The sequence below is a fragment of the Bacteroides sp. K03 genome, assembly GCF_019734355.1.
GTDB lineage: Bacteria > Bacteroidota > Bacteroidia > Bacteroidales > Bacteroidaceae > Bacteroides > Bacteroides nordii.
The window spans coordinates 1-52,195 of the sequence record NZ_JAASHC010000040.1 but is presented as its reverse complement, the minus strand read 5'-3'; the positions used below and the strand labels follow the sequence as shown (position 1 = coordinate 52,195).

34 protein-coding genes are annotated in these 52,195 nt (G+C 39.3%); 20 read left to right on the top strand and 14 right to left on the bottom strand.

Translation table 11 applies throughout. The features are described from left to right. The first annotated feature begins 278 nt into the window (after positions 1–278). Together HCG69_RS19100 and HCG69_RS19095 are read left to right on the top strand one after the other, a co-directional pair. Positions 279–2,645: a DUF2339 domain-containing protein gene (locus tag HCG69_RS19100; RefSeq protein WP_221651352.1), complete on the top strand. Its 2,367-nt coding sequence runs from the start codon at positions 279–281 to the stop codon at positions 2,643–2,645. A 105-nt stretch (positions 2,646–2,750) separates the two neighbouring features. Next, on the top strand, positions 2,751–4,937 hold the full coding sequence (locus HCG69_RS19095) for a DUF5686 family protein (protein WP_221651351.1): 2,187 nt from the start codon (positions 2,751–2,753) through the stop codon (positions 4,935–4,937). A 64-nt stretch (positions 4,938–5,001) separates the two neighbouring features. Here the strand turns inward: HCG69_RS19095 and HCG69_RS19090 are convergent, their stop codons facing one another. Then, positions 5,002–6,390, bottom strand: coding sequence for a leucine-rich repeat domain-containing protein (locus tag HCG69_RS19090; RefSeq protein WP_221651350.1), 1,389 nt, complete (start codon positions 6,388–6,390; stop codon positions 5,002–5,004). A 137-nt stretch (positions 6,391–6,527) separates the two neighbouring features. On the opposite strand from HCG69_RS19090, the gene HCG69_RS19085 reads away from it, so the two are divergent. The 13 genes from HCG69_RS19085 (at position 6,528) to HCG69_RS19025 (ending at position 25,602) form a co-directional block, all read left to right on the top strand. Then, positions 6,528–9,098: a zinc-dependent metalloprotease gene (locus HCG69_RS19085; RefSeq protein ID WP_221651349.1), complete on the top strand. Its 2,571-nt coding sequence runs from the start codon at positions 6,528–6,530 to the stop codon at positions 9,096–9,098. Between the two features lie 12 nt (positions 9,099–9,110). Beyond that, the gene (locus HCG69_RS19080; protein WP_221651348.1) at positions 9,111–12,194 is read left to right on the top strand and encodes a TonB-dependent receptor; all 3,084 of its coding nucleotides are present in this window, start codon (positions 9,111–9,113) and stop codon (positions 12,192–12,194) included. A 32-nt stretch (positions 12,195–12,226) separates the two neighbouring features. Beyond that, complete coding sequence (locus HCG69_RS19075) at positions 12,227–13,984, top strand: RagB/SusD family nutrient uptake outer membrane protein (RefSeq protein ID WP_221651347.1); 1,758 nt, start codon at positions 12,227–12,229, stop codon at positions 13,982–13,984. Between the two features lie 38 nt (positions 13,985–14,022). Continuing rightward, a complete protein-coding gene (locus HCG69_RS19070) occupies positions 14,023–14,925 on the top strand; it encodes a T9SS type A sorting domain-containing protein (RefSeq protein ID WP_002559564.1) in 903 nt (300 codons plus the stop codon). Between the two features lie 91 nt (positions 14,926–15,016). After that, a complete protein-coding gene (locus HCG69_RS19065) occupies positions 15,017–17,566 on the top strand; it encodes a M6 family metalloprotease domain-containing protein (RefSeq protein WP_221651346.1) in 2,550 nt (849 codons plus the stop codon). A 351-nt stretch (positions 17,567–17,917) separates the two neighbouring features. Continuing rightward, positions 17,918–18,898, top strand: coding sequence for a head GIN domain-containing protein (locus HCG69_RS19060; protein WP_255586303.1), 981 nt, complete (start codon positions 17,918–17,920; stop codon positions 18,896–18,898). A 164-nt stretch (positions 18,899–19,062) separates the two neighbouring features. Further along, a complete protein-coding gene (rpsA, locus tag HCG69_RS19055; protein ID WP_221651344.1) occupies positions 19,063–20,859 on the top strand; it encodes a 30S ribosomal protein S1 in 1,797 nt (598 codons plus the stop codon). 159 nt (positions 20,860–21,018) lie between these two features. Further along, a complete protein-coding gene (locus tag HCG69_RS19050; RefSeq protein ID WP_221651343.1) occupies positions 21,019–21,933 on the top strand; it encodes a ribonuclease Z in 915 nt (304 codons plus the stop codon). A gap of 81 nt (positions 21,934–22,014) precedes the next feature. Next, complete coding sequence (locus HCG69_RS19045; protein ID WP_195570293.1) at positions 22,015–22,326, top strand: T9SS type A sorting domain-containing protein; 312 nt, start codon at positions 22,015–22,017, stop codon at positions 22,324–22,326. An 8-nt stretch (positions 22,327–22,334) separates the two neighbouring features. Next, complete coding sequence (locus HCG69_RS19040) at positions 22,335–24,125, top strand: murein L,D-transpeptidase (protein WP_221651342.1); 1,791 nt, start codon at positions 22,335–22,337, stop codon at positions 24,123–24,125. A 28-nt stretch (positions 24,126–24,153) separates the two neighbouring features. Continuing rightward, complete coding sequence (locus tag HCG69_RS19035) at positions 24,154–24,705, top strand: RNA polymerase sigma factor (protein ID WP_007484381.1); 552 nt, start codon at positions 24,154–24,156, stop codon at positions 24,703–24,705. A 17-nt stretch (positions 24,706–24,722) separates the two neighbouring features. After that, a complete protein-coding gene (locus tag HCG69_RS19030) occupies positions 24,723–25,130 on the top strand; it encodes a hypothetical protein (RefSeq protein ID WP_221651341.1) in 408 nt (135 codons plus the stop codon). Positions 25,131–25,155: 25 nt separating this feature from the next. Continuing rightward, a complete protein-coding gene (locus HCG69_RS19025; RefSeq protein WP_221651340.1) occupies positions 25,156–25,602 on the top strand; it encodes a hypothetical protein in 447 nt (148 codons plus the stop codon). Between the two features lie 84 nt (positions 25,603–25,686). Here HCG69_RS19025 and mazG read toward each other — a convergent pair whose 3' ends face one another. Next, on the bottom strand, positions 25,687–26,472 hold the full coding sequence (gene mazG, locus HCG69_RS19020) for a nucleoside triphosphate pyrophosphohydrolase (RefSeq protein ID WP_221651354.1): 786 nt from the start codon (positions 26,470–26,472) through the stop codon (positions 25,687–25,689). Between the two features lie 201 nt (positions 26,473–26,673). Here mazG and HCG69_RS19015 point away from each other — a divergent pair, with 201 nt between their 5' ends. After that, on the top strand, positions 26,674–27,558 hold the full coding sequence (locus HCG69_RS19015) for an NAD(P)-dependent oxidoreductase (protein WP_221651339.1): 885 nt from the start codon (positions 26,674–26,676) through the stop codon (positions 27,556–27,558). Here the strand turns inward: HCG69_RS19015 and HCG69_RS19010 are convergent. Together HCG69_RS19010 and HCG69_RS19005 are read right to left on the bottom strand one after the other, a co-directional pair. After that, the gene (locus HCG69_RS19010; protein ID WP_221651338.1) at positions 27,541–28,329 is read right to left on the bottom strand and encodes an aspartate dehydrogenase domain-containing protein; all 789 of its coding nucleotides are present in this window, start codon (positions 28,327–28,329) and stop codon (positions 27,541–27,543) included. The two genes, HCG69_RS19015 and HCG69_RS19010, sit on opposite strands and share 18 nt — an antisense overlap. Positions 28,330–28,391: 62 nt before the next feature. Next, positions 28,392–29,444, bottom strand: a complete 1,053-nt coding sequence (locus tag HCG69_RS19005; protein WP_221651337.1) for a DUF3810 domain-containing protein — start codon at positions 29,442–29,444, stop codon at positions 28,392–28,394. 125 nt (positions 29,445–29,569) lie between these two features. Here HCG69_RS19005 and HCG69_RS19000 point away from each other — a divergent pair, with 125 nt between their 5' ends. Both HCG69_RS19000 and HCG69_RS18995 read left to right on the top strand, forming a co-directional pair. Next, a complete protein-coding gene (locus HCG69_RS19000; protein ID WP_195350247.1) occupies positions 29,570–30,211 on the top strand; it encodes a hypothetical protein in 642 nt (213 codons plus the stop codon). Between the two features lie 60 nt (positions 30,212–30,271). Further along, on the top strand, positions 30,272–32,905 hold the full coding sequence (locus tag HCG69_RS18995; protein WP_007484391.1) for a valine--tRNA ligase: 2,634 nt from the start codon (positions 30,272–30,274) through the stop codon (positions 32,903–32,905). A 166-nt stretch (positions 32,906–33,071) separates the two neighbouring features. On the opposite strand, the gene HCG69_RS18990 is transcribed toward HCG69_RS18995, so the two are convergent. Continuing rightward, positions 33,072–33,998 carry a site-specific integrase gene (locus tag HCG69_RS18990; protein WP_221651336.1) on the bottom strand — a complete coding sequence of 309 codons (927 nt, stop codon included), beginning with the start codon at positions 33,996–33,998 and terminating at the stop codon, positions 33,072–33,074. A gap of 80 nt (positions 33,999–34,078) precedes the next feature. Between HCG69_RS18990 and HCG69_RS18985 the strand changes: the two genes are divergently transcribed. Beyond that, a complete protein-coding gene (locus HCG69_RS18985; RefSeq protein WP_221651335.1) occupies positions 34,079–35,164 on the top strand; it encodes a restriction endonuclease subunit S in 1,086 nt (361 codons plus the stop codon). On the opposite strand, the gene HCG69_RS18980 is transcribed toward HCG69_RS18985, so the two are convergent. The 4 genes from HCG69_RS18980 to HCG69_RS18965 all read right to left on the bottom strand — a co-directional run bounded on the left by HCG69_RS18980 (position 35,157) and on the right by HCG69_RS18965 (position 41,657). Beyond that, positions 35,157–36,305 (bottom strand): restriction endonuclease subunit S, encoded by a 1,149-nt coding sequence (locus HCG69_RS18980; RefSeq protein ID WP_255586294.1) that lies wholly within the window; start codon positions 36,303–36,305, stop codon positions 35,157–35,159. The genes HCG69_RS18985 and HCG69_RS18980 overlap by 8 nt on opposite strands. A gap of 64 nt (positions 36,306–36,369) precedes the next feature. Next, on the bottom strand, positions 36,370–37,203 hold the full coding sequence (gene rhuM, locus HCG69_RS18975) for a RhuM family protein (RefSeq protein ID WP_221651334.1): 834 nt from the start codon (positions 37,201–37,203) through the stop codon (positions 36,370–36,372). Between the two features lie 72 nt (positions 37,204–37,275). Beyond that, positions 37,276–38,820: a type I restriction-modification system subunit M gene (locus HCG69_RS18970; RefSeq protein WP_221651333.1), complete on the bottom strand. Its 1,545-nt coding sequence runs from the start codon at positions 38,818–38,820 to the stop codon at positions 37,276–37,278. A 17-nt stretch (positions 38,821–38,837) separates the two neighbouring features. Next, on the bottom strand, positions 38,838–41,657 hold the full coding sequence (locus HCG69_RS18965; protein WP_221651332.1) for a type I restriction endonuclease subunit R: 2,820 nt from the start codon (positions 41,655–41,657) through the stop codon (positions 38,838–38,840). Between the two features lie 357 nt (positions 41,658–42,014). On the opposite strand from HCG69_RS18965, the gene HCG69_RS18960 reads away from it, so the two are divergent. Further along, positions 42,015–43,901: a sensor histidine kinase gene (locus tag HCG69_RS18960; protein ID WP_221651331.1), complete on the top strand. Its 1,887-nt coding sequence runs from the start codon at positions 42,015–42,017 to the stop codon at positions 43,899–43,901. A 33-nt stretch (positions 43,902–43,934) separates the two neighbouring features. Here HCG69_RS18960 and HCG69_RS18955 read toward each other — a convergent pair whose 3' ends face one another. From HCG69_RS18955 to HCG69_RS18935, 5 genes are all read right to left on the bottom strand, one after another. Further along, entirely contained in the window at positions 43,935–44,381 is a 447-nt protein-coding gene (locus HCG69_RS18955) for a hypothetical protein (protein ID WP_221651330.1), read from the bottom strand. A gap of 63 nt (positions 44,382–44,444) precedes the next feature. Then, the gene (locus HCG69_RS18950; protein WP_221651329.1) at positions 44,445–45,542 is read right to left on the bottom strand and encodes a DUF6340 family protein; all 1,098 of its coding nucleotides are present in this window, start codon (positions 45,540–45,542) and stop codon (positions 44,445–44,447) included. 204 nt (positions 45,543–45,746) lie between these two features. Continuing rightward, positions 45,747–49,061 carry a preprotein translocase subunit SecA gene (secA, locus tag HCG69_RS18945; RefSeq protein WP_221651328.1) on the bottom strand — a complete coding sequence of 1,105 codons (3,315 nt, stop codon included), beginning with the start codon at positions 49,059–49,061 and terminating at the stop codon, positions 45,747–45,749. Between the two features lie 48 nt (positions 49,062–49,109). Continuing rightward, a complete protein-coding gene (locus HCG69_RS18940) occupies positions 49,110–50,684 on the bottom strand; it encodes an alkaline phosphatase family protein (protein WP_221651327.1) in 1,575 nt (524 codons plus the stop codon). Beyond that, entirely contained in the window at positions 50,681–51,886 is a 1,206-nt protein-coding gene (locus HCG69_RS18935) for a DUF4105 domain-containing protein (protein ID WP_370634163.1), read from the bottom strand. The genes HCG69_RS18940 and HCG69_RS18935 overlap by 4 nt, the downstream gene beginning before the upstream one ends. Positions 51,887–52,195: the final 309 nt, after the last annotated feature.

Here is a 52,195-nt window from a genome sequence, read left to right as displayed (position 1 = left end):
GACATATCTTTCGTAGTTAACATTTATTAAAGCAATATTCTGCGGAAACATTTGGTTTTAATAGAGTATACGAGGAATACCTTATTTCTCTACGAGAATCGACTCAAGACTCTACGAGAAATGAATTGGAAGTTTATAAGATGTTACAAAAGTAATGAATGATAAAAATCTTCTCTTTTTCTTTTAGTAAACGTTATTCATTCGTAAATGGTTGTTTTTCTCATATTTATCTTTATCTTTGCTTCTATAACCTGATGTCAATCAAAATAAAACCGATTATGGAATTGAGTTTATTTGCTATAATTGTTTTACTCGTTGTGATATTGTACATGCAAAGCGATAGGTTTGCAAAATTAAACTCCGAGATTAATGCAGTGAAAAGGAGGTTGGACCTTTTGTTAGAGAAGAAAAAAGAGACCTCTTCTGTTAGTGAAACTAAAGTTCCTCCTGTGCTCATGGAAAATACAGAGGAAGAATTATCATTATCAACTCCGGTAAAAGATAAAATACAGTCTGCTTCTGAAGTGCACTTACCCGAAAACGGAACTGAAAACAATCCTGAACCTGTTTCCTGGATTTCAGAAGAGGCTTCTGTTGTTGATGTGCAGTTTGCTGAAACAGAGAAACCGGAAAAAGAAACAGAGAAACCGGCTCCTGTATTTATTAAAAGGGAGAAGGCGAAGATTAATTATGAAAAGTTCATTGGCGAGAATCTTTTTGGAAAGATTGGTATTCTTGTTTTAGTGGTAGGGGTTGGTCTGTTTGTAAAATATGCTATTGATAAAGATTGGATAAATGAGACGATGCGTACTATACTGGGATTTGTAGCCGGTGCTGTTTTGTTGTTTGTTGCAGAACGCTTGTGTGAAAAGTATCGTACATTCAGTTCTTTGTTGGCGGGTGGCGCTTTTGCTGTGTTCTATCTGACGGTTGCCATTGCCTTTCATTACTATAATTTGTTTTCACAAACGGTAGCGTTTATTATTCTTGTTTTTGTCACACTGATGATGTCTATATTGGCCATTTTATATGATCGTCGCGAATTGGCTGTTATTTCGCTTGTCGGTGGTTTTATTGCTCCTTTTCTGGTGAGTAGCGGAGAGGGAAGTTATATTGTTCTGTTTACTTATCTGTCCGTCCTCAATTTGGGAATGTTCGGATTATCATTGTATAAAAAGTGGGCAGAGCTTCCTGTTATTTCATTTGTAGCTACTTATCTTATTTTCCTGATTTACGTACTAAACAGTTGTGTATTCTATAACGTACCGAAGATTGATTCGGTTGTAATTGCACAACATCTGTTTGTTTTTGCCACTTTGTTTTATTTTATTTTTTTGTTACCGGTATTGACCATACTTAAGGCTGAAGGAAAGAAACCTAATAAATGTTTACTTCCAATTATTGTAACAAATAATTTTATTTTTCTTTTCTTCGGGGTGTTATTCCTGAATTCCATGAATCTGCCTTTTAAAGCTACAGGGCTTTTCACCTTATTTATTGCTTTCGTAAACTTGGTTTTAGTTATCTGGTTAAGAAAAAGTAAGCGGGATTATAAACTTCTTATTTATACAATGCTGGGATTGGTATTGACTTTTGTTTCTATTACAATTCCAGTTCAGTTGGACGGAAATTATATAACTTTGTTTTGGGCTTCCGAAATGGTTCTTTTATTATGGCTCTATATCAAATCCCGAATCCGGGTATACGAATCTGCTTCTCTGGTGTTGATCGGATTGACTTTGATTTCTTATATGATGGATGTTGAGCATCAGGTTACAGATCATTCCTTTGTGACAAGTATCATTTTTATGAATAGTATGTTTGCTACCAGTCTGTTTACCGGATTGGCAGTAGGGGTGTATGCTTTATTGATAGGGCGTTATCGCGATTCTTTTGAGAAAGCCCGTTATTTGAATTATACTCCCTGGAATGCAATAATGCTGGTTGTTTCTGTTGTCATACTGTACTATACTTTTATGATAGAGTTTTATCAGCACTTGGCTTCGGTACTATCTTATAGGGTGATGCATTTATTTACTTCTTTCTGTATATTGGCTTTGTGCTATGGTTTTAGAAGGCGCTTTCCGGTTAAAGAGTATGGTTTGCTTTATGTGATAGGAATAGGGATAAGTGTAATCCTGTATATGATTCATACGTGGGAAGATCATGGTAATTCAATAGGTGTGTTGCCTGTTTTACTTTCCTGGATAACTACGGTTGTTATAATTGTCAATCTTTGTTATGTGTGTTGGTTATATACTATTCATCACAGTATTACAGTCCGCTTTACGGTTTATTTTAGTGTGTTATCAACTTTATTCTGGCTGGCTATTGTTCGGCTTTTCCTCTCTCACTTGGGTTTACCGGACGAATTTAATGCAGGTTTATCTATTGCCTTGGGCATTGCAGGGTTCGTTCAGATGTCATTGGGTATGCGTCTGCATCAAAAGGTGTTGCGTATCATTAGTCTTTTTACATTAGGTATTGTATTGGTGAAGTTAGTGCTTGTCGATTTATGGGCAATGCCTACAGTGGGAAAGATTGTGGTATTCATCATGCTTGGTGTTATCTTGTTGGTACTGTCTTTCCTTTATCAAAAGTTGAAAGGTGTTTTGTTTAAAGATGATAATGAGCAGATTAACTAATATATTACTAACACTCTTTTTTAAATCTATGTTAATCTGTTCTCAAATCTCTCCTTTTCATTGTTTTTTTTTATATTTGTTCCATACTAATGGAAAGGATTCTGTTTGAGACATTATAAGTTAATATGGCTTTTATTTTTTATTTTATTCCTTTTAGCACCCAAAGGAAGAGCTAGCTCTGTTTTGAATCCATATACGCGTGAAGCTATCTCTGTGGATTCTATCTTGTATAATGTGATGACTTTTGCTCCTTTTTATGAGAAGATTGTCAACGATTATCGGGCCGACTTATATATTAAAGGTAAACTGAATATCCGGAAGAAGAACTTTATGTTTCGTTATCTTCCAAAGATGTTCCGTATGCAAAAGGGCGTACGTGAATATTTAATGGAGTCATATAGCGACTTGCATTTCACTGCTCCTGATATTTATGACCAGAAAGTAAAAGCGGGTTATGGCACGGTTTTTAGCGGTGGCTTTCAGGCAACGATGCTCGAATATTTTCATGTGAATGTTTACTCTGCTACATTGCTTTATGACCGTTTGCTTTCACCACTTGCCAAAAATGGAAAGAAATATTATCGCTATCAGATAGATACTATTATGGGAGGGCAGGATAACCTGCACTATAAAATACGTTTTATTCCCAAGACTAAAAGTGATCAGCTTGTTGGCGGATATATGATTGTCAGTTCAGATGTATGGAGTGTACGCGAAATTCGTTTTTCCGGTCGGTCCGAGCTGTTGACTTTTGAGAATCTTATTAAGATGGGGGAGGTAGGAGATGATAATGAATTTTTACCGGTTCGTTATGAATTTAAGGTGAGATTCAATTTTGTTGGTAATGTGGTAGACGGTAGTTACCTGGCTTCGTTAGACTATAGCTCTATTGAACTAAAAGAGAAGAGTAAATACCGCAAAGAAAAGAAGAAGTTTAATCTTACAGAATCGTATACCTTGAGGTGCGATACGAATTCCTTGCATTTGGATAGTGCTTATTTCGCATCCTTACGTCCGATAGAGCTTATGGATGACGAGAAGAGGTTATACGAAGATTATGCATTCAGAAAAGATACTACTGCGCTGAAACCTCCTTCTAAACGTCGTGTATTTTGGGGAGAAATTGGTGACTTTTTATTGTCTGATCTTAATGTAGATTTATCCCGTATCGGCAGCGTCAAGTGTTCCCCGATTATTAATCCGTTGCTGTTGAGCTACAGTGGAAGTAATGGCTTTTCATGGAGGCAGGATTTTAAATATAACAGATTGTTTTCCGGTGATAAATTGTTGCGTATTGTTCCTCGGATTGGGTATAACTTTACTCGTAAAGAGTTTTATTGGTCGGCCAATGCCGATTTTGATTATTGGCCGCAGAAGCGTGGAGCTATTCATGTGAACTTTGGTAATGGTAACCGAATTTATAGTAGTGACGTACTTGATGAGTTGAAGGCGATGCCCGACAGTACTTTTGATTTCGATCAGATACATCTGGATTATTTTAAAGACTTATATTTCAATTTTCGTCATAGTATTGAAGTGGTTAATGGCTTGGAGCTGAGTGTTGGCTTTTCTGCCCATAGAAGAACAGCCGTTGAAAAATCAAGGTTCGTTGTGCTAAATTCATCGTTACCTCTTGCATCCGATTTCTTGGATAAATTCAAGGATACTTATATCAGTTTTGCACCCCGCGTCCGGGTAGAGTGGACTCCTTGTCTTTATTACTATATGAATGGGAAACGGAAGATAAATCTGCGCTCTGCTTATCCTACATTTTCTGTGGATTATGAACGTGGTATAAAGGGCATATTTAACAGTACAGGACAGTATGAACGAGTTGAGTTTGATCTTCAGCATCATGTCCAGCTGGGTTTGATGCGCAATATTTATTATCGTTTTGGATTTGGAGCATTCACCAATCAGGAACAACTTTATTTTGTAGATTTTGCCAATTTAGCGCGAAGTAACCTGCCTATAGGGTGGAATGATGATATTGGTGGAGTCTTTCAATTATTGGATGGTCGTTGGTATAACTCTTCCCGGAAGTATGTCCGTGCTCATTTTACTTATGAAGCTCCTTTTCTGTTTTTGCGTCATTTGATGAAATATACCCGTTATGTTCAGAATGAACGTTTGTATGTGAATACATTATTTGTTCCGCATCTTAATCCTTATCTTGAAATAGGTTACGGTATTGGTACACACATTTTTGATGTGGGGGTATTTGTTAGTAGTGAAAACTGGAAATATACCGAAGTTGGATGTAAGTTTACGTTTGAGCTATTCAACAGATAATATAAAAAATCTCCTCTTAGAAAAGTCGCTAAGAGGAGATTTATATGTCATAAAGTGACAATGCTTATAAAACGATTGTTTTATAAACTTTATTATTGATGCGTACAATGTAATTATCTTCAGCAAGATTGAACGTCATTGTATTGTTGCTTGCTTTTGTATCAATTACTTTTTTACCATTGATCGTATAAATTAAGATACTATCAGTTATTTTCAGACCTTCAATAGTCACTCCGCCCTTGTTTGGCACAATGATGATATTGTCCGAAATGTTATCCTGGACACCTGTGGGCTTTTGGATGCTGATAGGCGTAGTTTTGAATACATTGGCTCCTGTAAATTTCGGGAATGCATCACTTGTCATCTCACAATATACGGGTTGGTTTTGTGAAGTGAGGAATGTGAATTTTCCGTTATTTTCAGTATAATCCGTACCTGCTACCAAAGTTGTTGTGCCATCGGCTGTTTTCCAAGTGTAAGTAGTTTTTTGAGTTGTTTCAGTAACCCCTTTGATATTATCCTGTGCAGACAAGTCCAATTCTTGGTTTGTGGAGATACTTTCTGCAATGGTTAATGCTTCTTGAGGAGCATAGGTGTAGCCAGAATCACTTCTTTTGGGCAACGTATTGAGAGTTAGTTTGTTTTTGCTGCAGTTTAATGTTTTTTCGATGTTTCCAACTTTGATTTCTTTGATTTGGTTACCCATACAAAATAAAGTGGTTAATGCTGGGCATGCAGTGACATCTATACTGGTAAGTTGATTGTTGTTCACATTTACAAAATCTAAAATAGTGTTTTTAGAGAAATCAATGCTTTTTATTTGATTGTTTAGACAGTATAATTTTTTTAGTTTTGTATTTTTAGATATATCCAATGCTTCTAATTTGTTATTATTAAAAGAAAGATAGTCTAACTCTGGACATTTAGAAACATCCAATTTGTTGATTCCCATATCATTGGCGTTTAAATAAATCAATGATATGTTATTAGTCAAATCAAGTGTTGTTATCGGATTACCACCACAATATAATATTTGTAGTTTTGTGTTTTTACTTACATCAAGACTTGTTAATTTATTAGTGTTTGCATACAACTCTGTTAGATGTACTGCTTTTGTAACATCCAAAGCGGTCACTTTTGCTTCCTTTGCATTTGGTGCACAACTAAAATATACAATGTTCTCGCCATAGATTTTGATTAATCCTTCTCCTTTAGGAGTTACGACTACATCTGTTGCATTGAGGTATGGATCAGGAGTTTGTATTATCTCTGTTTCTACCAATACTCCATCTCCCCAATCAATAGAAAGTTTAGTATTTGGAGTACTGACTTCAAAGCCAAGTGTGATCTCTGCTTCGTTTACCTCTACATTGAGCGTGATTACCGGTTCATTTTCTGCTTTCGCTATTGTTGCGATGCAAAAGAATAATAAAAATAGTAATTTTCTTCTCATAATAATTATAATTTGATTAGTTTTGCAAAACTATGAAAAAGAAACCAAATTACCGAAAAAAGTATTGTTTTTGTTAGAAAATAGTGTATGAAATTACTATGGTTTTTGAAAATTAGAGAAAATAATATATATATTGTATGAAAAAGATAATAGGACTGTCGTTTTTACTTCTTTTTGTTAGCGGGATTTCTTGTGCTACAGTAGTAAAAAAGAATAAGAAAAAAGTCATTAATCCAATCGAAGTAAAGAAGGATTCTGTTAATGCAGATTATAAAAAAGTAACTAAGGATGCTGTATCCAGAAAGGGGTTATTTACTACTTTTTTGAGTAAAAAAGAGAATAATTTGTATTTTGAAATACCTGATTCGGCTTTTTCACATACTTACTTATTGGCGAATCGTATTGCTGAGACCAGTAATACGCAAGATTATGTAGCCGGGCAAATGGCGACTACTCCATTGATGATCCGTTTTAGTAAGGATGATCAGAAGGTCTATATGCATTTAGTACAAAGCAGTAATATTGTAGACCGGAATGATCCGATTCTGCCTGCTTTTGATAAAAATTTTGCTGATCCGGTATTAAAAGGATTTAAGATTGTTGCCCGCAACATGGATAATGTTGTCATAGATGTTACTTCTTTCTTCGGGGGGAATGAGAAATGTATCAGTCCGATTAAACAGGAGAGTCCTTTAGCAAAACTATTTGGTGGTGGAAACTCCCTGAAGGGAACTTTTGCATCAGATGCTTCCAATATTTTGAGTGTAAAAACTTTCCCGAATAATATTGAAATAAAGAGTTTGCTGTCATTTACTACTACTCCTTTGAATCAGCCTTATTCGGTTACAGTGCATCGCTCGTTATTCGTTTTGCCTGACACATTGATGTCTATGCGTCTGCAGGATAATAGGGTAGGGTATTTTAGTTCGGATAAGAGTCTATACACCTCTTCTAAAGATAAAATTGTGCCTCAGACCTTTATTCATCGTTGGAGATTGGAACCCAAAAAAGAAGATTTGGAGAAATACTTTAAGGGAGAACTGGTAGAACCTATGAAACCTATTGTATTCTATGTAGACACTGCTTTTCCGGAAAAATGGCGTACAGTGGTGAAACAAGGTATTGAAGACTGGAATATGGCATTTCAAACGGCTGGTTTTAAAAATGTAGTGAAGGCATTGGATTATCCCAGCAATGATCCGAATTTTGATCCGGATGATATGCGCTACAGTTGTGTGAAATATGCAGCGACTTCTATTGCTAATGCGATGGGACCCAGTTATATTGATCCGCGTACGGGAGAGATACTTACAGCAGATGTAATCTGGTACCATAATGTGATTTCTTTATTGCACAACTGGCGTTTTGTGCAAACGGCCGCAGTTGACAGTCGTGTACGTAAAGCTGTGTTTGATGATGAAGTGATGCAGGAAGCCATACGTTATGCTGCTGCACATGAGATAGGGCATACGCTTGGATTGATGCACAATATGGGAGCCAGTTATTCTTTTCCTGTAGATTCGTTACGTAGTCCGGAGTTTACACAGAAATACGGAACTACTCCAAGTATTATGGACTACGCCAGAAACAATTACATAGCCCAACCCGGAGATTTGGAGAAGGGAGTAAAATTGACTCCACCAATTTTGGGAGTATATGATATTCATGCCATCAATTGGGGATATCGGTTGATTCAGGGGGCCGATACACCGGAGAAAGAGAAAAATACATTGGATGCCTGGATTGAAGAAAAGAAAGCCGATCCCATGTATGAGTTTGGAGCACAGCAGGTATTTGGAGTGGTTGACCCGACCGATCAGTCTGAGGATTTGGGAAATGATCATTTGAAAGCCGGAGATATGGCTATCCATAACCTGAAGATTATAATGAAGAATCTGGAAACATGGACTTTTGATGAGGGAGCGCGTTATGACGATGTTGAAAATATGTATATTGAAGTTGTACGGCAATATACACGACATTTACGTCATGTGATGCCTTATATTGGTGGTATCCGTTTTCAGGAAGTTCGTCAGGGTGAAGATGCATCGGCCAAAAATTATATCGATAAGGCTATGCAAAAGAAAGCGATGTTGTGGCTCTTAAATCAGGCACGTACCTATAATGATTGGCTGACTCCCAAAGAATTGATTGTAAAGCTGGATGTAAACATGAACGTGAATGACAAACTGCAGTCTTCCGTTGTGGGAGCTTTACTAAACTCGGCTGCGTTATATCGCATCAACGAGGGAGGGCAAATGAATCCTAAAATTAATTATACTTTAAATGCTTATCTGGATGATGCTTTCTCTGAAATGTTCAAGCCTACTTATCAGGGGGTAAAGCTATCACAGGCGGATATGAATATTCAGTCGGCTGCTGTTGCTTTGATGATTAACTATACCGGTTTAGGTAAGGCCACTGAAAAAAAGGCATCTACTGCCTTAGCTGACTATGAAGAAGTGTTACGGCAAACTTGCGAACCAGCTTTACCATGTAGTCACGTACATGGTCATGACAGTTCATTCACACGAATCAACTTTGGTCTGCCTACACTATCCAAAGAGCAACTGGCAGCAGTGATGACCGGACGACTGAATAAGATTGCTCAGTTATACAAAAGCCGTAGAGCTGCCTCTACCGGAGACACTCGTGATTTTTATGATTATCAGTTATTACTGATTGAACGTACCTTGAAAAATAACTAATAAATAAATTATATGAATAGAATCTTCTATCTATTTATTTTTTTGTGTTGCCTTTCTTATAGTGTTTGGGGGCAAAATGCAAAAAGCTATTCATTGAACGGAAAAGTTTTTGATACATCCGGTGAAACGATTGTTGGTGCAAATATTAAAATAAAAGGAGCCGATAGCGGAACGATTACTGACCTGGATGGTAATTTTACTTTGTTAGTGCCCGGTAAAGAAACGATTCTGATTGTTTCGTTTATTGGTTATCAATCTCAGGAGATTCGATTGAAACCGGGAGAGAACAATTTAAAAATAGTGCTGAAGGATGATGCACAGCAACTGGATGAAATTGTAGTCATAGGATATGGAACACAGAAGAAATCTTCTTTGACCAGTTCGGTAGAAGTAGTGCGTAGTGATGAATTATTGCAGATGCCTACTATTAATATAGATGAGGCTTTGAGCGGACAGGTAGCCGGTCTGCAGGTAATGGCTACCAGTGGCGATCCAAGTACTGCAAAAGAATCGAATATACACATTCGTGGAATAAATGGTGCACCTCTGCTGGTTATTGACGGTGTCCCTCGTTTCGGAACAAATTCTTCTGAAGGCGAAATGCGTCTTTCTGATTTGAATCCGGATGATATTGAGAGTATTTCTGTACTGAAGGATGGTGCTGCCGCTGCTGTTTATGGAGCCCGTGCTGCCAATGGAGTTATTCTGATTCAGACAAAACGTGCTGCCGGTAATCAGAAAATATCTGTGAACTACAGGGGGCAGTTTAATTTGCAGCAGGCAACTCGTTTGCCGGAATTTTTGAATGCGTATGAATATGCCAAATTGTATAATCGCGCAGTAGAGAATACGCCTTCTACTACTAATACTCTTTATACTGAAGAACAGCTGGAAATAATTCGTACACATGCTAACCCTAATAAATATGGTGATGAAAATCTGATAGACTATCTTGATAAATTCGGTTATTCTACCATACATAGTGTGTCAGTTACTGGGGGAAATAGTTTTGTGAAGTATTACATGTCCGGTGGGTATACCAATACCAAAGGATTATATAGTGGAGTAGGACGTGATCGTTTTAATTATTCCATGAAACTGGATGCAACTTTGCTGAAGGGACTTGTTTTATCATTGGATATGACCGGAACCCGTTCAGAGAATAAAAATACGAGTTATTCTACCATTGATGCAGCTTATAATTTTTCTCCGGTACAAACTTTACGGTATACCAATGGCGAACTTGCCAGTATCAGTGGTAGTAATCCCTTGGTTGCTGTTGATGGTTTGGGAGGATATATTCGAAATAAGATGAATATGGGTACTATAACAGCTTCTTTGAATTATGATGTACCATGGGTAAAAGGACTTTCTGCCTATTTACGTGCCACATTTGACAATAACAATTCCACTCAGAAAACATTTGATAGCCCCGTGACGCTTTATTTGTATGATGAGCAAACGGGAGATATAACAGAAGATCCGTTAACCACCTATCCCAAAGCCAAGATAACATTAGAAGAAACCAATCGTTTTGTGGATAATAAGTTATTGGAATTTGGGGCTAATTACAATCATACTTTTGCTGGGAAACATGATGTTTCCGGATTGATAGTTGTTAATTATCAGGATTATAAAAATCGTTATCTTACCGGGAAAAATGAAGATATGCCGGGCATTTATCCGGAAATAATGGGAACTGCTACTTCAGCTAAACTAACAGGAAGTGAGGTTTACACGCAACGTGCTTCATTAATAGGTCGTGCTACTTATGGTTATGGTAACCGTTATTTTATCGAAGGTAGTTTCCGTGTTGATGGTTCCACTAAATTTCACCCTGATAATCGCTGGGGATTCTTCCCTACAGCTTCTGCCTCCTGGGTATTGTCTAATGAAAGTTTCTTTAGAAACTGGGATCAACCCGTACTTTCAAATGTGAAATTCCGGGGTTCTGTTGGTGTCTTGGGCGATGATGGTTCAGTAGATAATTATTCTTATTTAATGAAATACATGTATGTGGTACGCCAGGGATATAATATCGGTGGAGGACTAAAACCGGGTATTGTTATGGATACCAGTAGCTTCCCGAATCCCGACTTGAAATGGGGGCGATCACGTACTTATAATTTAGCTACCGATCTTGGATTCTGGGGAAACCGTTTTGGGCTTTCTTTTGAATACTACTGGCGCTATAATACCAATATGATCACTATTGCTCCTTCTTATTTATATCCGCCTTCAACCGGAGTTGATAGTAATCCGCCCAATATGAATTTTGGTGAAATAAAGGCATGGGGATGGGATTTGACATTGTCTCACCGTAATACCATTCAAAAGGTGAAATATGATTTAACTCTTACGTTGGCACAAACGAGAGACAGGGTATTGGATTATGGAGATGAATCATCTATTGCCCCCAATCGTCGTCGTGTAGGTAAAAGTAGTATGGTTTGGTGGATGTATGAAGCTGACGGACTCTTTCAGACACAAGAGGAAATTGATAATTATAAACTGAATCAGGATGGACAGGGGAATGTGACACTTGGACCTGGTGATATTAAATACAAAGATCAGAATGGTGATGGTGAACTTACAGACTTGGATAAGATTGCGGTAAAGAATTCTTCTAATCCGGAAATGACGATGAGTTTACGCTTGGGCATTAAATATAAAGGTTTCTTTCTGAATGCAATGTTTCAGGGGGTATCCGGATATCAGCAACAAATAACGGAGTTGTATACATTACAAAATGGCAGTTTGCAACGTTTCCAAAAATATCATGTCACCGACTCGTGGTCTGAAGACAATCCGAATGCTGTCTATCCGCGTATCAAGTTTGCCAATAAGAATGATAACAATCGAAAAGAATCAACTTTTTGGGTGAAAGATTGTGATTTTATTCGTTTGAAATCTCTGTCGTTAGGATATTCTTTCTCAGGAGAAACATTAAAGAAAATGAAACTCTCCTCAGCCAGTCTTTCTCTTCAGGGAAGTAACCTGTTTACGTGGTCTACATTGAAGGACATGGATCCGGAATCTCTACGTGGATATCCGATACAGCGCTCTTATGGTGTAACATTGAGTTTAGGTTTTTAAATAGAATATTTCACAATAAAAACAGAAAGAGTATGCAGTTGAGAAAATATATAATATCTTTTTTATTCTTAGGAGGGACGTTCGGTTTCTCCGGATGTGACGGTATATTCCGTGATATTCCTAATGATAAGTTATCTCAGGAATCTATCTGGGGAAGCCAGTTACTACTTGATGAATATGTACTACCATGGTATCGTAACATGAGTAATGGCTTTTCTGTTTATATGCCTTCCACCGCTCTCCTGAAAGGAGCATGCCGTGATTATCTTCCTTGGTATGGAGATCAGATTACTATTAGTAAATCAGACTGGTATAATACAGCGTATGGGGATATTCTGAAAAGTACTCCGGCGGAAGTAACACGTAGAGGGCTTGTGAATTGGACCAATTACTATACACGTATTCAGTCTATTAATCTTTTGTTTGAGAATCAGGATAAGATTCGTAACGGTGATCATAAAAAGCGTGTGTTGGGTGAAGCACATTTCTTTCGTGCTTATTACTATTACATGTTGCTTCGTCAGTTTGGAGGTGTTTTATTGTTAAAAAACAATTATGATCCTTTGTATGATGGTACAAAGTTTCCCCGTGCTTCTTATGAAGAGATGGTAAACTTTATTGCCGAAGAGGCTGACTTGGCTGCTTCTCTTTTATCTGAGAAATTGGAGACTTCCGATATCGGACGTGCTACCAGAGGAGCTGCTTTGATGTTAAAGGCTAAAACTTATTTTTGGGCAGCCAGCAAAATATATCAGAATCAGGAGAAGTCATACCTCGGATTTCCGGATGATCGTTCGGATGCTATGTTGACAGCGGCAGCCAAGGCGTATGATGAACTGATGAAGTTGCCTTATTCGTTGATACAGATTACCGGATCAACACAAGATCAGATAAAGGAGCAGTATCGACAGATCTTTTTAACAAAGAATAGTCAGGAATCAATTTGGGAAGTACAGCACTCTAACGATGGTGATTTCTCGAATGGATTCGGACATAAGCTCGACCGGGAATCGGTTTCACCTTATTATGGAGGAACGGTGGCTGCTTATTCGCCTACCCAGAACCATGTAGATGAATATGGTATGCGTGATGGCAAAGCGTATGATGCCAAACATCCGTATGATAATCGGGATTATCGTTTTTATGCAAATGTGTTGTATGATGGTTGTAGTTTCCGGGGACGCGTGATGGAGATTCATTATAATAAGGTAAATGGCAAGGAAGTGGCGGGTGAAGATTTGACACCGTATGGAACTTCTGAAACGGCTGCTGTAACAAAAACCGGTTATTATTTAGGAAAGTTTGTAGATGAAACTCAGAAGATCGATAATGATGAGTCTTATGCGAGTAAGCAGAACTACATCATCTGGCGTTATGCAGAAGTGTTATTGGATTATGCCGAAATAGATTTTTTACAGAATCGGGTGGATGATGCATTAGATAAAGTAAATCAGATTCGCCGTCGTGTTCATATGGATGAATTGCCGAGTCTTACTTGGGATCAACTGGTGAATGAACGTCGTGTAGAAATGGCTTTTGAAGAAACGACTTATTGGGATTTGCTTCGTTGGGGAGTTGCTGTCGAAAAGATGAGTGGTGCTACCAATCCGTTAAAGGCTATGAAGATAGTAAAAGAAGAAGGAAAAGACCCTGTTTATCAGATTTCAAATATGAACAAATATCCTAAGCGTGTACGTGAGTTCCGTCAGATGCAGTATTACTTGCCGATACCATGGGACGAAGTACGTTATCATGGCATTGAGCAAAATCCTGAGTGGTATGAAGTTTAATACAAATCAATAACATTATTAACTAAAAAGAAAATTGTATGAGAAGGAAAATTACGACATTATTAATGGCTTTTGGAGCAATATTATTTGCAAATGCGCAAGAGTATAATTTGTTTGATCCTGCTGATGTTGATGCAAATGGTTGGATTTGGTTTGACACACAAGAGAAGATAGATAAGTACATCGGTCAGGCAAATAATGAGGATGGAAAGATAGATCCGGATGGGAAGATTATCCAATTAATCTGTGCGGACTTTGGAGATTATGAGGATACTACTGTTGATTCAGAAGTAAAAGGAGCTGGTACAGATAAAGAAATTGGAGGAGAAAAAGCAAAGACGGGTGCTATTGTTACGGCGAGCTCCAGTGCGGGTATGACTGCAAATGGTGGTGGATTTGTTGTACGTATGCCGTCATGTGTCTCTTTTAACTTATTTGTATCAAGTGGAGTGACAACTTATGTTCGTATGCTAGGAACTACAGATCAAAGCAAAAGCTTTAAAGACTATTCGATTGTTTCGGCTGCTTTTACAACCATATTTAAGCCATTAATGAGTGGTGGTGGTCAGAAAGAGTGGACTCAGATTGAGACTTTAGATAATGGGGATGAACCTCATTTTAAGTTAAAATCAGATGCTCCTATGTATGCACGATTCGAATCATTAACGAAAGCCCCTCTTTACATCCATGGTATGAAAGTACTTACTTCTACCAAACCGACCGGTATCTACAACCAATCTGCTAATGCTGAAATAGCATTTGATGGTACTGTGTTGTCTTTAGGTGAGGTTGCCGATATACAGATTTACACTACTGCCGGCACATTGGCTGCATCCGCTACCACAAACGAGATGAATCTGTCTCCTTTGGAAAAAGGTATCTATGTAGTAAAGGCAAAAATGGGTACTACCGAACGTACTAAGAAGATCGTCATCCGCTGATAATTCTATGGGGAAGCGTTTGCTTATTTTCATCCTTTTGATGAGATAGCGACTGCTTCCCTCTTTTATTTACTATAATTAATGTAAAACGATGAAGAGATATATTATTCTTTGGTTCGTTGTTTTATTCTTTCCGATCCTATTGTCGGCTGCCGAAAAGAATAAGGGTGAGTTGAGCAATCTGGTTTGTTTTCTGAGTTTTGCCGATGAAGAGAACAATGAGCAATTTGACAAGCCCATCAGTTACTATGAAGCGATGTTTAATGCTGATGCTGCAGGAGTAAATTCGGTATATAACTATTTTCGTGAAGCCTCCTACGACCAGCTTTTCTGGAAAAGTGCTTTCTTCCCGAAAGCGAATGGTGCGCAAATTCTTTCTTATAGAGCAAAAAATGAACGTGGATATTATCGAGAGAAAGGTAGTATCAATGAACAAGGATATAGCAATGAAACCGAGAAAGCTGCACGCGAACAGGCTCTGATAAAAGAACTGGCTGCTTATCTCTCTGAGAATCTACCTGATGATATAGTAATCGATGCTAATAATGATGGATTGCTTGATAATATCTGTATTATCGTAAGTGGGAATTCCGAATTGGGTGCCAGGCATTTACTTTGGCCGCACCGTTCGGACTTGGCATTGCCCGACGAGAAGGCTATTTATGTAAAAGGCAAAAAGATAGTAGGTTATCTGATGGTATTTAATGATGCCAACGGGTGGAGTTCTTTGAGTCCTGTACCTTTGAATACAGGTGTGCTTTGTCATGAAATGTCTCACACATTAGGTACCTATGACCTTTATCATGTGAATGACGACCTGAATCCGGTAGGGGTGTGGGATCTGATGTCCGACAACCTGAAGACTCCCCAGCAGATGAGTACATATACCAAATACCGTTACTGCAAATGGATTGACGAAATTCCCGAAATATCCACTCCGGGTACATATACGTTGAATCCTGTGGGAGGCAGTAGTAAAGAGAATATTGCTTATAAAATAAAGCCTACCGGTTCCGATGAATATTTTATTGTAGAGTATCGGAAAAAAGCCGGGACTTTTGATATTGGTCTGCCTTCCTCCGGTTTGCTGGTTTATCGTATTAACCCTAATGTGACAGGTGGAAATCTGAACTATAATGGAACCACTCGTCTGGACGAACAATACCTTTTCCGTCCGGGAGGAACAACCAAACTTGATGGTGACATAAACAAAGCAGCTTTCAGTACTGAAAGCGGACGCACTTCTTTGGGGGGAACTGCTGATTTTAAGCCTTTCTATAGTGATGGGAAAGAGGCTAAATTCGCGTTGGCGAATATATCTTCCTGTGGCGAGACGATCTCTTTTGATTTGCTGGAGCTGATGCCTCAGATTTATATCCCGAAACCGGATGTAGCTTTGGGTGGTGCTGCTGAGAGTACTGTTGAAGTGAACGTTGAGGCAGATGTTGCCTGGAAGGCTGTAGATATACCCGATTGGCTGACTGTTACCCCTCTTCAGGGTGAAGCGGGTAAGTCGACTCTCATTTTGCAGGCTAAATCTGCGAATGAAAATGCACAGCTGCGCACTGCTGCCTTTCATTTACAAGGAGTGGAGGATGTTTCTATTACCGCTTCAGTAAATGTTTCACAGCGTTCCAATCTCATACAGTCCCCCTCTGCTTTGACCGCCAAAGTGGAAGGAAATGCCATTGTTTTGTCATGGGTAGCTCCACACGAAGGTACTCCGGCTTTGGTGGAAGATTTTGAAGATTCGCAGAGTCTGGCTAAGTGGACAATAAAGAATGAAGGTGATCGGGGATGGGTATGGAAAAAGTCTGAAAAATATGCAGAACCCTATACCGGAAATTATTCAATGCGTCTGTTGGATGCCTGGGAGGATATCCATCAGGATGAATATCTGATATCTCCTTCTTTTTCAAAAGGTAAGTCGCTGACATTCTATTCTAAGTCTACAGCTCCTCAGAAGAATAATCCCGCTAATTTTTATTATGTAGAAGTGAGTTCGGATGGGGGTATAACCTGGGAGAAAATATGGGATTTGAAAACAGATTGTTCCGTTGTGAATAAATATACCCGGGTTGATATCGACTTATCTCCTTATATGTCTGATGATATGAAAATTGCTTTTCATGCATATGATACCAATCAGATGGGGCTGTCTTACTGGTGGCATGTAGACGATGTTACTGTTTATCCGCAGGTAGAGCATTCTATCATAACCGGCTATGCGATTTATAGAAACGGAGAGAAGATTGGCACTGCCACAACTTCTACTTTTACAGATACCGCTCCGCTTTCAGGAGAAAACGTATATACGGTTCGCGCTGAAGGCTCTTTTGGCGATACGCCGGACTCTGAATCGGTAACGGTTTCATATACAGGGACAGGTATCTGTACTCCTTCTGCTTCATTGTCAGAGGTAACTATGTCGTACCGGCAAGGCGTGCTTCATCTGGAAAGTGAGAATGCAATCAAGAATTTAATCATGTATTCTCTTGATGGAAAACCGGTATTGAATATTGCTCCCGGAAGGAAATCTTATGATACTGATGTGCGACATTTAGCTGCCGGAATGTATATTGCTTACGTGCTGACAGAAGGTGGTAGTCGTCCGTCGATATTAAAATTGTTGATAGAATAACTCTCTCTTAAATAAGTTTCTCTCTCATCTTCCATTGTTTGAATGTTGCTACTTATCAGCTGTTTAAATGGTGGAAGATGTTTTATTTTCATATGAAAACACTTTGTTTCTTTATATTGAGAATATTTTCTCATCCTATTGAAACAAATACTCTCAAACCTGTTGAGAAAATATTCTCAACGTATTGAAACAAGTTTCTCAAAGCGTTGAGAAAACTTTCTCAACCTATGGATACACTTTGAGACACACTGAAAAGTTTTTATCATAAAAACATGATCTGCCATGCAACCTTTCGCATACTGTTTGCGTCTTATAGATATTACAAACTACTTAAATGAAAAAAATATGAATATGAGAGGATTTATTGGAATGATTACTTTGTTTTCATTCTTGCTGACTACAACAACAGCTTGTTCCCAGATTAACCGTGTAAAAGCAAACGGAACGTATAAAACAAAAAATATCAAAATCGGAAGTTTCGACAAGATAAACCTTCAGGGAAGTCCGACAGTTATTTATACGCAGTCTACTGATAATAAATCAACTTTAGAGATTTACGGGTCGGATAATATTCTCAACCTGGTAGAGTGTACAGTATCTGATGGCACACTGTTTGTCTCTTTCAAGAAAGGTACAAATATTGAGTTTGGTAAAGAGGGAAGATTAAAAATAATGGCTTCCAGCCCCATGTTGAAAGATGTGTTATTGCAAGGATCAGGAGATGTAGTCTTAAATAATAAAGTGAAGTCAGATCGTCTATCCCTTACTCTGAAAGGTTCCGGAGATATCAATGCCGGGGAAATCGTTTGTACGAATGCTTTTTCGGCAACTCTGCAAGGTTCCGGTGACATTTCTGTCAAAAACAGTATCAATGCAGGGAATGTAGATTTGAATTTATCCGGCTCCGGTGATCTGGATATATATAACCTGACGGCTAAGTCTACTACGGCAATTCTTCATGGATCAGGAGACCTGAAGGTGAAAGGTACCAATGTAGCTGGGGATGTAACAGTCAACCTGTCCGGCTCCGGTGATCTGGATTTTGTGGGGATACAGGGAGAGACCGTAAAGGCTGAATTGCAAGGCTCCGGTGATTTGAAGGTAGCAGGTACGGCACAACGGGCTGTATTATCATTACGCAATTCCGGCGATCTGAATGCGAAAGACCTGAAAGCTGTTGATGTAGATGCAAGTGTAGATGGCTCCGGTTCTATTTCCTGTTATGTTTCCGGTACACTAAAATGCAATATATCCGGAAGTGGTGATATTGGCTATAAAGGCAGTCCGGTTAATATCCAATCGAACGGTAAACGCAATCCGCGCAAATTGTAAGACGAATGTCTGAATAACTTAAATATCTGAATATTAGCCGTCGTGAGACGGCTTTTTTATACTAAACTTTGGTTAGTCACGAAAAATGTTTTATCTTTGCGCCCGATTTATAGAATAATATAATGTCTTATTTAATTAAAGTATCTCTAAACAATTAATTATTAATGGAAAACTTAAAGAACATTGCTCCTGTTGAAGACTTCAACTGGGATGCGTATGAAAATGGCGAATCATTCGCTGGCGCCAGCCAAGAGGAACTCGAAAAAGCTTATGACAGTACGCTTAACAAAGTGAACGACCGTGAGGTTGTTGACGGAACTGTAATCGCAATGAACAAGCGTGAAGTCGTTGTGAACATCGGTTACAAATCAGACGGTATCATTCCTTTGAATGAATTCCGTTACAATCCTGACTTGAAAATTGGTGATACTGTAGAAGTATACATCGAAAATCAGGAAGACAAAAAAGGACAGTTGGTTCTGTCTCACAGAAAAGCTCGTGCTACCCGTTCTTGGGATCGCGTTAATGCTGCTCTGGAAAACGAAGAAATTATCAAGGGTTACATCAAGTGCCGCACTAAGGGTGGTATGATCGTAGACGTATTCGGTATCGAAGCATTCTTGCCGGGTTCTCAGATCGACGTTAAACCGATCCGCGACTATGATGTATTCGTTGGAAAAACAATGGAATTCAAAGTTGTTAAAATCAACCAGGAATTCAAAAACGTTGTTGTATCTCACAAAGCTCTTATCGAAGCTGAACTGGAACAACAGAAGAAAGAAATTATCGGTAAGCTCGAAAAAGGACAAGTTCTTGAAGGAACCGTTAAAAACATCACTTCTTATGGTGTATTCATCGACCTGGGTGGCGTAGACGGATTGATCCACATCACTGACCTTTCATGGGGCCGCGTAAGCGATCCGAAAGAGGTGGTTGAACTCGATCAGAAGCTCAACGTTGTTATCCTCGACTTCGATGACGAAAAGAAACGTATTGCTTTGGGTCTGAAGCAACTTACTCCGCACCCATGGGATGCACTTGATCCTGACTTGAAGGTAGGTGACCACGTGAAGGGTAAAGTGGTTGTTATGGCTGACTACGGTGCATTCATTGAAATTGCTGCCGGTGTTGAAGGGCTGATCCACGTATCTGAAATGTCATGGTCACAGCACCTGCGTTCTGCTCAGGACTTCATGAAAGTGGGCGACGAAGTAGAAGCTGTTGTATTGACTCTGGACCGTGAAGAACGTAAAATGTCTTTGGGTATCAAACAATTGAAACAAGATCCATGGGAAACTATCGAAGATAAGTATCCTGTAGGTTCTAAGCATACTGCAAAAGTTCGTAACTTCACTAACTTCGGTGTATTTGTAGAAATCGAAGAAGGTGTTGACGGATTGATCCACATCTCTGACCTGTCTTGGACTAAGAAGGTAAAACACCCATCAGAATTTACTCAGATTGGTGCTGATATCGAAGTTCAGGTATTGGAAATCGACAAAGAAAACCGTCGTTTGAGCCTTGGTCACAAACAACTCGAAGAAAATCCTTGGGATGTATTCGAAACAGTATTTACTGTAGGTTCAGTACACGAAGGAACAATCATCGAAATGTTGGATAAGGGCGCTGTAGTTGCTCTGCCTTATGGTGTTGAAGGCTTCGCTACTCCGAAACACCTTGTTAAGGAAGATGGTTCACAGGCTCAGTTGGACGAGAAACTTGAGTTCAAGGTAATCGAATTCAACAAGGATGCTAAGAGAATCATTCTGTCTCACAGCCGTATCTTTGAAGATGTTGCTAAGGCAGAAGAAAGAGCTGAAAAGAAAGCTGCTTCTAATGCAAAGAAGACTTCTGCTAAGAAAGAAGATGCTCCGATGATTCAGAATCAGGCTGCTTCTACAACTCTGGGTGACATCGATGCTTTGGCTGCTTTGAAAGAACAGTTGGAAGGTAAGAATTAATTCGATTAATTCTATAATATTTTTAGAAAGGGTATCAGTTCGCTGATACCCTTTTTCTTTTTATCTTTGCATCAAAACGAAAATAAGCTGCATCCTGGCATAAAAAATGAACAGGTTCATTTTATTCTGCTCTCGGTTTGCATTATCTTTGTCTCTGTTATGGAGAAATTTGAATTACATATATTGGGCTGTGGCTCTGCGTTGCCTACTACACGGCATTTTGCGACTTCACAGGTAGTGAACCTGCGTGACAAACTTTTTATGATAGATTGTGGCGAAGGGTCACAGATGCAACTTCGTAAATCCCGGTTGAAGTTTTCCCGGTTGAATCACATCTTTATTTCTCATTTGCATGGCGATCATTGTTTTGGCCTGATGGGGCTTATTTCTACTTTCGGATTGTTAGGACGTACGGCAGAACTCCATATTCATTCTCCTAAAGGGTTGGAAGAATTGTTTTCTCCGCTACTGGCCTTTTTCTGTAAGAACATGAGTTATCAGGTTGTTTTTCATGAATTTGATACGAAAGAGCCTGTGTTGATCTATGAAGATCGTTCCATGACTGTTACGACAATTCCTTTACAACACCGCATTCCTTGCTGCGGTTTCCTGTTTGCTGAGAAACCTCGTCCCAATCACATCATCAGGGAGATGGTTGATTTCTATCAGGTACCGGTCTACGAACTAAACCGCATTAAGAACGGGGCTGATTTTGTAACTCCGGAAGGAGAAGTGATAGCCAATGATCGTCTCACACGCCCTTCTGAGCCCGTTCGAAAATATGCTTATTGTTCTGATACTATCTATCGGAAAGAGATAGCCCGTCAGATTGCCGGTGTTGATCTCCTGTTTCATGAAGCTACATTTGCTCAGACTGATTTGCCCAGAGCCAAAGAGACATTTCATACTACTGCTTCTCAGGCAGCCCGGCTCGCTCTGGATGCAGGAGTAAAGCAACTTGTCATCGGGCACTTTTCGGCACGTTATGAGAATGAACAGGTCTTGCTGGAAGAAGCCGCTGCTGTTTTTCCAAATACTATCCTGGCTAAGGAGAACCTCTGCATCAATCTGTGACAACTTTCAGGCGTAAAGTTTGTTTTATAGGGAGGAACAACGTATATTTGTACTGAATAAACAGAATCGGATACATACCAGATGAAAAGGTTATTTTTCTACTTTTTCTTTGCTCTGACTCTCCTGCCTTTTTCCACAATGACGGCGCAGGAAGGGCGTAAAGCGGAAACTGTTCAGAGTGAGCAGTCTTCTCTTACATTGACTGTGTCCGGTACTACAGTGCGCGTTCAGAATGCTACCCCTGGTTCTTTGATGGAAGTATACAATATTCTTGGAGTGAAGGTCACCTCAGTGCGTATTGATACAGTTGATAAATCAGTGACTTTAAATCTTCCGAAGGGATATTATATCTTTAAAATAGGTGATATAGTGAGGAAAGTAGTAATAAAATAAAGAGATGGATGATGAAGCGGATCGTATTAAGCTTTCTTATTCTACTCGTGGTGGTATCTGCCTGTAAGGAAGAGAAACCAAAATCTCCGGTTGTTCTTTCCCTGTCCTCTTTTCATGAATTAGTTCATCCTGCATATTTAATAAATTCTGATAGTATACGTCAATACGTCCGTATAAATTTGTCAAATACTAATGATACGATGGCCTGGGACTCGGCTATGGTGAGTTATTATGCAGCAGATAGTGCAGCATTGTTTTGGATGAAAGATGGCGTAGGGCAATATGCCGATTCGCTCCTTTACTGGTTAGAGAATTCTCATCGGCATGGATTAAATCCGGCACTTTTTAATGTCTCTGATATACGAACCGATCTGGAACGTTTCCGTTCTCTGCAGTTGCATGAAGACGAAACGATCAATCATCTACTGGCACGTTTGGAATACGGGTTGACAAGCTCTTACCTGTTTTATACCTGTGGACTTAAATATGGTTTTATTTCTCCAGTACAACTTCTGAATAATCAGGAAGAGGATGTTAAGAAAAAGAGTGATACTGAAAAACAGAAAGAACCTTACCCCATTCCTTTGAAGGAGTATAGTAAAGAGTTTGCTCTGGAGGCTTTGGCTTCTTTGAGGCAGAATCCTTTTGCTGCTTTTCGCCAGGCTCAGCCCACTTCTCCCTTCTATCTCAGTATGCAGAAAGAATTAGCACGCTTGGATTCTCTAGGAGAGGCCGAATTTGAAGAAATTCCGCTTATTGGTGATACTTTACTGAAAGTGGGAGAGAGGCATCGTATCATACCATTGATTGCCGGTAGATTGATGCAAACCGGAGAACTGAAACAACAATTCTCAGGTGATACATTGACTTCTGCTTTACTGGAGGCGGTAAATCAATTCCGTTTAACGAACCGCCTGTCTGCAGACAATTCTATAGGGACTTATACCATCCGTTATCTCAATCGCCCTCTTACTTACTATAAGAATCATTTGCTGATCAATCTGGAGCGAGCCCGCTGGCAATATAAACCCGAAAAAGGTTCTAAATATGTGATCGGTAATATAGCTGCCTTTATGTTACAGGCTTTTAATGAGGAGGTCGATTCGATTCTTGAGATGCGTATTTGCTGTGGTTCAGTAAGAAATAAAACTCCTTTGCTTTACAGTAAGATTTACTACATGGAGTTGAATCCTTATTGGAATGTTCCCCAAAATATAATACGTAAGGAGATTATTCCGTCTTATCGTCGCGATACTACTTACTTCACCCGAAACCGGATGAAAGTATATGATAAGAATGGAAACCGGGTAAATCCTCATGATATAAAATGGGCTAAATATACAGCAGGCGTACCGTTTACTGTAAAGCAGGACAACAAAGAAGGCAATTCTTTAGGGCGAATTATTTTCCGTTTCCCCAATCCGTATGCTGTCTATCTGCACGATACTCCTTCCCGTTGGGCCTTTAACCGTTCCAATCGTGCGGTAAGTCATGGTTGTGTAAGGTTGGAGAGAGCGTTGGACTTTGCCTTTTTCTTATTGGAAAAGCCGGACGAACTGTTGGAAGATCGCATTCGTATTGCCATGGACATAGCTCCGAAGAGCGATGAAGGCAAAAAACTGAACCGGAGCGAAGCATACCGGGAACTTAAGCATTATAGTCTGAAGGAAGCTATTCCTCTGTTCCTGGATTATCAAACCATGTATCTGGCTGCCGATGGCAAGCTCAGTTACTGTGATGATATTTACAAATATGATGACCCTTTGCTTGAAGCATTGAATAAATTGAACCATAAATAAGCATAACATACAGAATACTAATAACCTTATGAATTCTTATAAAGAACGAGAGGTTTTAAGGCTCCTTCAGGACGAAGGTACACAACGAAAAGGATTTGAAATGATTGTGTCGCAATATAGCGAACAATTATATTGGCAGATTCGCCGGATGGTACTTTCTCATGATGACGCAAATGACCTTCTTCAAAATACGTTTGTCAAGGCATGGATGAACATCGACTATTTCCGGGCAGAAGCGAAGCTATCTACCTGGCTTTATCGCATTGCCCTGAACGAATGTATTACTTTTCTGAATAAGCAGCGTGCTATGAATACCGTAGCCATCGACGATCCGGAAGCTGCTGTCGTGGAGAGGCTGGAAAGTGATCCCTATTTTTCCGGTGATCAGGCACAGCTTATGTTGCAAAAAGCCTTATTGTCACTGCCGGAGAAACAACGCATGGTTTTCAATCTGAAATATTACCAGGAGATGAAGTATGAAGAGATGTCGGAGATCTTTGGTACCTCTGTAGGAGCATTGAAAGCATCCTATCATCATGCAGTGAAGAAAATCGAAAAGTTTTTGGAAGGTGTTGATTAAACCTTTTAAATCATTAAATGTCTAAGAAAAAGAGAGGAGAAGATTATATGAAAGAAGAAGATGAAATATTGAAGAAAGTAGGTACAGGCAATGCCTTTAAGGTGCCTGATGGATACTTTGAGAATCTTACTTCAGAAGTGATGAACATGCTTCCCGAAAAGGAAAAATCTGCCTTTGAAGTGAAAAAAACGACGAAGTGGGACAAAATTAAGCCATTGGCCTATATGGCGGCAATGTTTGTCGGAGCTGCATTTATTATTCGTATTGCATCGGTAAACTATAAACCTGAGGCTACAGAAATGGCTGTGATGGAGACGGTAGAGGTTGATAGTGATTCTGATGAGTATATTAATGCTGTGCTCGAAGGTTCGATGATGGACGATTATTCATTGTATGTATATCTCACTGATGCCAGTGTGGAATAAAATAAATTAAACTGATTTTATAAAAATGAAAAGACTGATTATTCTGCTGTTTATCATTTGCGGCTTTACTCCTTTGTTGTGGGCTATGGATGGGTGCAACCAACAACGTCTGTCACCGGAAGAATTCCGTGCCAAGCAGAAGGCATTCATTATTGAGAAAGCTGGTTTGAACAAAGAAGAAGCAGCAAAGTTCTTTCCTGTATACTTTGAGCTTCAGGATAAAAAGAAAGCGTTGAATGATAAGGCTTGGGGGTTACTTCGTAAAGGAAAAGATGATAAAACGACAGAGGCTCAGTATGCTGAAATTCTGAAAGGTGTATATGATGCCCGTTCAGCTTCGGACAAGCTGGAAAGAGATTATTACGAGAAATTCAAGAAAATCTTATCGAATAAGAAAATTTATATGGTGCAGAAAGCCGAAATGCGTTTTCACAGGGAACTGCTGAAAAATGCAAACCGAAAAGATAAATAACCCTTATTTAGTTGAGAGTTAAAAGTTGAAAGTTACTATGTGGCATAACAGCGCAGCTAACTTTCAACTTTCAATTTTCAACTTTTACCTCTCAAGCTTTTTTGCTTCGTTCCAGATACGGTCCATTTCCTCGAGTGACATGTCTTTAAGGCTTTTACCCTCTTTGATCGTGTGTTCTTCCAGATAATTGAATCGACGGATAAACTTCTGATTCGTAAGCTCCAGTGCATTATCCGGGTTGATTTTGTATAAGCGGGCAGCATTGATAAGACTGAACATTACATCGCCGAATTCTGCTTCCGCTTTGACCTTGTCCATATTGGCTACCTCTTCCTGAAATTCTGCAATTTCTTCTTTTACTTTATCCCACACCTGTTCTTTTTCTTCCCAATCGAAACCTACATTCCGGGCTTTGTCTTGTATACGATAAGCTTTTATTAAAGAGGGCAGGGCGGATGGTACGCCACTAAGCACCGTTTTATTGCCGTCTTTCTCCTTTAATTTCAATTGTTCCCAGTTCTCAGAAACTTGTCCGGCGGTTTCGGCTTTTACTTCTCCGAATACATGAGGATGACGGAAGATTAATTTCTCACAGAGCTTGTCACATACATCCTTTATGTCAAAGTCTCCTGTTTCCGAACCTATCTTGGCATAAAAAGCCACGTGCAGCAGCACATCTCCCAACTCTTTACAGATATCCTTCTTATCATCGCGCATCAGAGCGTCACAGAGTTCATAAGTCTCCTCAATCGTATTAGGGCGTAAACTTTCATTAGTCTGTTTACGATCCCACGGGCATTTTACGCGTAACTCGTCCAATATGTCCAGGAAGCGGCCGAAGGCTTCCATTTGTTCTTTTCTTGAATGCATCTTTTCTTTTATATAAGAAATATTAGAGTCTATATAATTTCTTGCAAAGATAGAGAAATTCGAGGCAAAGTATTCTTCTTTTAGTTTGTTTTGTTTCATTTGTGCTTTAGGCTGGTTTATGCAGGAACTGCCAAAGAATATGGTGTGACGAGCCTTTATAAGGCCATTTTTTATTAACTTTACCGCTAAAATTTTAAGACTATGTTTCATAAACTTGTAGCGATAGAACCGGTAAGCCTGGTTCCTTCAGCAGAAAAAGCATTGCATTCTTTTGCAAATGAAGTTATTATGTATTCCGATATACCGGAGGGAGATGATGAAGTTGCAGCCCGTATTGGTGATGCCGATGCTGTACTTTTAAGTTATACTTCCCGGATAAACCGGTATACATTGGAGAAATGCCCTAATGTTAAGTATATCGGCATGTGTTGTTCACTCTATTCTCCGGAAAGTGCTAATGTAGATATTCGTTATGCCAACCAACAGGGGATTACGGTAACGGGTATCCGCGATTATGGTGATGAAGGAGTGGTAGAGTATGTGATTAGTGAACTGGTACGTTGTTTGCATGGATTCGGGCAGGAACCATGGGATGGTATGGCACGTGAGATTACCGGATTGAAGGTTGGTGTTGTGGGGCTTGGTAAGTCCGGTGGCATGATAGCAGATGCATTGAATTTTCTGGGTGCTGATATTGCTTATTATGCCCGCAGTGAGAAAAAGGAAGCTGCAGCCAAAGGATATCGTTTCATGCCGTTAAATGAGCTTCTTACTCAGAGCGAAGTAGTTTTTTGTTGTCTCAACAAAAATACAGTTCTATTACATGATGCTGAATTCAAAGCGCTTGGAAACAAAAAGATATTGTTCAATACCGGCTTATCACCGGCATGGGATGAATCTGCCTTTGCACAATGGCTCGAAGGAGATAATCTTTGTTTTTGTGATACGGTAGGTGCATTGGGAGGCACACAGTATCTCAATCATCCGCATGTGCGTTGTATGCAGGTATCAACAGGGCGCACCCGCCAGGCGTTTGACCGCCTGAGCGAGAAAGTGCTTGCCAATCTGTCAGAATACAATGGGTGAGGTTATATTGATCAGGGTGTTCACTACAGACCACCCTGCAATATCGGACGTAGCGCTGTACACCTCTACTACAGCATGTACCTGATCATTTTTTATTTCAACCTTTTGAGTATCTCCCACGAATCCGGGGGTGGATTGTATGGATACCTGCATATTCTCCGGACCAACAGAGGCCAGTGAGGCAGCAACTGCTACATTGACTTTGGTTGGAAACATACCTATTGCTTCTGTTGCATTTCCGGAAAAGACGATGCGTTGCTCTGTCTGTAAAGTTTCATCGTATACGGCCGTACCTTTCAATGCATTCGGACCTTTCTCGTTGAAGAAACGGGCAGAAGCATTTCCCATTAAGAAAGCAGTCCTTAAAACATCAAATCCTCCGGTAGCTCCGGATACAGGGTATACACGTGTACCATTCTCCCTGGCTGTTTTCTTCACTTCCTCATAAAAGGTGGTATCTGCCAAAGCACCGATAGACAAGGTGATGATGGAAGTACCGTTTTTTAACGCAGGCAAAGCAAGTGCTTTCATAGCACTGGGAGAAGCTGACTCCACAAGATAGTCGGGTTTCAAACCGAGCAGCTCTTCCAGAGTAGCACAGGCGGCACAGGGTTTTCCATACTGCTGCATTTTAGTTACAATACGTTCGGCTTTTGATGCCGTACGCGAATAAACACCTACCAGATCATAATCGGGTAATAATCCATTGACAACTGCATCCGCAACGATTTCAGCAAGTCGTCCACATCCTACAATTACTAATTTTTTCATACGGCAAAGATACAGCTTTTAAGCATATAATCTATAATGTATATATCTACCTGTTTGTTGATTTATCGTTTTTCGGTTTGGTAATCCCGGTATGAGATTAAGAGTCCTACTACTTCCGAATAGTTTTTGCGTCCGCTTTCTATTTTGTTTCCTTTGAGGTAAAGGTCGTATATCCAGTCTTGGATATTGCCAACCAGAGGACTGTATTTCGCCATCCAGTATTCCTGATTAGAGCGGGCAAGTTCAATGATTTCCGGTCGGATACGTTTGAATAGTTCATTGTATTCTTCTTCTGTCATGAGTCGGCGTGCATTGCCCAGAATATGACTCAGGACAGAGAAATAACCACTGAAACGGATACTTTCCACTTGCGAACGTGTACATACCTGATATGCATAAAAGTTGGCTTCGGCTTCGCTGGTGATGCCCAGCAAATGGGCAAGTTCATGCGTATATGTTGCCGGATACTGGGAAGGGAGTAAATCGCCGTTCAGCGTGAATTCACAAAAGAAAGGTCCCATACTGCCACTCACACCAACCATCGATATGAATGGAGTGAATAGCATTGTTTTTACTTTGGGCGAATCAGATGGAGGTAGATGTACGCCTAATGTATCACTGATTTGCCGGTATCCTTTGACTGCTTCCCGACAGATAATATCCTTGTTTATTTCTGTAACAGGGACATAAGAATCATTCAGATGTTCAATGTATTCGTCCACAAATGCTTTGAATTTATCGGGGGTATAGGCAACATAGGGAATGTTTGTACGTTCGTAAAAGTTCTTTTGCGAATAATTCAGCCCCCATGCAAGGTAAAACCATACATATACCCACAAAAGATATTCACCGTCACGTAATAAAATCTTTTTCCAGGGATATTTTTTTATCCGTCCGTAAATAGGATAGAGGATGACACCGGTAATACTGAGAAATATGAATAAATCGCCTATGGCAAAAGGAAACAAACGTGAGAACGAAGACAGACAAAACGAAATAACCGGGTATACGGACCGGGCATAGCCCTCACCCATCGCCGGAATAAGCTGAGTGGTCCAGATAAGTAACAGGAGAGTTCCCAGAATGATATAGCGTATCTTTTGTTTTCGCTTCATAGTCAAATTTCTTTTATAGGACAAAAATATGTATTAATTGAATGCCGTGCAGAAAATTACCTCTATATTTGCGAAATTTCTGTTAATAAACAAATTTATATATCAATAACACACACACATTGATTATGGCTAATACAGAGGGAATAGAAAGCTATTGTCGCAATTGCGTATCACGTGATTTCGTGATGGGACGTGGACTCGTCTGTAAACGTACGGGAACATTACCGGACTTTGAAGATGCTTGTGAAAATTTTCAAAAAGATGAAGAATTGGAAAAGATAGCACCCACTCCGGATCCGGAAATATTTTCTGCAGTGCTGAGCAGAGAGCAGCTACTGGCAGAAGAAAATCTTCCGAAGGCGGTATTGTGGGGAACGGGGGCTTGTCTTTTAGGAGCTGTTGCCTGGGGATTGGTTTCTGTTTCCACTGGCTATCAGATTGGCTATATGGCTATTGGTATCGGTTTCATTGTTGGATTGGCTATGCGCAGGGGAAAGGGAGTGCGTCCTGTTTTCGGAATCATTGGAGCAGCTCTGGCTTTGTTGAGTTGCATTTTAGGAGATTTCTTTTCTATTATAGGCTATGTAGCTAAAGAATATAGTTTATCTTATATGGAGGCACTGGCGGAAACAGATTTTAAAGCAGTATTCTCGGTAATGGCCGAAAATATAGTTTCTGCTACTGCTCTATTTTACGGAATAGCACTTTACGAAGGCTATAAACTCTCTTTCCGTGTACAGAAACAGCCGGAGAGTGGTAAGATTTGAATTTAAATTATTAATTTTGCATCCATTATTCGCAATAAATTAAACATATAGAAATATAACATGGAATTAGCAAGTAAGTACAATCCCGCTGACGTGGAGGGAAAGTGGTACCAGTATTGGTTGGATCACAAATTATTTAGTTCAAAACCCGATGGTCGTGAACCTTACACCATCGTCATTCCTCCTCCTAACGTCACTGGTGTGTTACACATGGGACACATGCTTAATAATACCATTCAGGATATTCTTGTTCGCCGTGCCCGTATGGAAGGTAAAAATGCCTGTTGGGTACCGGGAACAGATCATGCCTCTATTGCAACTGAAGCCAAGGTGGTAAACAGACTTGCAGCGGAAGGAATCAAAAAGACGGATCTGACCCGTGACGAATTTCTCAAACATGCCTGGGCATGGACCGAAGAGCACGGTGGTATTATCCTGAAACAGCTTCGTAAACTCGGAGCATCTTGCGACTGGGATCGTACCGCATTTACTATGGATGAAAAACGTAGCGAAAGTGTACTGAAGGTTTTCGTAGATCTTTATAATAAGGGACTTATTTACCGGGGAGTTCGTATGGTGAACTGGGACCCGAAAGCATTGACTGCCCTCTCTGATGAAGAGGTGATTTATAAAGAAGAACATGGAAAACTTTATTATTTGCGCTATAAAGTAGAAGGAGATCCGGAAGGTCGTTATGCGGTGGTTGCTACTACTCGTCCGGAAACAATTATGGGTGATACGGCTATGTGTATCAATCCTGCCGATCCTAAAAATACTTGGTTGAAAGGTAAAAAAGTAATCGTACCGTTGGTAGGGCGCGTTATTCCGGTGATCGAAGATGATTACGTAGATATCGAATTCGGTACGGGTTGTCTGAAAGTGACTCCGGCACATGATGTGAACGACTATATGCTGGGCGAAAAATACAATTTGCCGAGTATTGATATTTTCAATGATAACGGAACATTAAGTGAAGCTGCCGGTATGTATATCGGTATGGATCGTTTTGATGTTCGTAAGCAGATAGAGAAAGATCTTGAAGCTGCCGGATTGCTTGAAAAGACAGAGGCTTATACGAATAAGGTAGGTTATTCAGAGCGTACGAATGTAGTGATTGAACCGAAACTGTCTATGCAGTGGTTCCTTAAGATGCAGCACTTTGCAGAGATGGCGTTGCCACCTGTAATGAATGACGAACTGAAATTTTATCCTCCCAAGTATAAAAATACTTACCGGCACTGGATGGAAAACATAAAAGACTGGTGTATCAGCCGTCAGTTGTGGTGGGGACATCGTATTCCGGCTTACTTTTTACCTGAGGGTGGCTATGTGGTAGCTGCTACAGACGAGGAAGCATTGAAACTTGCCAAAGAAAAAACTGGAAATAATGCATTGACTCTGGCCGATATCCGTCAGGATGAAGATTGTCTGGATACTTGGTTCTCTTCCTGGTTGTGGCCTATTTCATTGTTTGATGGTATTAATAATCCGGGTAACAAAGAGATTGAGTATTACTATCCTACAAGTGACCTTGTTACAGGTCCGGATATTATTTTCTTCTGGGTAGCCCGCATGATTATGGCCGGTTATGAATATGAAGGAAAGATGCCGTTTAAGAATGTATATTTTACTGGTATCGTTCGTGATAAGTTAGGGCGCAAAATGTCTAAATCATTGGGCAATTCACCCGATCCATTGGAACTAATTGAAAAATACGGCGCCGATGGGGTACGTATGGGTATGATGCTTGCGGCTCCTGCCGGAAACGACATTCTCTTTGATGATGCATTGTGCGAGCAAGGACGTAATTTCTGTAACAAGATATGGAATGCTTTCCGGTTGATCAAAGGATGGAAGGTTGCTGATAATGCTGAAGTTCCCGAAGCGTCCAAGTTGGCTGTCCGCTGGTTTGAGTCCAAACAGAATGAAGTAGCTGCTGAGGTTGCCGATCTGTTTAGCAAATATCGTTTGAGTGAAGCACTTATGGCTGTTTATAAGCTGTTCTGGGATGAGTTCTCTTCCTGGTATCTGGAAATGATTAAGCCGGCTTACGGACAAGCTATTGACCGTGTTACTTTTGATGCTACTATTGGATTCCTGAATAATTTGCTTCATTTGCTTCATCCGTTTATGCCTTTCATTACCGAAGAGTTGTGGCAACAGATGGCCGAACGTAAGGAGGGAGAGAGTCTGATGGTGAATTCTTTATTGTTGAATGGAACCGTTGATGAAGCGTTTATTCAGCAGTTTGAAGTGGTGAAGGAAGTGATCAGTAATATCCGTACGATTCGTTTGCAGAAGAATATTGCACAGAAAGAAGCGCTTGAGTTGCAGGTGATAGGTGAAAATCCGGTTACTGCATTTAATGCTGTGATTATTAAGATTTGTAATCTGTCCGGTATTGCAGTGGTAGAAGCCAAAGCAGAAGGAGCATCTTCATTCATGGTAGGCACTATTGAGTTTGCTGTTCCGCTTGGCAATATGATTGATGTAGAAGCGGAGATCGCTCGTATGGAAGCTGAACTGAAACATAAAGAAGGATTCCTGCAAGGTGTGTTGAAGAAACTTAGTAATGAGAAATTTGTAAATAATGCTCCACCGGCAGTAATTGAGATTGAACGAAAGAAACAGGCAGATGCCGAGAGTATTATTAATTCATTGAAAGAAAGTATTGCTTCTTTAAAGAAAGCATAAACCGATTTTATAGAAGTAGAAAGGCATTCCAAAATATTGGGATGCCTTTCTACTTTTAGTAGCAGATAGGAAATAGATCGCTTTTCGGTATCAGGTTGAGTCTAAAACAAAGTAGTAAAAAATCAAGGGCTGTTCTTTGAGGATTATAGAACAGCCCAATTTTTATTTATTTTAATGCCTTAGACATTTGCTCTATGCACCTCTTTTTTTGCTCCATATTTGGATGAACATACAAGTTGAGAGTCGTGCTAATATTTGAATGCCCAAGAAGTACGCTTACAGTCTTATAATCACATTTACTTTCGATACATCGAGTTGCGAAACTGTGGCGCAGGCCATGAAATTTCAAATCAGATATTCCTAAATCTTTCAAAAAAAGTTTGTAGTAGTTTCGGTATGTCCTGGGTTCTGTCGGTTTTGATTCATTGGTCAGTACAAAGTATGTAGCATTAACCACTTTTTTTAATGGTTTAAGTAGCTTGATTAAATCTCTGGTCATGGGAATGTCTCGAATAGAATTCTTCGTTTTGGGTGTATCTAAAACTAATTCTGTACGTCGCTCAGATTCTTCAATAAGGTATATACGTTGAATTGTTTGCTTAATACTGATAACACCTGATTCTGTGTCAATATCTTGCCATCTTAATGCGCAAATCTCACCTATTCGTAATCCTGTACTTAAACAAATGTATATTCCCAAATTCTTAAATGTAAAATGTTCTTGAATGTGGTTAATGATTTTTTTATGATTACTTTTACTCAATATTTCTATATCATGTCGCTCTCGTTCGGTAGGGAATTTAATATCAATCTGGCTATATTCAAGAAATTTGTTTTTTACACCGTATTTTAAAATCATTCTTAGTACTATGAGTATATCCTTAATTGATTTCTGACTGAGTTTATTTTCTAATTTCTGAAAAACAAACTCTTGTACCATGCTTTCTTCAATATGGCACATCTCTCCAAATGTTGGCAATAGATGATTCTCGATCAATAGTGAGTATGCCGAGATAGTTGATTTCTTCACGTACTGTTTTTTATCCTCTTTCCATAGGATTGCAATTTCTTTAATTGTCATTGTTGTTTCCATTTTATTCTGTTTTAGGTAATTAAACTATTTAAATAAGATAGAAATAATATTAGAGACTCCAAATAACTAAGTTTCCTAATTTGAGATTTAAGGAGTTTGAAGGGGAATGGGAAAAATGTCAAATTAAAGATTATGGGACAATTATTACTGGAAATACACCTTCAACAGCAGATTCCGAAAACTATCAAGGCGAATATCTTTGGGCTTCACCAGCAGATTTAGACATTGGCAAATTTGTTATTGAAACCCAGACTAAGTTATCATTAAAAGGATTTAATAAAACCCGAAAATTGCCTTTCGGAACAATCTTAGTGACTTGCATTGGATCCACTATTGGAAAGATGGGAATGGCTCAACAAGAGATGTCAACAAATCAACAGATAAATTCAATTATTTCATTTCCATCTAATAATAAAGATTATATTTATTATGCTATCAAAAGCCGATTTCCAAAATATTTAGCATTAGTTTCTGTGCAAGCTGTACCAATATTATCTAAATCTTCTTTTGAGAAATTAGAGAATTATATAACAACAAAAGACGAGCAAGATAAAATAGGAGTCTTTTTATCCTTGATTGACGAACGCATATCAACCCAAATTAAAATAATTGAAAAATTTGAATCCTTAATTAAAGGGCTTTGCCGTTTACTCATAATGAATAATAAACCAACAACAAAAATAAAAGATTGCCTTGTATGTCATTCGTCAACATTATCTGAATCTGAAATTGTAAATGATAGTGGGATTTTTTGTGTTTATGGAGCAACTGGTATAATAGCATATACATCTCAATACCAAATTGACCAAGATTCGATTCTCATAATCAAAGATGGTTCTGGAGTTGGAAGAGTTCAATATGCAAACGGTAAGTACTCTACTATAGGTACCCTTAACTCTTTGACTGCAAAAAATAACGTCTGTCTAAAATATCTCTTTTATTTTCTGAGTATATTTAACTTTGAAAAATTTATAGTTGGTTCAGGGATTCCACACATATACTTTAAGGATTACGGGGAAGCTGTTTTTTATTGTCCTTCATATGACGAACAACAAAAAACAGCTAATGTGCTTACAACCATAACTGATAAGGTAGAAATAGAGAAACAAATGTTACAAAAGATGAAAGAGCAGAAACAATATCTACTTTCTAATTTATTTATATAAACATACTTTGTAAAAGGAATTTTTTCTGCTTTTGATAAGCTGCAAGAATACCTTTTTCTATGCCTATCTTATCAACTACTTTGTCAAGAGTATTGGCCATCTCTTTTTGCTTTGTCAATGTGGGCAGTGGTACACCAAAAGAAGATAAATCTTTCTTTTGGATATTAGGTAGCCCACTACCTATACGTAACGCCATTATTGATGCTTCATTAGCTTTCAAATAATGGAAAAGGTATCTATCATTAATGATACCTTCTACGTTTTCTAATGTATAACAATGTCCTCCACTCCAAAAAGGAAGATCATTATATTGCACGTATCCACACGAGTTTCCTCCTTCGCTAATTGATATTGTATTACTATTAGTGTTATAGAAATTATAAAATCCCGATGGAGCAATTCCACCATTCATTACATAGTATTCACCAAACTCTGTTAATTCAGTTCCATTAACTTGCTGACCTTTTTTAATCTCGCACAGTCCACCAAGTTTCATATAATCACTTGACTCTCCCAATAGAAAATTGTATATCCCTTTAATTAAGGATTCAAATTTTTCAATTATTTTAATTTGGGTTGAAATGCGTTCGTCAATCTGGTATAGCAACGATGAAATCTTCTTTTGCTCTATTTTCTCTGGCATATAAACTTGTAGGTGTTTTAACTTTTCTCCGTATAAGTGTACCACAGATACCCCTTGTGCTATTTTGGCAATATCTAATTTACGAATTCCGTTTAGTTGGTAACTTAAAAAACATCCATCGTCATTTTTTAATCTAATGATGTTCAGGTCTCCTCCTAAAAGTATGTCATTTTGAGTTACACAGCGGGCGGTTGAAATATCAATTGCAGTTTCACCGGAAGAAGGAATGATTACATCATTCACTTTACTTTTTACAAGGTTAGTAGGGTTAATGTCAGTTCGGCTAATAATCTCATTAATAATTTCATACTTATACTTAGTATATAATTCACCATAAAGAATACAAGGCATTCCATTTAAAGATAGTTGATCTTTTGATATACCTGTACCTTTGGTTATCAATGCAATAGAATGTAATGTTATCTTTTCCCATTCCCCTTCAAACTCCTTAAATCTCAAATTAGGAAACTTTTTGTTATTGTTCGTATTATGCTTCATCTTGATTATTTATAAATGTCAATCTATTGCATTAAGGTTTTTCAGCACTCTATTTGTTGTCATATTATATAACTCCTTTGATTTTTGCCAATAATTCATCAACGGTAATATCACTCATCAATGCAAAAGCGAACCATTTTTTACCTAAATCTTTAACTGATGCTCCAAGGTGATATACTTTTTCGTCTATTAGTAAGAAGCGATCGTGCGCCAGATTGAATATGTCTACCTGAATCGGGGGATATTGGGTATTGTGTTTATCTATATCCAGTTGTAACTGTGCTGTGATTCGCTGTGTGTAGATTGTTGCTGTAACATTTGCGTTACGTTTATCCAAGAGTGTGAGTACTGACTCATCTACATAGTTGTCTATCAGAATAATCGATGTTTGGGCACTCTTTACTAGATTAGCTACAAATTTATACGCATCGAAGATCTGTCCATTATAGAAAATTCCTTCAATTGGAGGTAACGTAGTGCGGACAAAGAAATCAATTTTATCTTCAGTTTGGGCTACTCGTTGTTCTAATCGTTCCATACGATTGTTTATCGAATAACCTTTCAGTAAAAAGTCTTTTAATACCTTATTTGCCCATTGACGGAATTGAGTTCCACGAAGAGACTTAACGCGATACCCAACAGATATAATAACGTCCAGACTATACATTTTTATAGGTTTATCTGAATTTGCAATGTGCAAAAAATGCACATTGCTTTTTTCGTCGAGCTCATGCTCTTTAAATACGTTATTAATATGCCTCGTTATGACGGTACGGTCTCGTTGAAAGAGCTCCGATATTTGTGCTTGTGTCAGCCAAACCGTTTCATCTTCCATTCGCACTTCTATTTTAACCGTTTTATCAGGTTGGTATAAGATGATTTCATCTTGGTTATCCATATTCCTTTATTTGTTACATCTCAATCGAACTGTTCAGTATCTTCGGACAGTAGGATATGATACTACTTGTTTCTATTCTACTAATCCCAATTCTCGCAGATACACTTCAATTTCCTTATCCAATTCAGTACGTTTGGCTTCCAGGCCTTTAATATCTGCCATAACCTTCTTGATATCTATAGGTTCTTCTTCTTCAAATGTATCTACATAGCGAGGAATGTTTAAGTTGTAATCATTTTCTTGAATCTCTTGGAGTGTGGCGAGATGGCTGTATTTTTCTATTTCCGTACGTTTTTGATAGGTTTCAATAATTTTACGGATGTGTCCTGGACGAAGTTTGTTTTGTGTTTTTATCTTTTCAAATTCTTTACTTGCATCAATAAAGAGAATATTGTCATCTTCTTTACGACATTTCTTCATTACAAGAATGCAAGTGGGGATACTTGTGCCATAGAAAATATTAGCTGGCAAACCAATGATAGCATCAATGTAGTTCTTCTTCTCAATGAGAAATTGACGGATTTTACCCTCAGATGCTCCACGAAACAAAACACCGTGGGGAGCTACGCAAGCCATTGTTCCACCATCGTTCAGATGATAGATCATGTGGAGTATAAAAGCGTAGTCAGCTTTTGATTTAGGAGCAAGTACACCTGCTTTACTGAAACGGTCGTCATTGTTGAATTTGTCGGCAGCACTCCAATCGGCAGAAAATGGAGGATTGGCCACCACGGCATCAAACTGCAGTTCTTCAAATTCATCAGACTCAAGGGTATCGCCATTACGAATATCAAAATCGTTATACTTCACACTATGCAGAAGCATGTTCATTCGTGCAAGATTGTAGGTCGTGGGATTCTTCTCTTGACCGAAAATAGTATCAGCATTGCCATTTTTGGCTGTACGAAGTAGTAGAGAACCACTGCCACAAGTAGGGTCGTAAACCGATTTCAATCGCGTCTTTCCGGTAGTTACTATATCGGCTAATATTTGGCTCACTTCTTGGGGAGTGTAGAATTCACCTGCTTTCTTGCCTGCTCCAGCGGCAAATTGACTAATCATATATTCGTAGGCATCGCCCAAAATATCAATATCCGAAGCTTTCTGCAAACCGAAATCAATACCATCAAGAGCTATCAGTACATCGCTTACCAATCGGTTTTTATCTTCAACAGTTCTCCCCAATTTGGGAGAGGTTAGGTCAAGGTCGGAAAACAAACCTTCAAAATCATCTTCGCTGTCTTGACCGATGGTACTGTCCTCTATTTTTTTAAGAGAACGTTCCAATGCAGGAAGAATATTTTCTTTTTTTCTTATTAGGGCTATAACAGTAGAGTATAGAAATTCAGGCTCTACAAAATAACCAAGGTCCTGAATACAAGACTCTTTGATCTCTTTTTTCAGTTCTTCGTCGTTTGATGCCCAAGCCTGTTGAAAGCTTATTTCGTCTATTCGTAATTCATTGTTAACATGTCGTTCTATTTTTTCGGATAAGTACTTGTAGAAGATGAAACCAAGAGAGAAATACATAAAGTCGCTTGCCGACATATTTCCCCTCAATGTATTGGCAACCATCCACAGTTGGTTACGCAGTTTTTGCTGTAATTCTTCGCTCATATATTTTATTCTTTCTTTTATTCCCAACTAAACATCTCAATAATAGCATGTAATCTGCCCATTATATGTTTAAGTAAATGACGTTTCTCTTTAAATCCTACTTTCTTCTGCTCAATCGCTTCCTGAATGATTTCGGGCTTTTCGCGTTGTAAGTAATCATATTCTGCAAGGAAAGACATTAAGGATTCTATATTGATGCCTTCTTCCTCAGAAAGCTGTTTGACAGCTTTTTGTCGTGCTTTGGTTATATATTGGCTCAGTTTGGCTTCCAAATCTATTTTTTCATCGGCTTTTGCATCTTTAAAGCCTTCCTTATCTTCGTCCACATTTTGTTGTATGAATTCATCTATCAATTTGGCTTTATTGCGCATAGCAGGGTCTTTTATCATTGTGTCGATGATGCTTTGGCGCTTTTCTTTATAATCATTTTCATCAGGATTCAAGTTTGCAATCAATTCGAGTATGTACGCCACATTAATAATATCGCTGTGAAGTAATTCCAAACAGAAATCAATATCTTCCATTGTTTTGGGTTCGCCATAAGGGATTTCAGGCTCGGCAGCCATTTTCCTTGAAATCTCTTCTTTTGTATTACCAATAGCTATGTCCAGATATTTGCTTCTGAAATCCATATATTCCTGCTCCGACATCAAGAAATAAGGGTCGTCCTTTTGATATTCTTCATAAATTTGCACCTCAATTTTCTTCTTGATAATATCACGGAATGCCAGTATGAACTCTCGTTTATCGTATTCACTCTGTAACGCATCTATATAAAAAGGGGCGGGATATTTCTCCAGGAACGAAATCATTTTGAGATTTAACTCTTTCTTTACCTTGTCAAAAGGTTCACGAATAATGAATTCATTGGGGCAGTTGTTGCTGAATAGCTTGATAGACTTATCTACATTGCTTTTCAAGTTGCGAAAGCAAACGATTTTGCCAAATCGCTTTTTCTCGTTCAGTACACGGTTGGTTCGGCTAAAGGCTTGCAATAGTCCGTGGTATTCCATATTCTTATCCACATAGAGTGTATTGAGTTTCTTTGAATCAAAACCGGTTAGAAACATGCCTACTACCAGACATAGGTCCAGTGATTCCATATCTGCCCGTTTCTTTTTCAGACGCAGATTGATATCGTCATAATAGGCTCGAAAATTGTCTGTGCCGAAGGTTGTACCATACATTTCATTATAATCCTTCATAATGGCTTGCAACTCATCGGCATCTACCTTTTCATTGCTGAAATTTTGGTTCATACCTGTTAAATTATCGTCTTGGTCACCATTATTGGCATAAGTGAAAATTGCACCGATTTTTATTTTCGGTTTTAGCTCCTTGAATATCTTGTAATATTGCAATAGCATAGGTACGGACTGGACAGCAAAGAGAGCACCATACTCTCCGTCAAAAGTGGACTTGTTATAATTATTTAGAATAAATTGAGCAATCTCTCTCATTCTATTTTTGTTTGTAGTATCTAATACACTACCTTGTCCTTCGTAATATTCCACCAGGAAACCTAATACATTTTCATCGGCAATGGCATCTTTTATGAGATACTTATGCAGGCAGTCGCCGAAGATTTCTGCTGTAGTGCGTCCCTGTTTGGCATTTTCTTTAAAGATGGGTGTTCCTGTGAATCCGAATATTTGCAAATGATTGAAGAAATTTACAATGTTTTTGTGGCAATCACCGAAGTGGCTTCGGTGACATTCATCGAATATCATCACTATGTTCTGCTTCCTTACTTCCTGCAGATATTTATTGTAATAATCCTTGGTGACGGCACAATTCAACTTTTGAATGGTAGTAATGATAATTCTTGAGCTTCCGCTTAATCTTTTTATCAATTCACGGGTATCGTCGGTATTGTCAACCGCTCCGGGCTCAAATGATTCATATTCCGATTGCGTCTGTGTATCTAAGTCGTGTCTATCCACCACAAACATCACTTTGTCTATACCGTCTATTTCGGATACTAATTGAGCCGTCTTGAATGAGGTTAACGTTTTTCCTGCTCCTGTGGTATGCCATATATAGCCATTTTTATTTGTATTTTGCACGCGGTCTATAATTTTTTCAACAGCGTAATACTGATAAGGCCGGAGTACCATCAGGCATTTATCTCCTTCGTGTAGTACAATGTATTTACTGACAATCTTTCCTAACGTACATTTGGCAAAGAAAAAATTGGCAAACTTGCTGAGGTCATTAAATGGTCGATTCTCTATATTCGTCCAATTGAAGGTAAATTTATAGCCCGAATTGGGATTGTTGGCAAAGTAACGGGTGTCTACTCCATTAGAAATGACAAACAACTGAATATAGTCGAACAAACCACTGAATGAGGTTTTGTGATAACGTTGTATCTGATTGTAGGCTTGTTTTAGCTCTATACCTCGCTTTTTCAATTCTATTTGTACCAAAGGAAGGCCATTGATCAGGATGGTGACGTCATACCTGCATTTCTTTGTACCCTCCATGGTTATTTGGTTGGATACTTGAAATTCATTCTGACACCATTTCTGTTTATTAAGGAATTCCACCCAGATATGTTGTCCATCGTCGGCATCAAGTGTATAGATATCCCGTAATTTTTTTGCTTTTTCAAATCGCGTGCCACCCTCTAAATAAAGAAGAATACGGTCGAATTCAGTATCAGTAAACACTGTTTTGTTATGGCGTTGGAGTTCTTTTTGGTTGTGTTTTTCAAGCTGGGCTTTGAAGTTTTGTTTCAAGTTGTCTCCTTCTTTGAGAACAACATATTCGTAGGCATTATCTTGTAATGTCTTTATCAATCCATACTCTAATGCTTGTTCGCTTTGTGTGACCATAAATTACTTGCTTTTATCCAATAATGTACATCTGTCAATCCGGAACTACTTTTATGAGATTTATATTTTCTATAAATTATCAAACAATAGATGTAGTGTGCAAATGTATTGCTTTTATTTCTATTATGCGAAACGAATAAAACAATTTATGATAGAATGTTTGACAATTGAAAAAAAACAGTCCGTTTTTTCAATCATCAGCTAAGTCTTAATAGAAAGTTCTCTATTTATGTATAGGTAAAGAAAGCATAAACCGATTTTATAGAAGTAGAAAGGCATTCCAAAATATTGGGATACCTTTCTTTTTTTTATCAAAATAAATTTTACCTTTGCCTCTGTAATAAAAACAACAAACAAATGAAACAGGCAACTCTATTATTGTCTTTTATTGCTTTACTACTATGCGGCACAAGCTCTTCTATATTTGCTCATGGCAACAATGGAGATGAGATTTTATTTTTGAATTCAATAAATTTTAATCTTCCCTGGGCAAAGGCTATGTACTGGCATGCCAGTGAAGACTTGGAGCGGAAAGGGTTCGATGTAAAAGCCGAGTCGTTATCAGTACCTGCTCTGAGAGACCAAAGTGAAGTAGATGCGGTATTGTTGCATTTGAAAGAAAAATATCCGCTTCCTCCAAAGTTAATAGTCATGATAGGTGATCCGGGCTGGATTGTATGCCGGGAACTTTTTGATGGAATATGGAAAGATGTTCCTGTAATTATAACCAATTCCCGTGAATATTTGCCGGCTACGCTCGAAGTACTTTTGTCTCACGAACCATTGACTGCAGCCAACTCTGTTTCGGCGGATGTCTGGCGAAAGGGGTACAATGTCACTTTTTTACGTCAGGTTTATTATGTCAAAGAAACGATTGAGTTAATGCGGAAGATAATGCCTGAAATGAAGCGTATTGCTTTTATTTCAGACGATCGTTATATTAGTAAGATGGCTTGTTCGGACGTAGAGAATGCTGTGGCGAATTTCTTTCCGGATCAGGAACTTCATCAGCTGTCTACGACTTTTCTTTCCACTGAGATGCTGCTGGATACACTGCGTAGTTATGATCATACTACCGGCCTTATCTACTATTCCTGGTTCGAATCTCACAACCGGAATGATAATAACTATCTTTTTGATCATTTACAGGACATTATTCATAATTTTGTTCATACTCCTCTGTTTTTGCTTGCTGCCGAGGATTTATCCAAAGATACTTTTGCAGGTGGTTATTATGTTTCTTCCGAATCTTTTGGAAATTCATTACTTTCTGTGATCTATCGTGTATTGGATGGAGAATCTCCCTGTGATATTCCCGGAACGGATGGGGGCATACCTTCTGCTACTCTCTGTTATCCGGTGTTACAAGAGCATGGTATCCCCGAATCCCTTTATCCGAAAGACGTGACTTATGTGAACAAACCAGCCCCTTTTCTGGAGCAGTATGAGAAGCAGTTACTTTGGGCGGGTATTTCTCTTCTGGTAATAGTGATTGCTGTTATTTATTATATTTCTATTCTTAAAAAGGCATATGGTCGTCTGAAAGAGGCAAAAGAACAGGCTGAAGTAGCCAATCAGTTAAAATCAGCTTTCCTTGCTAATATGAGTCACGAGATTCGTACACCTCTGAATGCCATTGTGGGTTTTTCTAATATGTTGCCTCATGTTGAGGAAAAAGAAGAGATGGAGGAGTATGTTTGTATTATTGAGAATAATACAAATTTACTTCTTCAGTTGATTAGTGATATTCTGGATATGGCGAAGATAGAGGCCGGTACATATGATTTTCATGAAACGTATGTGGATGTCAATTCGATACTGGATGAAATAGAACAAAGTATCCGTTTGAGAATTAAGAATAAAAAAGTGGATCTCATTTTTGAAGAACGCCTCCCGCAATGTGTATTATATGCTGACCGGAACAGGTTGATACAAGTAATAACCAATTTTCTGACGAATGCTATTAAATTCACGGAAAGCGGGACGATCACAATGGGGTATCGTTTGAAAGATAAACATACAATTTATTTCTATGTTTCTGATACCGGATGTGGTATGTCTGATGAACAGTGTCAACATGTATTTGAGCGATTTGTGAAATACAACTCATTTATTCAGGGTACAGGATTAGGATTATCTATCTGTAAAATGATAATTGAAAAAATGGGCGGAAAAATAGGAGTCGACTCAACACCAGATAAAGGCTCTGTATTTTGGTTTACTCTTCCTTATCGACAAGAATAATTCTTTTTTTCCTGTCGGTAAAGGAAGCTTTTATTATTTTTCAAGTAATTCTTTCAGAAAAGTATCCAATTCTTCATCCAGACCTTTTAATAGTTCGTCATTTACAAGCAGTGTATCATCATCTATCAGAAGTAATTCGGCTACTGTTTCTCTGTCTTCGTCTACTAAAACAAAAGAGTAAGGTTTGAGGATTGTTAGCTTATCAAAATCTCCATTGTCCTTCATTCGGCAAAGAATAGGGCGGAGGACACGTTCGGCATTTTCATAAAAATCATCACTTTCATATGCAGACCATTCGTCAATGGTCACATTGACCAATTCGTCATCTTCGTCATCGAAGATGGATAGTTCGCCGGAATTCTGATTCGGCTGTATGTGAATATCTGTAACGATTGTTTGTTCGCAGCCGCAAGTAAACTTTGCGACTGCTTTTCGTATAGCCGATTCGATTACAGATTGTGATTGTTGACTCAGTTTCATTGGTTTTCCTCCTTTTATTTAGATCAAAGGTATAAAAAAAATGCAAATCCGACTATATTTTGATTAAAAATCATCATTAAATCGGTTCATTTGCATATTTAATGATGACAATCCGGCTGTCCGTTTCTGTAACTCTACCACATAAAGGCTGGTCATTACGTAATTCGGTATTTCGGATATGTCTACATTGTCTTTGTTTCTTTGGTCTATTTTATCTATTTTATAAGCTAATTCTTGAGCTTTTAGTGCCCATGTTTCGGCTTGTTCCAGTTCATCTTTTATTTCGTAGTAAACAGCAATATTGTATGCAGACTGCATTTTCTTTTTATCACTTTTCGCTGTATTGAAAGTTTGTTCCCAAAGTTTGAAGGCCTTGTCCCATGAGTTCTCACGGACGTATATGGCAGCGTCACGCATGTTTACGGAACCATTGTTGTAGAGATTGCGGGTGGCTGATGTCCAGTAGGGAAGGAGGTGCTTTACTGGAATTGTACCGGCAAACTCCGAGGCTTCTTGTTGTATCTGAGAATCCTGGATAAGGTGAGTCTGTACGTACGAACTTGTGTTGCCAAACTCTTCCCAGAAAATACTGTCATTGGGAGCGACGGTCAACATCGGATTTTTACGTTGGGGAATATAGATTCTAATCGTAGGATACACTTTCACATCTACACTACCATAATAACAACTCCAATCAGGAATATAACGAATCGTTTTGGTCGCTTTTAGCTGAAGGTTTTCCAGTGAGATCAAAAAGTCAACATCCAGACTTTCTGTCAGGTCCTTTACTTCTTCCCGAGTAAGTGTTTCTTCACGTGCAAATTTATCATTAGCACGCAGAGCAGAGTCACAAATGATTACTTCATCAAAATAGTTTTGGTTTGCTATACCTTCAGCCAATGATTCGGCCGCTATTTTGGCATCTCCATTGTTGTAAGCAACGGCACGGGCTATCTCATCGTCTTTCCGTGATCTGTCCGATTCTATCCATTTATTGTCAGGCACGCTACTGGTATTATTGACAATCGCGACCCGACGCAGTTCGGGAGGAAAGTTTATTTCCGCAGGCATCATATATTCGATAGGGATTTGCTCTATTGTTTGGCAAGAACTGAATGCCAGACAGAAGAGTAACAATAGCGTGAATGAGTATTTTGCCATAGTTTTGCTTTCTTTTTCAGCAAAAGTACGATTTTGTATGAATAAAAAAAAGTTCAAAACAATATTTAATTGTTTTGAACTTTTTTAGTAGTAAATGGGGAAGAAGTCAGAAGCCGGTAATTAGTAGTTGGAATGCCTTCGGCATGATAACGCTTACATGCTGCATAGATTCTAACTACTGACTTATTTACTAACTACTGAATCTTACGCCCTTCCGTGGCAATTTTTGTATTTTTTACCGCTACCGCAAGGACATGGATCGTTACGTCCTACTGTCTTTTCTGCACGTAGGGGCTCACGCTTTACAGCTTCGCGGGTATCCTGCTGTGCAGCAGCCTGTTGATTCGGATCGTTCAGGTCTTGTTTCTGTTCACGATATTTACTTAAATCCTGGCGACGTTCGGGAGCTGCTTCACGCACTTCTACACGTTGTGCCTGTTCGGGAGCTTCCTGTACCGGGATTTGTCCGCGCATCAGGATAGATACAGTCTGGTTATTGATCTTGTTTACCATAGTATCAAACAAGTTCACTGATTCCAGTTTATAGATCAATAACGGATCTTTCTGTTCGTAGCTTGCATTTTGTACTGAATGTTTCAATTCATCCAGTTCACGAAGATTTTCTTTCCATGCTTCGTCAATTACATGAAGCAGGATTGATTTCTCGAATGATTTCACTACCTCTTTAGACTCGCTTTCGTAAGCAGCTTTCAGATTGCAGGAGATGTTGTACATACGTTTTCCGTCCGTGATAGGAATCAGAATGTTTTCGTACATATGTCCCTGGTTCTCATATACCTGTTTGATTACAGGATTTGCTATTTGTGCCAGACGTTCACTTTTACGTTTGAAGTTAGCCATTGCTTCATCAAAAGTTCTTTCTGCCAGCTTTTCTTTCTTCTCACTACGGAATTCTTCTTCTGTGAAAGGAGCATCCATAGCCAATGTCTGAAGAAGGTCAAACTTACAGTTTTCATATTCTGCATTGTTTTCAATGGCTGCTGCACAACGGTCCCAGATCATATTTACAATGTCCATACCGATACGTTCGCCCATTAACGCATGGCGACGTTTCGTATAAACAACTGTACGTTGCTTGTTCATTACGTCATCATATTCCAGCAAACGTTTACGGATACCGAAGTTATTTTCTTCCACTTTCTTCTGTGCGCGTTCAATGGAGTTTGAAATCATCTTATGTTCGATCATTTCTCCTTCCTGGAATCCCAGTCTATCCATAACACCGGCGATGCGGTCGGAAGAGAAGAGGCGCATCAAATCGTCTTCCAGTGATACGAAGAATACAGAAGAACCCGGATCACCCTGACGTCCGGCACGACCACGCAACTGGCGGTCTACACGGCGGGATTCGTGGCGTTCTGTACCAATGATAGCCAAACCACCGGCAGCCTTAACTTCCGGACTCAGTTTGATGTCGGTACCACGACCTGCCATATTGGTAGCAATAGTCACCGTACCTTGTAAACCTGCTTTTGCCACAATGTCAGCTTCCCGCTGGTGTAACTTCGCGTTCAATACATTGTGCTCAATCTTACGCATGGTCAACATCTTGCTCAGCATTTCGGAGATTTCTACCGAAGTAGTACCTACCAGTACCGGGCGGCCGGCATTGACCAGTTGTTCTATTTCCTCAATGACGGCTTTATACTTTTCGCGTTTTGTTTTATAAACGCGGTCGTTCATATCTTTACGGGCAATAGGGCGGTTGGTAGGGATAACCACTACATCGAGTTTGTAGATATCCCAAAGTTCACCTGCTTCTGTTTCGGCAGTACCGGTCATACCCGATAGCTTGTGATACATACGGAAGTAGTTCTGCAATGTGATGGTAGCAAAAGTTTGTGTGGCAGCTTCTACTTTAACACGTTCTTTAGCTTCGATAGCCTGGTGGAGTCCGTCCGAATAACGACGACCTTCCATGATACGGCCTGTCTGCTCATCAACAATCTTCACCTGTCCGTCAATTACAACGTATTCGTCGTCTTTCTCAAACATGGTATATGCTTTCAGCAACTGATTGATGGTGTGTACGCGTTCCGATTTGATGGCATAGTTGGTCATCAGGGCATCTTTCTTTTCCAGTTTCTGCTCGTCGCTCAGATCCTTCTCATTTTCCAGTTCAGAGAGCTGTGCTGCGATATCCGGCAATACAAACAGAGTAGGGTCGTCAGAATTACCTGTGATCAGGTCAACACCTTTGTCCGTCAAGTCTACGCTGTTCATCTTTTCTTCAATAACGAAATACAATGGGTCAGTAGCCTCATGCATACGTTTATTGTTCTGTTCCATGTAGATCTCTTCTGTTTTCAGCATACCAGCTTTGATACCCTGTTCACTCAGGAACTTGATCAATGCTTTGTTTTTGGGTAATGCCTTATGACTGCGGAAGAGAGCGAGGAATCCTTCTTCTACCTCTTTCTTATCATCTGATGCGATTAATCTCTTAGCATCTGTCAGATATTTGGTAGCCAATACTTTCTGGGCTTCTACAAGACGTTCTACCAATGGGCAAAGAGATTCGAAAAGCTGGTCTTCACCTTTAGGAACGGGACCGGAGATAATCAACGGAGTACGCGCATCATCAATCAATACCGAGTCTACCTCATCGACAATAGCATAGTTGTGTTGGCGTTGTACAAGGTCTTTGGGACTGATAGCCATATTGTCGCGCAGGTAGTCGAAACCAAATTCATTATTTGTACCGAAAGTGATATCAGCCAGATAAGCCTGACGGCGTGCATCTGAGTTTGGCTGATGACGGTCAATACAATCAACGCTTAATCCATGGAACATATAAAGCGGTCCCATCCATTCGGAGTCACGTTTTGCCAGATAATCATTCACTGTTACTACATGTACACCATTTCCTGTCAGCGCATTGAGGAATACAGGCAGGGTAGCCACCAGGGTTTTACCTTCACCTGTTGCCATTTCAGCAATTTTTCCTTTATGAAGTACTACACCACCAAAAAGCTGTACATCATAATGGATCATATTCCATACCGTATCATTTCCACCGGCATTCCAGTGATTCTGATAGATAGCTTTGTCTCCTTCGATGCGTACGAAATCTTTGGTTGCGGCCAGTGTACGGTCAAAGTCTGTGGCAGTTACCACAATTTCTTCATTTTCGGTGAAACGTCTGGCCGTGTCTTTTACAATAGAGAAAGCTACCGGGAGTACTTCTTCCAGTGCTTTTTCATATATTTCGAGTATCTCTTTTTCGAGTTTATCAATCTGAACAAATACCTCTTCACGATCTTCCAGTTCTATTGACTCAATGCTTGCTTTCAGTTCTTCCACTTTGGCACGTTCCTGGGTAGCAGAGTTGTAAATGTATTGTTTCAGTTCTTGTGTTTTGGCACGAAGTCCATCATTATCCAATTTTTCAATCTCAGGGTAAGCGGCTTTGATTTTGTCTACCCAAGGTTGAATTTCTTTCATGTCTCGTGTGGATTTGTTTCCGAAAATCGAGCTCAAAAATTCATTAAATCCCATTTGTGTATTATATTTATTATTATTTACTAAGTTGAAAAAAGTGTGTTTTTACCGTATGGTAAGTGGAGTTGAAGAGCAGGCATTGGGAGCCCGTATCCTCATCGTATGAGCCAGTGTTGGTGCGATATGGCCTACACTTACAGGTATTTCTATAATTTCCGGTTTCACCGAGTTACCAAAAAACACAAGTGGTACCGGGATATGTGCACTACGGATTATTCTGTTTTCCGTCGGGTTGGATTCATTGACAATTGTCCATCCCGGAAGCACTTCAATGAGCAGGTCTCCCGAACGTTTGCGGTGAAATCCGTTGCGTATCAGGTCTATTTCCGGTGTCCATGAGCCTAATAGCAGGCGTTGTGCCGAATATGCTTCGTTTACGCCACTAAATTGCATCAGGAAGTCGGCTGCTTTATTCTGTATTTCAGAAAGATCGAGTTGTTTTTTCTCTATCAGTTTGTGATTGAGATATATTTGCTGGTCATAATAAGCCTCTACGTATTGCCCTTCGCCGTAAGTAGCCATCAAAAACATATTCAGCAGAGCTGCACAACGATTCAGGTGGAATTCTCCTCCGGGAATGCGGTAAAGTCCATGATCGGCCGATTCTGTGTCCACGTATCCGGTAGAAGTAATGCAGAAAAGTACATTTTGAAGTCCGATCTTTTTGTCGATCACATCCAGCAGGTGAGCAATACTGCGGTCCAGTCTTACGTATGTATCCTGCAATTCCATAGCACACTCCTGCGAGGTTTTATGGGCATAATTGCCGGCATAATACATTAGCGAAAGCATGTCCGGTACTTCATCTTTTCCTATATTACTCTTATCCAGTAACTCTTCGGTCAGTAAATTTACTTCGTCATTAACGAACGGACTGGCTATCAGTCTGCGGAACTTATTTCTCCGGTCATCATCAAATTTATATTTGAAAGGGGTGTCTCTCCATTCCGGCAGGTAAATATATTTCTCCATGGGATGAACCGGTGTCCATGTCATATCTCCGATACGGAAATCAACAGCCTGACGATCATTATATTGGCTAACCCACCAGGGAAATTCTGTATAATAAGTGGTGCTACACCATTTTCCGGTATTGCTATTCAGCCAGAAAGCACCGTTACCGGCATGTCCTGCTGCAAATATGGCAGCATCACGGAAAGGGGCAATAGCGTATACCAGCCCTTTGTTGCGTGTAGCTATTTTAAGTTCATCGGCGATAGTGGAAGTGAGCAATAGGGCAGGAGAGCTACTTTCGTCTGTGTAGTTTCCCATAAACGCCGGATCGTCCACACAGTTAATAGGGCGTAGTGTCGAAATATCCAGCCATTGATTGGCGGTAATTCCGTTCATAGAAGGCGTTGTTCCGGTATAAATGGCAGCTATAGCCGAGGCGCGGTCTACTTTGCTGAAATTATATTCCGTATTACGAAATACTTTGCCTTCTTTCCAGAGTCTTTTGAATCCTTTTTCGCCATATAGGGAGGAGAAAGCTTCCAGATAGTCTGTACGCAGCTGATCGATGGTCAGGCCTATCACCAGTTTTGGAGTAGCAGGTAACGGCTGAGCCTGTAGCCCGGTAATGGTAAGTACAGTAAGTATGGAAGTCAGTAATCCTTTCATTTCGTTTTTTTATAAGTCAAAATAAGATTGCTTGCTGAACGTATCAACAAACTGAGTGCCAAAGGTACGACAGCTAAATCAATTCTTTGCGGTATTACCGGAAAAAGCAGTATAAAAAGTGTTAAAACAATGCAGTTTAGCATATGGTACCAACATTTTCGTCCTTTTCTGGCAGCATTTACAATGATTGGCAGAAAGATAAGCCCCCCCGGATGGAATACAAAAAGCAGGTAATTGGAGCTGACAGCAGGATGTTCTGAAAACAGAGCGAGAAATGCAATAATACAACCGGCAATGCCCGCTGTACCAAACAATATGAGATCGATTCCCCAAAGTCCTCTTTTCTTTCGGATACCATAGATGCTGGCACCTGCTACAATAATAAACAAAAGCAGCGCCGATCTCATTGGGGTAAATATATCCGCGATACTTATTGGGGCAGGTGATGAATTTTCGTCTTCACAATTGATAATTAGTTCTGTATCTGCCACCAGTGGCCTTTCGTTCCTATTATTCGTGATTTTTGCTGTTTCAAATGCATTTTTCAGATAAAACGGGGCAAACATCATTTGTCGGCTTGTAATGGGGCGGTCTGCTTCGCTTCCGATGCAAAAGTCAATACCGAATTGTGCCCATGGATGCCCGTTGGTATATTGGTGTACAATGTCGCGGAATGATTTCGTGCCGTCTTTCTCCGGATAGTTGTAAATCACTTTTCCCTGTATACTTTCTTCTATTTTATCCCGTGGGCGGGTAGCACAGTTATCGTAGAAAAAGTTATACCGGTACACCCGGTTTTCCGGTCGGCTGTTTTCTATCAGTAGCGCAAGGAGTTTTTGTTTTTCTTCCGGGGTCAGGTTGAGTGTTTGTTGCCATACACTACGTTCATCGAAGATATATTCGGCTGCGAACCGGTCATAATTCATTCCTCCGAGAATGTAATCTGTCTGTCCCAGTGCAAAACGAAAAATAAAATTGGGTGCGCCGAAGTTGAATATTCCGTAGTTGAATACCCAATCAATGCCTTTGGATGGCTCTTCATAACGGATGGCAGTATGTCCGAAATAAGAATAGATCTCTTCTCCGGGAGCACATGTCAGCAAACTGAGACGAATGGAATCCGCGTTATTATCCGGTGTTCCTTTGCCATTTGTAGCCAGGCACAGAAGGAACAATATCAATATTATTTTTATTCTTTTCATCATGAGGATTGTAAGACTGATACCTCTATTTTTTTGCAAAGATAATGCAAACCGAGAGTAGAATAAAATGAACTCGTTCATTTTTTATGCCAAGGTGCAGCATATCTTCGCTTTTTTAGCAAAAAAAGGAAATAAAAATTGAAATAGATAAAGTTGTACACTTTTGCATGACAAGAATGTACAACCTTGTATCACAAAGGTGTACATTCTTGTCATGCAAAAGTGTACAACTTGACTATGCCTGTATTCACTTTACACATTTTGGTTAATATCTACTGTTTTCCTTCACAGTTTCTTGATTGTTTTACT

Excerpts from the sequence above, each read along its gene's own strand:
- HCG69_RS19065 (WP_221651346.1), top strand. The coding sequence starts at position 15,017 with ATGAAGAGATATATTATTCTTTGGTTCGTTGTTTTATTCTTTCCGATC.
- HCG69_RS19025 (WP_221651340.1), top strand. The coding sequence starts at position 25,156 with ATGAAAAGACTGATTATTCTGCTGTTTATCATTTGCGGCTTTACTCCT.
- HCG69_RS19000 (WP_195350247.1), top strand. The coding sequence starts at position 29,570 with ATGGCTAATACAGAGGGAATAGAAAGCTATTGTCGCAATTGCGTATCA.
- HCG69_RS18970 (WP_221651333.1), bottom strand. The coding sequence starts at position 38,820 with ATGAGCGAAGAATTACAGCAAAAACTGCGTAACCAACTGTGGATGGTT.
- secA (WP_221651328.1), bottom strand. The coding sequence starts at position 49,061 with ATGGGATTTAATGAATTTTTGAGCTCGATTTTCGGAAACAAATCCACA.
- HCG69_RS18965 (WP_221651332.1), bottom strand. The coding sequence starts at position 41,657 with ATGGTCACACAAAGCGAACAAGCATTAGAGTATGGATTGATAAAGACA.
- HCG69_RS18955 (WP_221651330.1), bottom strand. The coding sequence starts at position 44,381 with ATGAAACTGAGTCAACAATCACAATCTGTAATCGAATCGGCTATACGA.
- HCG69_RS19090 (WP_221651350.1), bottom strand. The coding sequence starts at position 6,390 with ATGAGAAGAAAATTACTATTTTTATTATTCTTTTGCATCGCAACAATA.
- HCG69_RS19035 (WP_007484381.1), top strand. The coding sequence starts at position 24,154 with ATGAATTCTTATAAAGAACGAGAGGTTTTAAGGCTCCTTCAGGACGAA.
- HCG69_RS19015 (WP_221651339.1), top strand. The coding sequence starts at position 26,674 with ATGTTTCATAAACTTGTAGCGATAGAACCGGTAAGCCTGGTTCCTTCA.
- HCG69_RS19080 (WP_221651348.1), top strand. The coding sequence starts at position 9,111 with ATGAATAGAATCTTCTATCTATTTATTTTTTTGTGTTGCCTTTCTTAT.
- HCG69_RS18980 (WP_255586294.1), bottom strand. The coding sequence starts at position 36,305 with ATGAAGCATAATACGAACAATAACAAAAAGTTTCCTAATTTGAGATTT.
- HCG69_RS19030 (WP_221651341.1), top strand. The coding sequence starts at position 24,723 with ATGTCTAAGAAAAAGAGAGGAGAAGATTATATGAAAGAAGAAGATGAA.
- HCG69_RS19070 (WP_002559564.1), top strand. The coding sequence starts at position 14,023 with ATGAGAAGGAAAATTACGACATTATTAATGGCTTTTGGAGCAATATTA.
- HCG69_RS18995 (WP_007484391.1), top strand. The coding sequence starts at position 30,272 with ATGGAATTAGCAAGTAAGTACAATCCCGCTGACGTGGAGGGAAAGTGG.
- HCG69_RS19075 (WP_221651347.1), top strand. The coding sequence starts at position 12,227 with ATGCAGTTGAGAAAATATATAATATCTTTTTTATTCTTAGGAGGGACG.
- HCG69_RS19085 (WP_221651349.1), top strand. The coding sequence starts at position 6,528 with ATGAAAAAGATAATAGGACTGTCGTTTTTACTTCTTTTTGTTAGCGGG.
- HCG69_RS19100 (WP_221651352.1), top strand. The coding sequence starts at position 279 with ATGGAATTGAGTTTATTTGCTATAATTGTTTTACTCGTTGTGATATTG.
- mazG (WP_221651354.1), bottom strand. The coding sequence starts at position 26,472 with ATGCATTCAAGAAAAGAACAAATGGAAGCCTTCGGCCGCTTCCTGGAC.
- HCG69_RS18940 (WP_221651327.1), bottom strand. The coding sequence starts at position 50,684 with ATGAAAGGATTACTGACTTCCATACTTACTGTACTTACCATTACCGGG.
- HCG69_RS19005 (WP_221651337.1), bottom strand. The coding sequence starts at position 29,444 with ATGAAGCGAAAACAAAAGATACGCTATATCATTCTGGGAACTCTCCTG.
- HCG69_RS19050 (WP_221651343.1), top strand. The coding sequence starts at position 21,019 with ATGGAGAAATTTGAATTACATATATTGGGCTGTGGCTCTGCGTTGCCT.
- HCG69_RS18990 (WP_221651336.1), bottom strand. The coding sequence starts at position 33,998 with ATGGAAACAACAATGACAATTAAAGAAATTGCAATCCTATGGAAAGAG.
- HCG69_RS18935 (WP_370634163.1), bottom strand. The coding sequence starts at position 51,886 with ATGAAAAGAATAAAAATAATATTGATATTGTTCCTTCTGTGCCTGGCT.
- HCG69_RS18950 (WP_221651329.1), bottom strand. The coding sequence starts at position 45,542 with ATGGCAAAATACTCATTCACGCTATTGTTACTCTTCTGTCTGGCATTC.
- HCG69_RS19010 (WP_221651338.1), bottom strand. The coding sequence starts at position 28,329 with ATGAAAAAATTAGTAATTGTAGGATGTGGACGACTTGCTGAAATCGTT.
- HCG69_RS19040 (WP_221651342.1), top strand. The coding sequence starts at position 22,335 with ATGATGAAGCGGATCGTATTAAGCTTTCTTATTCTACTCGTGGTGGTA.
- HCG69_RS19060 (WP_255586303.1), top strand. The coding sequence starts at position 17,918 with ATGAGAGGATTTATTGGAATGATTACTTTGTTTTCATTCTTGCTGACT.
- rpsA (WP_221651344.1), top strand. The coding sequence starts at position 19,063 with ATGGAAAACTTAAAGAACATTGCTCCTGTTGAAGACTTCAACTGGGAT.
- rhuM (WP_221651334.1), bottom strand. The coding sequence starts at position 37,203 with ATGGATAACCAAGATGAAATCATCTTATACCAACCTGATAAAACGGTT.
- HCG69_RS18960 (WP_221651331.1), top strand. The coding sequence starts at position 42,015 with ATGAAACAGGCAACTCTATTATTGTCTTTTATTGCTTTACTACTATGC.
- HCG69_RS19045 (WP_195570293.1), top strand. The coding sequence starts at position 22,015 with ATGAAAAGGTTATTTTTCTACTTTTTCTTTGCTCTGACTCTCCTGCCT.